This window comes from Stenotrophomonas genospecies 3 (assembly GCF_054473855.1).
The window spans coordinates 1-42,235 of record NZ_JBTMUR010000021.1 but is presented as its reverse complement, the minus strand read 5'-3'; the positions used below and the strand labels follow the sequence as shown (position 1 = coordinate 42,235).

The following is a 42,235-nucleotide window of genomic DNA, read 5'->3' as shown; positions in this document are numbered from 1 at the left end:
TGCATCGGGCGTCTTTGGCCGCCTGACGGCGGCCGGACCATCCACCCATCGGTGTCAACCTATGGCAGGACGAGTCATTCCCTCAGCGCGCCAGCAGTACCGGCAGCGACGACGCCAGCAACGCGATGCCTGACGCGGTCAGCAGGCCCAGCACGACCTGCCGGAAGCGTGCCTCGCTGATGCCGATGTAGACCCGCGCGCCCAGCAGGGTCGGCACCAGCATGGCCGGTGCCACGATGGCGAAGTACGGCAACATCTGCCGGCTCACCAGGCCGCTGCCGACATAGGTGGCCATTGTCACCGCCAGCATCGCCAGGTTGAAGTTCTGGATGACCGCGCGCTGCTCGTCCTTGCCGAAGCCTCGCAGGGTGCTCCACAACGTCGGCACCGGCCCGGCAAAGCCGCCGATGCCACTGAGCACGCCACCGGCCATGCCAGCAATCGCATCACCGATACGGCCGCCGACTCGGACCGGAGGCAACGAGCGCGCCATCAGCATCACCGGGCACCACAGCGCCAGGAAGCCACCCAGCAGCGCCTTGAACCAGTCCATGTCCAGCCGTGGCAGCACCGTCACGCCCAGCGGAATGCCGGCCAGCCCACCCAGCACGAACGGCAGCAGCAGGCGCAGGTTGAAACCGCGGCGCACGGTGAACACTGCGACCAGCTGCCCGACCAGCGCACCAAACACCGAAAGCGTCGCCGCCAGCCGCGGCTCCAGTCCCCACGCCCAGAACGACATCGCCACCATGCCGAAGGCGAAGCCGGACAGACCCTGCACGAATCCGGCGACGATCGCGCCCAGCGCGACCAGCAGATACACCGACTCCATCACCACCTCGGTTGCTGCCGCGCGACTACCCCGCCGCGCCCACCTGTGCAGCGTAGTGCGCCGCAAGGTGCTCGACCAGCGCACGCACCTTCGGCGCCAGCGCCCGCGCGTGCGGATACAGCGCGAAGTAGCGCCGCTGTCCGGCGTGCCAGGCGGGCAGCACACGGATCAGGCGGCCGGCACGCAGGTCCTCCTGCACGGTCAGCGCAGTGAACAGGCTGATGCCCATGCCAGCCAACGCAGCGGCATACAACGCTGGCGTCGCATCCACCCGCAGGCGCTGCCCCGACTCGATGCTCGCGGCGGCACCGCGTGGTCCCTGCAGCTGCCAGGGCGACATCGCCGCTGTGGGACTGAAACCCAGCAGCGTGTGCTGTGCGAGGTCCGAAGCCTGCCGGGGCAGACCGTGCCGCGCCAGATAGGCCGGTGCGGCGACCAGGATGCGTGGGCAGCTGGCCAGCTCGCGCGCGACCAGCTGGCTGTCCGGCAAGGAAGGCGCGATGCGCAGCGCCAGGTCGAAGCCGCCCCCGACCACATCAACCAGCTGGTCGTCGGCGGAAAGATCCAGCGTGACCTGTGGGTAGCGCTGCAGGAACGACGGCAACCAATGCGGCAGCTCCTGGCTGGCGACCACCTGCGGCACGCTGATCCGCACGGTGCCGCTGGGCTGTGCCTGCCCTGCGCGTGCGCGGTCATCCGCCTCCTGCAGGCGATCCAGCAGCGCTGCCGCCTCGCGGTAGTAATCGCGACCGGCTTCGGTCAGTGACAGCCGGCGGCTGTTGCGATCGAGCAGTCGAACCTCTAGATGTTCTTCCAGCTGCCGCAGTTGCCGTGACATCGCCGAATGGGTGGTACCCAGTCGTTCGGCGGCGGCGGTGAAACTGCCTGCATCGACGATGGCGCGCAGCGCACGCAGGGCGGCGAAATGGTCCATCGGCGGGCGGCTCCAGGTGGCGGGGCCCGCGGCGTGCGGGCCCCGTCAGCTTATCAAGCGCCGTCGCCGGCCTTGCGCACAGGCAGTGCCAGGATCGCGTCAGTCGCCATGACATCGCCGAAGGTGTCCTCAATCTGCGCCAGCGAGGCGTCATGCAGCGCGCGATGACCGATGCGCTGGCCTCCGGCAAGATCCAGATCACGGCTGGCAGTTGCATCGGACGACACGATGACGCGGTAGCCACGCGGTGCCGCTGCGGCATCGCGGGCGGCACCGGCCACGCAGGCATGGGTCTGCAGGCCGGTGACGATCAGGGTGTCGATGCCGGCATCCTTCAGCACCTGGTCGAGCACTGCGGCCGAGTCACCGGCGAACACGCTGACGTTGTCCTTCTGCACCACGGTCTCGCCCTTGCGCGGCTGCAGGTCGCGATGGAAGGCGGCATTGACGCTGCCCTGCGCGAACAGCGGCGCACCCGCCGGCAACACGTGCTGTACATGGATCACGCGGATGCCGTGGGCATCGGCGAACTCGACCACCCGCTTCGCCTGCCGCAGTGCGGCCACGCCATCGGGGATGACCATACGGCCACCGGCGAAGCCCGGCGCAGCGCTGCCGTCGAAGTATTCGTTCTGGAAGTCGATCACCAGCACGGCGGTCTTCGCCGCATCCAGCGAAGCCACAACGGGTGCGCCAGCCATGTGGCGGATGGTGGGATGGGCCGGTTCGGCAGCGGTGACGGGGGTAACGGTGGCCATGCCGATCAGGCTGGCCAGACCAAAGGCGGTGAGGTTCATGTTCAAGCTCCTGTGCGGTGAAAAGTGGGCACATGATGCGGAGCGGACGGCGCACGAACCAGCCATGTAAAAGCACATGATCTGTGCGAATTTCGCACAGACAATCCCCTGTAGAGCCGCCCCATGGGTGGCTGCGGACCAAAGCCCCGCCATCCACGCATGGCGTGGATCTACCGAGCCGACCCACAACGCAACGAGGCGCCCGAAGGCGCCCCGCTGCGGTTCCGTCAAGGAACGCCGGCCGCTTACAGGCGGCTGGCGATGGCCTGGGCAAAGCTCATGGTGGTGCCGGTGCCGCCCAGGTCGCCGGTCAGCGAATCCTTGGCTTCCATGGTCGCCACGATGGCCTTGCGCAGGCGCTCGGCATTTTCCGGCTGGCCGACATGGTCCAGCATCTGCGCCGCTGCCAGCAGCAGCGCGCACGGATTGGCCTTGCCCTGGCCAGCGATGTCCGGCGCAGTGCCGTGCACGGCTTCGAAGATCGCCGCGTCCTTGCCGATGTTGGCACCCGGGGCCAGGCCCAGGCCGCCGACGAGGCCGGCGCACAGGTCGGAGATGATGTCGCCGAACAGGTTGGTGGTGACGATCACGTCGAACTGTTCCGGACGCATCACCAGCTGCATGCAGCAGTTGTCGACGATCATTTCCTGGAATTCGATGTCCGGGTACTGCGCAGCCACTTCACGGGCGACATTCAGGAACAGGCCCGAGGTCGACTTGATGATGTTGGCCTTGTGTACGGCGGTGACCTTCTTGCGGCCGGTGCTCTTGGCCAGCTCGAAGGCGTAGCGCACGATGCGCTCGGAGCCCTTGCGGGTGATGCGGGTGCCGGAGAAGGCGGTCTCGCCGTCGGCCGACACTTCCTGGCCTTCGGCCAGGTAGGCGCCTTCGGTGTTCTCACGCACGGTGATCAGGTCGACGTTGTCGAAACGCGACTTGGTGTTCGGGAAGGTGTGGGCCGGACGCACATTGGCGTACAGGTCGAAGTGACGGCGCAGGCTGACGTTGATCGAGGTGAAGCCACCACCGACCGGGGTGGTCAGCGGGCTCTTCAGCGCGACCTTGTTGCGCGCGATCGATTCCAGGGTCACCGCCGGCATCAGGTCGCCGTGCTTTTCCAGGGCCACCAGGCCGGCGTCGGCGTCTTCGTACTCCAGGCCAGTCTTGAGCTGGTCGAGCACGAACAGGGTAGCGTCCATGATTTCCGGGCCAATGCCGTCGCCGCGGATGACCGTAATTTTCTGCGTCATTGATCGATGTTCCGAACAGGGGGAAAAACGCCGTCCGGACGTGCCCGGAAACGCCGGCGCAAAGGAAGTTTCACCGGCAATTATGCCTGAGCCGGGGCCGAGGTCCCAAATAGACCATGGTCCCAGTGCCCGGCTCAGGCAGAATTGCCCGCGCACCCCACCTTATCCCCGCGCCTGTCGGCGCGCCCCCTTGAGCAAACCGCTCTGCGGTTTGCCCGCGCATTCCACCTTATCCCCCCGCCTACCGGCGCGCCCCCTTGAACAACAAGGGGGCTCCTGGGCTGTGGGATCACGGAAAAGGCGCCCCGCACGTCCGGTAGGGCCACAGGGCCCGGTTCCCGGCGCCCGTCAGGTTCAGTGCGCGTGCGCTTCGGGGGCGGCGGCGCCGCCTTCGAGCTGGTCGAGGAAGTCGACCGCGCGGCGCAGGTGCGGGATCACGATCGAGCCGCCCACCACCAGGCCGACCGAGAAGGTCTCGAAGAACTCTTCTCGGGTCACCCCGGCGTCCTTGCACTGGGCCACGTGGTAGCTGATGCAGTCGTCGCAGCGCAGCACCATCGAGGCCACCAGGCCCAGCAGTTCCTTGGTCTTCACATCCAGCGCGCCGGCCTGGTAGGTCTGCGTGTCCAGCGCGAAGAAGCGGCGCACCACCTGGTTCGGCTCGCCCAGGATCCGCTCGTTCATGCGCTTGCGGAAGTCGGTGAACTCGGCGATGCGGTCCTTGCTGCCGTCGTCGGCCGCGCTCATGCCTGGCCCTGCCCGGCCAGCAGCGGCTCGAGCTTGCCTTCACGGTGCAGGGCCATCATGTCGTCGTAGCCGCCCACGTGGACGTCGCCGACGAAGATCTGCGGCACGCTGGTACGGCGGGTCAGTGCCATCATCTTCTCGCGCTCGACCGGGTCCAGGTCGATGCGGACCTCGGTCCACTGCTGGCCCTTGCTCTTCAGGAAGTTCTTGGCGGCCACGCAGTACGGGCAGACGGCGGTGGAATAGATGGTGATGGCGGGGGCACCGCCGGCGGTCTGGGCTGTCACGGGAAACTCCACGATGGATCGACGGTCTACATATGGTACCGGTGCGCTGGAATTTCCACGCCACGGCCGCAACACTGTGGATTAACGAATGGTTGCCCCCCACCCTGCCACGCTTGGCGCGCCCTGCCCGAGGACCCACTGCTTGCGAGCCCTGCTGCTGACTACCGCCGTCACCCTGGCCCTGGCCATGCCGCTCGCCCAGGCCCAGGAGAAGCTGCCCGACATCGGCTCCTCGGCCGGCGAGCTGCTGACCCCGGCCCGCCAGGCCGAGTACGGCGCGATGATGCTGCGCGAGCTGCGCAACTACGGCTACCTGCTGGATGACCCGCTGGTCAACGACTGGCTGCAGACCATGGGTACCCGGCTCGGCTCCAACAGCGACCAGCCTCGCCAGCCCTACACGTTCTTCGTGATGAAGGACCGCCAGATCAACGCCTTCGCCACGCTGGGCGGCTACATCGGGGTCAATGCCGGCCTGGTGCTGACCGCCGAGCGCGAGGACGAGGTCGCGGCGGTGCTGTCGCACGAAATCGCCCACGTCACCCAGCAGCACGTGCTGCGCGGGGTCGAGCGTGCCCAGCGCGACCAGATTCCGATCCTGCTCGGCATGCTGGCGGCGGTGGTGGCCGCACAGGCCAGCAACAGCACGTCGTCCGGCAACGCGACCATGGCCGCGATCAGCTCGGGCATGGGCCTGATGCAGCAGCGCCAGATCAACTACACCCGCTCCAACGAATCCGAGGCCGATCGCCTCGGCATCCGCACCCTGTCGCGCAGCGGTTACGACGTGGACGCCATGGCCGGCTTCTTCGAGCGGATGGCATCGGCGATGCGCGGCAACGAGGGTGGCTACAGCGTGCCCGAGTTCCTGCGCACCCATCCGGTCAACATCACCCGCATCAGCGAGGCCAAGGCCCGCGCCGACCAGATGAAGAAGGACACGGTGCTGCTGACCACCAGCACCCCCAGCGGCGAGCGCAGGGAGCGCGTGGACCCGGCCGATCCCAGCCTGGCCGAACCCCTGTTGCGCGGAACCAACCCGCTGCTGCCCAGCAGCGTGCTGCGCATCCCGATGGGCCAGCTCAGCCGCGGCGCCAGTGGCGACTTCGACTGGGCCCGCGAGCGCCTGCGGGTGCTCAGCGCGGATTCCACCCCCGAGCTGGAACGCGAGTATGCCGATCTGGCCAAGCGTCAGAAGGACGGCCTCAACGATGCGCAGCGCTATGGCCAGGCGCTGGCGGTGATGCGCAGCGGTCGCGCCGGCGCCACCCAGGCCCGGCAGACCTTGGCAGGCCTGCTGCAGACCCGCCCGGACAACCTGTGGCTGGCGCTGGGGCTGGGCGAGGCCGAATCGCGTGCAGGCCAGACCGCCCAGGCCAACAGCCGCTTCGAGCAGCTGCTGCGCCAGCACCCCAACAGCCGTCCGGTGGCGCTGACCTATGCCGAGATCCTGAACGAACAGGGCAGCCGTGAGGCGGGCCAGCGTGCGCAGGCCATGCTGCGGCCCCTGCTGTCGCAAAGCGGTAACGATCCGGTCTTCCAGCAGCGGTACGCCCGCGCCAGCGAGTTGGCCGGCGACAGCGTGCGTGCCAGCGAGGCCTACGCCGAGGCGGCCTTCCTCAGCGGCCGGCCGGAACAGTCGCTGATGCAGCTGCAGGCGCTCAAGCGCAATCCGGCGCTGGACTATGTAGGCCGGGCACGGGTGGATGCGCGCATCGAGGCGATCACCCCCACCGTGCTGGAGCTGCGCCGGCAGGGCGTGCAGGACCCGGACCTGGACCGCCGCTGAGCGCTGCATGACCGGCCGATGGCAATCCCGACCGGTTCCGGCCAGGTAGTCACAAACATGTCATCAAACCGTAGTCTACTGGCACCACTCCAGTAACCGAGCCCTACGGTGTCCTCGTGCAGAAACGCATCCTGATCGTCGATGACGAGCCCGCGATCCGTGAAATGGTCGCCTTCGCCCTGCGCAAGGGCGATTACGAACCGGTCCACGCCGGCGACGCCCGTGAGGCCCAGACCGCCATCGCCGACCGCGTCCCCGACCTGATCCTGCTGGACTGGATGCTGCCCGGCACCAGCGGCCTGGACCTGGCCCGGCGCTGGCGCAAGGAAACCCTGACCCGCGAAGTGCCGATCATCATGCTGACCGCCCGCGGCGAAGAGAACGACCGCGTGGGTGGCCTTGAAGCCGGCGTCGACGACTATGTGGTCAAGCCGTTCTCGGCGCGCGAACTGCTGGCCCGCATCCGTGCGGTGATGCGCCGCGCCCGCGAGGACGACGAGGACGGCAGCGTGGCGGTCGGCCCGATCCGCATCGACGGCGCCGCCCATCGCGTGTTCGCCAACGACCAGCCGGTGCCGATCGGCCCGACCGAATACCGCCTGCTGCACTTCTTCATGACCCACCCGGAGCGCGTCTATACCCGCGCCCAGCTGCTGGACCATGTGTGGGGCGGCAGCGTGTACGTGGAGGAGCGCACCATCGATGTGCACATCCGCCGCCTGCGCAAGACGCTGGAACCGTTCAATGCCGAAGACATGGTGCAGACCGTGCGCGGCGCCGGCTACCGCTTCTCCACTGCTACCTGAGCCTCGTCGTGCCGGCGCCACGCACCTGCGGGTGCCGGCGCCGGCAACTCTGCTATAACCCTCGGTTCACCCCAGTGAACCGCCGCACCTCAACGACGAGATCGCAATGCCCCGCCACATCCGCTCTGCCTGGTTGAAGACCCTGGCCACCGTTGCTGCGGTACTGCTGTTCGCCGGACTGGTGGGGTGGTTCACGGGCCATCTGTGGTTGTGCATCGCGTTGGGCGCGCTGGCCACGCTGGCATGGCATTACTGGCGCCTGCGCAGCGTGCTGCGGCGCCTGACCGCGCGCCAGCGCTGGGATACCGCCGAGGAAGGCACCGGCGTCTGGAACGAGCTGGACCGCCTGCTGTACCGCAACCAGGTGGAAATGCGCGTGCGCAAGCGCCGCCTGCTGGACATGCTGCGCAGCTATCGCGCCGCGGCCGCCGCACTTCCCGATGCGGTGGTGGTGCTGGACCGCAACAGCCAGCGCGTGCAGTGGTTCAACGAAGCGGCCACCGCCCTGCTCGGCCTGCATCACCCAGGCGACCTCGGCGAAGCCCTGGTCGAACGCCTGCAGCCGATGCCGCTGGCGCACTGGCTGGCCGGCGGCCGCAATGCCGAGCCGATCCTCGACGTGCCTTCGCCGGTCGATCCGGCGATCCGCCTGAACCTGCGCCTGATTCCCTATTCGTCGGATTACTGGCTGCTGATCGCCCGCGACGTCAGCAAGCTGCTGCGCCTGGAACAGGTGCGCCGCGATTTCGTGGCCAACGTTTCACACGAACTGCGCACGCCGCTCACCGTGGTGCACGGCTATCTGGACATGATGGACCCGGAGGATTTCCCGGGAACCGGACCGATGCTGGAAGAAATGCGCAAGCAGAGCCAGCGCATGGCCCAGCTGGTGGAAGACCTGCTGACCCTGTCGCGCCTCGAATCGCAGGAACACAGCGAGGAAGAGACCGTGGCCATGCAGCCGATGCTGGCGACCCTGCGCCGCGAAGCCGAAGCGCACAGCCAGGGCCGCCACCAGATCAGCATCGACGACCTGGCCGGCGTTGACCTGCAGGGCTCGACCAAGGAACTGCACAGCGCCTTCTCCAACCTGGTCACCAATGCGGTGCGCTATACGCCGGCCGGTGGCCGCATCGCCGTGGAGTTCCGCCGCGAAGGCGACGGTGCCGTGCTGGCGGTGCGCGATTCCGGCTATGGCATCCCGGCCTCCCACCTGCCGCGCCTGACCGAACGCTTCTACCGTGTCTCCAGCAGCCGCTCCCGCGAAAGCGGCGGTACCGGCCTGGGCCTGTCCATCGTCAAGCACATCCTCGGCCTGCACCACGCACGGCTGGAGATTGAAAGCGAGGTCGGCAAGGGCTCGGTGTTCTCCTGCCATTTCGATGCCGACCACGTGCGCCCGCGCGAGTCCGCCCCCCTGACCTCCATCGAAGAATGACGCCATGAGCAGCCTCGGATCCCTCCCCCTCCCCGTGAGCCCGGACAACGATCCGTTGCGCGACCCGGCGCTGTACATCAACCGCGAGCTGTCGCAGCTGGATTTCAACTTCCGCGTGCTGGCCCAGGCGATGGACCCTCAGGTGCCGCTGCTGGAGCGCCTGCGCTTCATGTGCATCTCCTGCACCAACCTCGACGAGTTCTTCGAGATCCGCGCCGCTGCCGTACGCCACGCGCAGGAATTCGGCCTGCCGCCGGCGCCGGACGGGATGAGCCCGCAGGCCATCCTCAACGCCATCCATGACCGCGCCGCGGAACTGGTGGACCAGCAGTACCGCTGCTGGAACGAGACGCTGCGCCCGGCGCTGATGGAGGCCGGCATCGGCGTGCTCGGCCGCCATTCCTGGACCGATCGCCAGAAGCGCTGGCTGCGTGCGTACTTCCGCAACGAGATCATGCCGGTGCTGTCGCCGCTGGGCCTGGACCCGGTGCACCCGTTCCCGAAGATCCTCAACAAGTCGCTGAACATCGTGGTGGTGCTGAAGGGCACCGACGCGTTCGGCCGCGCCGGCCACCTGGCCATCGTGCGTGCGCCGCGCTCGCTGCCGCGCATCATCCAGCTGCCGGAGAAACTCGGCGGTCCGCAGAACTTCGTGTTCCTGTCCTCGGTGCTGTCCACGTTCGTCGATGAACTGTTCCCGGGCATGGAAGTCCAGGGGGCCTACCAGTTCCGCGTTACCCGCAACTCCGAGCTGGTGGTGGACGAGGAGGAAGTGGAGAACCTGGCGCTGGCACTGCGCGACGAACTGGTCGACCGCGGCTACCGGCCGGCAGTGCGCCTGGAAATCGCGCAGGACATGCCGCGCGACATCGTGCGCACCCTGCTGCAGAACTTCGGCCTGACCGAGAACGCGGTGTACCGCATCGACGGCCCGGTCAACCTCAACCGCATCATCCAGCTGTACGACCTGATCGCACAGCCAGACCTGAAGTACCCGCCGATGACCCCGCGCACGCTGCGCGACAGCGACGGCATCTTCGAGACAGTGGCGCGCCACGACCTGCTGCTGCATCACCCGTTCGATGCCTTCACCGCCGTGCTGGACCTGATCCGGCAGGCGGCGGTCGATCCCAACGTGCTGGCGATCAAGCAGACCCTGTACCGCACCGGCAAGGATTCGCTGATTGTCGATGCACTGATCCAGGCCGCACGCAACGGCAAGGACGTGACCGTGGTGGTCGAACTGCGCGCCCGCTTCGACGAGGAAGCCAACCTCGGCCTGGCTGATCGCCTGCAGGAGGCCGGCGTGCAGGTGGTGTATGGCGTGGTCGGCTACAAGACCCACGCCAAGATGCTGCTGATCGTGCGCCGCGAGGGCCGCAAGCTGCGCCGCTATGTGCACCTTGGTACCGGCAACTACCACAGCGGTACCGCCCGTGCGTACACCGACATCAGCCTGATCACCGCCGATGCGGACATCGGCAACGACGTGCACCTGCTGTTCCAGCAGCTGTCCGGGCTGGCCTCGAAGATGAAGCTCAAGCGCCTGCTGCAGTCGCCCTTCACCCTGCACACCGGCATCCTCGGCCGCATCGAGCGCGAGACGCGCATCGCCGCCGCCGGCCGCCCGGCGCGGATCATCGCCAAGATGAACGCCCTGAACGAACCGCAGGTGGTGCGCGCGCTGTACGCCGCCTCGCAGGCCGGCGTGCAGATCGACCTGATCATCCGCGGCGCCTGCACCCTGCGCCCGGGTGTGCCGGGCATCTCGGACAACATCCGCGTGCGCTCGATCGTCGGCCGCTTCCTGGAGCACAGCCGCGTCTACTGGTTCGGCAACGACGGCGCACCGGAGATGTACTGCGCCAGCGCCGACTGGCTGGAACGCAACCTGCTGCGCCGGGTCGAGACCTGCTTCCCGATCCTCGACCCGGAGCTGGCCAAGCGGGTCTACCGCGAGGTCCTGCAGAACTACCTGGACGACAACCTCAACGCCTGGGAACTGGATGCCGACGGCATCTACCACAAGCGTGCGCCCGCCCACGACGAGGCACCGCATTCTGCGCAGATGGCACTGATGCAGGGTCTCTGACCCGGTAGGTGTCGACCTTGGTCGGCACGTTTGGATTCATCCACGCATGGCGTGGATCTACCGTGTCGACCAAGGTCGACACCCACCAACAGCCGCGCAGAACGCCGTCCCGGCAGATCGCAGAGAACTGTCGAAGGCGGGGTGGGTCCGGTGGCAGGGGTGTGAGCCGCATGGATGCGGCGACCAAGCCCCCATGGACGGGTTCACGGCGTCCCCTGCCATCGGACCCGCCCCGCCATCCCACGGATAGCCCGCTGTTGCTGTTGCTGTTGCTGTTGCTGTTGCTGTTGCTCTGGCCTCTGCGGGTGCAGGGCGCAGCCCTGCCGCACTCCCCTCTTCCAAAATGTGAAGGCCGCGCGGTGACGAGCACACCGCCCCTTCGGCTAACATTCGTCCATGCCGCACACCACCACGACTCCGCCCGCATTGCAGGATGGCGACCTGCTGGCCGCCATCGACCTTGGCTCCAATAGTTTCCACATGGTCATCGCGCGCTACACGCTCGGCCAGCTGCGGGTAATCGACCGCCTGCGCGAGACGGTGCGCATGGCCGACGGCCTGGACGGCAAAGGCGGGCTCTCCTCCGCTGCCCGACAGCGCGCGCTGGAATGCCTGGCCCGCTTCGGCCAGCGCATCCGCAATGTACCGCCGCACCGGGTGCGCGCACTGGCCACCAACACCGTGCGCCAGCTGCGTTCACCGCAGTCGTTCCTGGTTCCCGCCGAAACCGCGCTCGGGCACGCCATCGAAGTGGTCAGCGGCCGCGAAGAAGCGCGCCTGATCTACCTGGGCGTGGCCCATGCACAACCGCCCAAGCCCGGCCAGCGCCGGCTGGTCATCGACATCGGCGGCGGCTCCACCGAATTCATCATCGGCATGGGCATGCAGACCCTGGAGCGCGAAAGCCTGCAGGCCGGCTGCATTGCCAGCACCCGGCGTTTCTTCCCCGGCGGCAAGCTGAGCAAGAAGCGCTGGAAGGACGCGCTGGCCGAGATCGGTCGCGAGTTCCAGCCCTTCGCCAGCAAGTACCGCGCGCTGGGCTGGCAGGAAGCGCTGGGTTCTTCGGGCACGCACAAGGCGATCAGCGAGATCTGCGCCACGATGAAGCTGAGCAAGGGCGCGATCACCGCCGAGGCCCTGCCCCAGCTGCGCGACGAACTGCTGAAGGCCAAGAAGATCGACGACATCCAGTTGCCGGGCCTGTCCAGCGACCGCCGCCCGATCATCGCCGGCGGCATCCTGGTGCTGGAGGCCGCCTTCCAGGCACTGGGCCTGCAGAAGCTGCTGGTCAGCAAGGCGGCGATGCGCGAAGGCATCCTCTACGACATCGTCGGCCGCGCTGGCGAGAACGATCTGCGCGATGAATCGGTGTCCGCGCTCAGCCAGCGCTACGGCATCGATACCGTGCAGGCCGACCGTGTGCAGGACACCGCGCTGTCACTGCTGGAACAGGTGCAGGAACGCTGGCGGCTCGATGCCGACGACGCGCGCATGCTCGGCTGGGCCGCGCGCCTGCACGAGCTGGGCCTGATGATCGCGCACAGCGGCTACCACGTGCATGGCAGTTACGTGCTGGAACACTCGGATATCGCCGGCTTCTCGCGGCAGGAACAGCAGATGCTGGCCGCGCTGGTGCGCAGCCATCGCCGCAGCGTGACCAAGACCGCCTTCGACGCCCTGCCCGAGCGCCTGCTGCTGACCGCTCGCCGGCTGGCCGCCCTGCTGCGCCTGGCGGTGCTGCTCAATCGTGCCCATGAGGACGATCCACTGCCGGCGTTGGAACTGACCGCCGACGACAACCGCCTGTCGTTGATCGTGCCGCAGGCCTTCATTGATGCCCGGCCACTGCTGCGCGCCGATCTGATCGGCGAGACCGACGGCATCGCCGGGCTGGGCATCCAGTTCCGGCCCTTCGTAGCCTGAGGCTCACGCTTTCCCGCGAGGGAAAGAAGGTCACACACCGTTACGGTTCGCGCATGCGCCCCCGGTTGACCTGCTGCGACGCAGCAGATCAAGTCGGGGGAGCGCATTCAGCGTTACAGCTAAGCGACTGCTTTTGTTGAGCTTTCGTGAAATCTGACGATGAAGCCTGGTACAAATCGACACGACCTCTTTACAGAGCATTAACCAACGAGACTACTATCGGGTCATCGGTCCGCTTGTGGGCGGCCGATTTCTTCGACGCCCCTTTTGGCGTCCCTGCACGACCTGAGAGAGAGAGAGCTCGTCATGACTTCACGTACCACCCCCCTGGGGCAGGCCATCCGCTACGCCCTGGCAACCACTGCGACGCTGGCCGCCCTGCCTGCGTTCGCTCAGAGTGGCAGCACCGCCGCGCCGACCACCCTGGATCGCATCGAGATCACTGGCTCGCGCATCCGCCAGGTGGACGTGGAGACCGCTCAGCCGGTCCTGGCACTGAGCCGGTTGGACATCGAGCGCCAGGGCTTCAGCTCGGTGGCCGACATCCTGCAGAACGTGACCGCCATGGGCAGCCCGGCGATCAGCCGTGCAAACGCACTGAGCTCGGGCGAAAACACCGGCGGCACCTACATCGACATGCGCAACCTGGGCGCGCAGCGCACCCTGGTGCTGGTCAACGGCAAGCGCCTGGGCATCAGCACCTCGGGCCTGCAGGATGTGTCCTCGCTGCCGGTGTCGGCGGTGGAGCGCATCGAAGTGCTGAAGGATGGCGCGTCGGCCATCTACGGTTCCGATGCGATGGCCGGCGTGGTCAACATCATCACCCGTTCCAACGTCAACGGCGTGACCGCCAACGTGTACCACGGTCAGTACAGCGAAGGTGACGGCGCGCGCGATCGCTTCGATGTGGTCGGCGGCTGGAGCAATGACCGGGTGTCGCTGACCCTGGCATTGGAGCACTCGGAAGAGAAGAGCGTCTGGGCCAAGGACCGCTGGTTCAGCAAGTACGGCGTGAGCGACCGCCACCCGAACGATGCCTCCAACTGGACCACGCTGAGCCAGTGGGGCCAGGTCACCGGCCTGAAGGGCGGCCCGGGCTGCACCAACACCAAGGACGGCTGCGGCTATTCGCTCAACCGTGGTGCTGACCCGACCAACCCGGCCAACTACCACCTGACCGATGCGACCCCGTTCACCGGCGACGTCAGCAACGCCAACGAACAGATGCACGTCATGTATCCGCTCAAGCGTGATTCGGTGTACTTCGACGGTCGCTTCAAGATCACCGACCAGGTCAACCTGCGCACCGAATTCGGCTACAACAAGCGTTCGGCCGAGCGCCAGATTGCAGGCTACCCCCTGCAGTCCAGCTCGGTGTCCATCTCGGGCGACCCGACCGCCACCGGCCTGATGTCCAAGGACAGCTACTTCAATCCGTTCGGCAACCAGCACGGCTATGCCAAGCCAACCGACGTGGCCTGGAACCGCCGCACCTGGGAAATCCCGCGTGTGAGCACCAGCGAACTGAAGACCTACCGTGCGGTAGTGTCGCTGGATGGCAGCTTCGAGATCGGCCAGCGCTACTTCGACTGGGACGTGGGCTACCAGTACAACCGCAACGAGCTGACCGCTACCGCCACCGGCAACCTGCACAAGAAGCGCGTGCGTGACGCCGTGGGTCCGTCGTTCCTGGATCCGGCCACCGGCAAGGTGATGTGTGGCCGTCCGGGCGCGGTGATCAGCGGCTGCACGCCGTGGAACCCGCTGGTGCCCTACGGCAAGAACGATCCGAACGGACTGACCGGCAATGAAGAACTGATGGCCTGGCTGTTCCCGGCGGAGCACACCACCGGCCGGACCACCACCAAGAACGCGTTCGCCAACCTGTCCGGCAGCATCATGACCCTGCCGGCCGGCGACCTCGGCTTCGCTTTCGGCGTGGAAAGCCGCAAGGAAGATGGCCGCTACACCCCCGATGCCCTGGCCCAGACCGGCGCTACCACCAACCTGGCCGCAGGCCCGACCGGTGGCAGCTACAACGTGAAGGAAGCCTACCTGGAGCTCAGCGTGCCGGTGCTGGCCGACCTGCCCGGTGCACGTGAGCTGAGCTTCAGTGCCGCCACCCGCTACTCCAAGTACAACACCTTCGGCAACACGCTCAACAGCAAGTTCGGCTTCAAGTGGAAGCCGATCGACCAGCTGCTGGTCCGTGGTACCTGGGCAGAAGGCTTCCGCGCCCCGACCATCAACGACCTGTACGGTGGTGGTTCGGAAACCTTCGCGCAGTTCAGCGATCCGTGCGACACCGTGTTCGGCTCGGCCAAGGGCAGTGCTGAAGTCCGCGCGCGATGCGCACGTGACATCGCCGATGCCGCCAACTTCCGCCAGCTGAAGCAGGGCAACGCCCCGGTGACCACGGCGCAGGATGCGACCCCGACGCCGTTCGTGTCCGGTTCGAACCCGCTGCTGGTTCCGGAAACCTCGACCAGCAAGACGCTGGGCCTGGTGTGGAGCCCGACCTTCCTCAGCAACCTCAACGTGGCGCTGGACTGGTGGAAGATCCGCATCGACAACACCATCGTCGGTGACAGTCCGAACCAGATCCTGAGGGACTGCTACGAGCAGGGCATCGAATCGCGCTGCAGCCGCTTCAGCCGTGACCCGTCCAACGGCATCGTCACCGGCCTGAAGTTCGGCAACCGCAATGCCGGCTTTGCCGAGACCGAAGGTTACGACCTGGATGTCAGCTACCGCGTCGACACCAGCTACGGCAAGCTGAGCGCAGGCTGGACCAGCACCTACGTCAGCAAGAACGTCTACCGCTCCACCAACGATGTCCGCGAAGCGATCACGCCGATCAACGGCGTTGCCAACACCATCGGCACCGCCACCAGCCTTGCGTTCCGCGTGCGCTCGAACCTGGTGCTGGGCTGGGATGTGGGTGACTTCGGCGTCAGCTGGACGGCACGCTACTACTCCGGTGTGAAGGAGCGCTGCCTCAACGCCTCGCGTTATGCGGACGAATGCTCCGATCCGACCTTCCTGGCTCCGTGGCTGAAGTCGCCGACCGCGTACAACGAGCGCGGTGCCGTGACCTTCCACGACGTGCAGTTCCGCTACAACCTGCCGTGGGATGCCACCGTTTCGGTGGGCGCGAACAATGTGTTCGGCAAGGAAGCGCCGGTGATGTACAGCAAGCCGAACTCGTCGTTCTCCTACTACGGTGGCTACGACATCGGTCGTTTCATGTACATGAAGTACCAGCAGCGCTTCTGATCCATCCGCGCTGTTGAAGCTCGACGACCACGGCCCTTCAGGGCCGTGGTTTTTTTCTGCCTCCGCGCAGACTGTCGCTTTCCACATTGACCGTGATGCGTTCAATCAGGGACACGGTCCTCTGCGCTGCGTCCGCCGCGATGCCACAGGTTGGAGCAATCGATTGATTTGCTTCCGCTTTGTGCAGAAGCGTCACAGCCATCTGCAGCGCTTTCGTCGCTTGCCCATACGTCTCCCCATCCATCTTCACTAGGTTCGAACATCCACCGCCGCGGTGGAGTTGACGCAGCCCCGCTTGGCTGTGTTCCGAAGACTTCGAAGACTGAGAGAGAGACCCATGACCATCCGTATTCCCGAGCTCGGGTTGGCGATCCGTCGTGCACTGGCGATGACGGCCACCACCGCACTGGCCGCCCCCGCATTCGCCCAGCACGCACCGGAAGCCACCACGCTGGACCGTATCGAGATCACCGGTTCGCGCATCCGCCAGGTCGACCTGGAAACCGCGCAGCCGGTGCTGACCATCAGCCGCGCCGACATCGAGCGGCAGGGCTTCAATTCCGTTGCCGACATCCTGCAGAACCTGACCGCAACCGGCAGCCCGGCCTTGAGCCGTGCCAGCCCGCTCAGTGCGGGCGAGGCCGCAGGCGGCAGCTACGTGGACATGCGCGGCCTCGGTGCACAGCGCACCCTGGTGCTGGTCAACGGCAAGCGCCTGGGCATGACCACTTCGGGTTACCAGGATATATCCAGCATTCCCGCCGCTGCCGTGGAACGCATGGAAGTGCTGAAGGACGGCGCCTCGGCCATCTACGGTTCCGACGCGATGGCCGGCGTGGTCAACATCATCACCCGGCGCAACGTCCAGGGCGTGACCGCCAACGTCTACCACGGGCAGTTCAGCGAAGGCGATGGGGCCCGCACCCAGTACGACGTGGTTGCCGGCTGGTCGAATGACCGCGCTTCGATCAGTGTCGCCGCCGAGCATGTCGAAGAAAAGGGCGTTTGGGCGAAGGACCGCGGCTTCAGCGCCTACACCTATACCGATCGTCATCCGGACGATGGCTGGACCACGGTCGGGCAGTGGGGGCGCATCGTCGGCTTCAAGGGCCCGGGCTGCAGCAGCGTCCGTGGCTGCAGCTATTCGCTCGATCGCGGCAGCCAGCCGGGCGGGCCGGACAGCTTCCACATCAGTGACAACACGCCGTTCACCGGTGATGTCAGCAACAGCAATGAACAGATGCACGTACAGACGCCGATCAAGCGCGATTCGCTCTTCGTCGATGCACGCATGGATCTGAACGACCAGATCCGTTTCAACACCCAGCTGGCCTACAACCGACGCACCACCACGCGCCAGATTGCCGGCTATCCGTTCCAGTCCGGTGCGGCCGGCATCACGCCGATGTCCGCCGACAGCTGGTTCAATCCGTTCGGCAGCCACCACGGCTATGAACGCCCAAGCGACGTGCACTGGAACCGCCGCACCTGGGAGATTCCACGCATCAGCACCAGCGAACTGACCACCTGGCAGGGTGTCGCAGCGTTTGAGGGCAGCTTCCAGTTCGCCGGTCGCGACTTCGATTGGGAAGCCGGCTACCAGTACAACCGCAGCGAGCTGGAGCAGCGTGCCACCGGCGACCTGCACAAGCAGCGCGTTGCCGATTCCACCGGTCCTTCGTTCTACAACCCGGCCACCGGCAAGGTGGAATGCGGTACACCGGATGCACCGATTGCCGGCTGCAAGCCCTGGAATCCACTGGTGCCGTATGGCCAGGATGACCCGTACGGCCTGACCGGCAATGGCGAACTGCAGGACTGGCTGTTCCCCGAGGAACTCACCCGTGGCCGAAACACCACCCGCAACCTGTTCGCCAGCCTCAGTGGCGGCCTTGCCACGCTGCCCGCCGGGGAACTGGGCTTCGCCCTGGGTGTGGAGAGCCGCCGCGAGGAGGGTCGCTTCATTCCCGATGCGCTGGCCCAGACCGGCGCCACCACCAATCTGGCGGCGGGCCCCACCGGCGGTGGCTACCGTGTCGACGAGGCCTATCTGGAGCTGAGCGTGCCGGTGCTGAGCGACCTCCCCGGTGCACGCCAGCTGACCCTGGACATGGCAACGCGCTACTCGGACTACACCACCTTCGGCGGAACCCTCAACAGCAAGTTCGGCATCTCGTGGAAGCCGATCGACCAGCTGCTGGTCCGTGGCACGTGGGCACAGGGTTTCCGTGCACCGACCATCTCGAATCTGTACGGTGGCGGCTCGCAGACCTTCACCACCGGCTTCCGTGACCCCTGCGATACGGTCTATGGCGCCGCCGCCAGCAGCCCGGAGGTACGTGCACGCTGCGCCGCCGACATCCCCAACGCGGACAGCTACCGCCAGCTCGGCCAGGGCAACGAGCCGATCACCGGCAGCAGTGGGCAGACGCCCCTGCCCTTCACCAACGGCTCCAATCCCGACCTGAAGCCGGAAACCTCGACCAGCCGCACGCTGGGCCTGGTCTGGAGCCCGACGTTTGCCGAAGGACTGAACATTGCGTTGGACTGGTGGAAGATCCGCATCGACAACACCATCGTCGCCGACCATCCCAACGACATCCTCCGCGACTGCTACGAACTGGGCATCGCCGAGCGCTGCGGCAGTTTCACCCGCGACCCGGAACTGGGCATCGTCAACACGCTCAACTATGGCAGCCGCAACAGCGGGTTCCGCCAGGCCGAAGGCTATGACCTGGAGATCGGCCACAAGATCGAAACGTCCTGGGGCACGCTGAACGCCGACTGGAAGACCACCTATGTGGTCGCCGCGGAAGAACGGACCACCAACGAGGCGGATGCCCCGCCCATTCCCAGCAATGGCATCGCCAGCAACGGCGGCATCGGCTTCCGTGTGCGCTCCAACGCATCGTTGGGCTGGGAGCGTGGCAACCTCGGCCTAAGCTGGGGCCTGCGCTATTTCTCCGCGGTCAAGGAGCGTTGCCTGGATGCAGCCACGTATCCGGGTGAGTGCTCGCACCCGGGCCAGCGCGCGCCGTGGTTCAGTGGCAGCCGTGACTACAACCGTCGCGGATCGGTCACCTTCCACGACGTGCAGGCGCGCTACAACCTGCCATGGGATGCGACCGTCTCGATCGGTGCCAACAATGTGTTCGGCCGCCAGGGACCGGCCATGTACAGCCAGCCGAGCGCCAACTTCTCCTACTACGGTGGCTTCGACATCGGTCGTTTCATCTACATGAAATACCAGCAGCGCTTCTGATCCACCCCGCCATCTGCACGACCGCCACGGCCCTTCGGGGCCGTGGTTTCCTACAGGGACCTGACCACCGTCATCCCGTGGTCGCAAAGCGGTCATATCGGCTACATCGCCAGGCCCGAGCATGCCGGAAACCCGGAGGCCCGCCATGCGCTATGCCATCGTCACCGAGACCTACCCGCCGGAAGTGAACGGCGTTGCCCTCACCGTGCAGGGCCTGGAGCAGGGACTGCGCAATTCCGGCCATGACATCGACCTGATCCGGCCACGCCAGACCAGCGAAGCACTGGACTCGGCACCGGGCACGCTGCTGGTGCCGGGCGCCGCACTGCCGCGCTACCCCGGCCTGCGCTTCGGCCTGCCTGCACCGATCCGGCTCAACCGCCACTGGCAGCAGCAGCGTCCCGATGCGGTCTACATCGCCACCGAAGGCCCGCTGGGCTGGTCGGCGCTGCGCACCGCGCGCCGCCTTGGCATTCCGGTCGCCAGTGGTTTCCATACCCGCTTCGACGAGTACCTGCCCGACTACGGCGTGGCCTGGCTGCAGGCTGCCGCGATGCGCTGGATGCGCCGGTTCCACAACCAGGCCGATGCAACCCTGGTGCCCACCCGCGAGCTGCAGCAGTTCCTCGGTGAACAGGGCTTCGAACGCGTGCGCCTGCTGGCACGCGCGGTCGACAGCCAGCAGTTCGATCCGGGCCGGCGCGACCCGGCGCTGCGCGAGGAATGGGGCGTGGACGGCAACGGCCTGGTCGCGATCCATGTCGGCCGCATCGCTGCGGAAAAAAACCTTGGCCTGGCGGTGAAAGCCTTCCGCCGCCTGCAGCAGATCCGCCCCAAAGCCCGCTTCGTCTGGGTGGGTGATGGTCCGGCCCGCGAAAAACTGGCACATGAAAACCCCGATTTCATTTTCTGCGGCATCCAGCGCGGCGAAGCCCTGGCACGGCATTTCGCCAGCGGTGACCTGTTCCTGTTCCCCAGCCGCAGCGAGACCTTTGGCAACGTGACCCTGGAAAGCATGGCCAGCGGCCTGGCCACCGTCGCTTTCGACTACGGTGCGGCCCGCGAATACCTGCGTGATGGCGAGAACGGTGCGGCCGTGGAAAACGATGAGCAGTTCATCGAGGCAGCGGTGCAGCTGGCCGCCGATGATGCACGGCGCCGCGAATTCGGCAGCAGCGCCGCGCGTGCGATGAAGCGCCTGCATCCACAGCAGGTGGTTGCCGAATTCGATGCCCTGCTGGCCGAGCTGGCCCAGTCGCGGAGGAGCGGCCATGCGCACCACGCCGCTTGAGCTGCTGGCTGGCCGCGAGGCGCGGCTCTGCCGCCGGGCCAACCACTACTGCCGGCGTCGCCGCGTGCGTCGCCTGTTCTCGGTCATCAGCCGGCTCGGCGATGGCGTGTTCTGGTACGTGCTGATGGGCGCGCTGGTGGCGCTGGACGGCTTCGACGGACTGCGTGCATCGGTGCACATGGCCGCCACCGGCCTGGCCGCCCTGCTGCTCTACAAAGGCCTCAAGCGCTGGACCCGGCGTCCCCGCCCGTATGCGGCCGATCTGCGCATCCGCGCCTGGGTGGCGCCGCTGGACGAGTTCAGCTTCCCCTCCGGGCACACCCTGCACGCGGTGTCGTTCACCATCGTCGCGCTGGCCTACTACCCGTGGCTGGCGCCGCTGCTGGTGCCGTTCACCTTCGGCGTCGCGCTGTCGCGGGTGGTGCTGGGCCTGCACTACCCGTCCGATGTACTGGCCGCCACCGGCATTGCCATCCTGCTGGCATCGGCCAGCCTGGCCTGGTTGCCGCTGCCGGTGTAGCCCCCGGGGTCAGATCCCTTCGGTAGCGCCGGGCCATGCCCGGCGGTGGATGCCCTAGAATGCCTGCATGACCACGTTGTTCATTTCCGACCTGCACCTGGACCCCAGCCGTCCGGAGATCACCGACCTGTTCCTGCGCTTCCTGCGCGAGCAGGCGCCCGGCGCCGATGCGCTGTACATCCTCGGCGACCTGTTCGAAGCCTGGATCGGCGACGACACGCCCTCGCCTGCTGCCGATGCGGTGGCCGACGCGCTGAAGGTACTTTCCGACAGCGGCGTACCGGTGTACTTCATCCGCGGCAACCGCGACTTCCTGCTCGGCGAAGACTATGCGCGCCGTGCCGGCCTGCGCATCCTGCCCGACCCGTGCGTGATCGAGCTGTACGGCCGCCCGGTGCTGCTGCAGCACGGCGACCTGCTGTGCACGGACGACATCCCCTACCAGCAGTTCCGTGCACAGACGCGCGACCCGGTCTTCCAGGCGCAGTTCCTGTCGCAGCCGCTGGCCGCACGCATCGCCTTCGCGCAGAAGGCACGCGACGCCAGCCAGGCCCGCCAGTCGGAAATGAAGCAGGATGATCGTGCGCAGTTCGAGTCGGTAACCGACGTGTCACCCGCCGAAGTCGATGCCACCTTCGTGCGCCATGGCGTGGACACCATGATCCACGGCCACACCCATCGCCCGGCGGTACACACGCTGCAGGCCGGTGGCCGCGCCTGCAACCGCATCGTGCTGGGTGACTGGTACGAACAGGGATCGGTGCTGCGCGTGGATGCCGGCGGCTGGTCGCTGGATACGCTCGCGCGCGAATGATGGATCGCGGGGTGCCAACCAAGGTTGGCATCTACCAGGGCAGGTGAACGCACCCAGGTAGACGCCGACCTCGGTCGGCGGTTGGCCTCAGCGGAAGGCCGCGATGGTGGCCTTGGTATTGACCAGCACGCGCTGGTTGTCGGCGGTGCTGGCATTGCCCATCGGGATGCCGTTGTAGTTGATGTTCGGGTTGGACCAGTAGTTCAGGCGCGGGCAGCCGGCCGAGCAGTCATAAGCCATGATCGTGCGCCAGCGCGAACCGGAGGACGGCTCGTAGCGATAACCGTGCCCATAGGCATAGGGCGACGTGCTGGGATCACTGGCGATATCGTGCCGCGCACTCTGCAGGTGGCCGATCTCATGCGCGAAGGAGTAATAGCCGGTCGCGCAATCCCAGTACACCGCCGCGAACGCCGTCGATGCCGTCGAACCGATGCCCGAGGCCAACCCGCAGTAGCTCGTGTTGTTGATCAGCAGCACGCCGACATCGGCCGCAGTGTTGTTGCGGCTGGTGTGGATGCTGTCCATGTAGCCGTCGCTGGTGTTGCGGAAGCGGGTCAGGTCGGTGGTGAAGTTGCCGGATTCGGTGTAGCTGGTGGTTTCATAGCCGGCCAGCTGCAGGGTGATGCCCACGTTGCTGTTGACGTAGCCCTGGTTGGATTCGGCTACCGCCAGCTGCACCAGCGACTGCATGTTGCCGCCATAGGCCGTTACCGCTGCATTGGTTGCCACCACCAGCACGCGGATGGTGGCCGGGGTACCGGACGAGGCCTGCGCGATGCCGATGCGGTCATTGTTGCCCATCGGGATTTTCGGCAGCTGGTTGTAGTCGGCCGGATGGTCGGCCGGCATCCGCGACTCATCCACTTCCACCAGTACATGGCGGTTGCCCAGTGGGCGCAGGCGATACAGCTTGCCGTCCTTGCGGATCGAACCGGTGAGGGTGTTGCCCGAACGCACCAGGATCACTGAATTACCAGGATCATCCTGGCCATTCGAAGTGGCGGCAGTCAGCCGATCGGACGGCGAGCGCAACTGGCCGTACCAGATGCTGCCGCCATCGGGCAGGGCTTCCACCTTGCTGCGCACCGCCTGCACACGCTGGCCAAGCAGTTCGAACTCCAGCTGCGGCTGCGCAGTGGCAGCAGCGTCGACACGCACTTCCTGTACCGTCGCGGTGGACGGGGTGGCCAGCAGCTTGCCCAGCGCGGGCTCACTGTTTGCCGATGCGCGGCTGATGACCGTCACCGGCTCGAACAACGGTGCCGCATGCGCGGCCGCTGCCACCGACCAACCCAACACCAGGCCACCTGCCGCTTTGCCAATCGATCTGGACAACATTGCGTCGCTCCTTGAATGATGTGAACAGCGTTGATGCAGCACGCCCGGGTCTACCGGGTCTGGCCATCTGGCCTGCGCGGGTCGTGTGAATTCAATAGAAGATGGGAATGAAAATCAGGAACTGTGATCGACCGCATCTGCGTTAAGTAAGGTCAAAAGCGTCACTACACTTCGCCAATACACCGCTTTCGCGCTACCGTGACGCAGCCACGACGGGGAATGCACATGGCACCAGCGAAGGACACGGACGAAGATGTCGGCTTGCTGCGGATCGGCCTGTTCTTCGATGGCACCCGCAACAACGCACACAACCTGGCACGCGGTCGCCCACAGGTTCCGCAGCCACGCCCGGCGCAGCTGCGCGCGGATGATGATTCGACCTACCAGAGCCGGCTGACCAGCAGCTACGACAACGGCCTGACCAACATCGCGCGCCTGCAGCAGCTGTATCCGGACAGCCGCCGCGATGCGATGGCCGCGCCTTCGCTGTCGATCTATGTCGAGGGCGTGGGGACCCGCGATGATGCCGATGACGACCTGATCGGACTGGCCTTCGGCATCGGTGCCAGTGGCGTTCGCGCGAAAGTGCAGCGCGCGCTGCAGGTGCTGCTGCCGGCGGCACTGGCCGAGCTGTCCGCGCACTGGCAGCGACCGCTGCGTGGCGTGCAGCTGGATCTGTTCGGCTATTCGCGCGGTGCTGCCGCGGCACGTGATATCGCAAACCAGCTGCAGGCCTGGGACAGCGCGCGCTGGCGCCAGCTGCTGCAGGGCGCCGGCCTGCCCTGCACTGCGGACTTCGCCGCCGTCACGCCGGTGCTGCGCTTCATCGGACTGTTCGACACCGTGGTTGCAGTCAATGGTGGCCGCGCCGATGAGCGGCCGCAGCTGGCCCTGCACAGCGGCATCGCCGGTCGCGTCGTGCAGCTCACTGCACGCGATGAACATCGCCAGCACTATCCGTTGACCAGCGTGGCACCGCCGTTTGCCGAGATCGCCCTACCCGGCGTACACGCGAATATCGGCGGTGGCTACAACCAGCTGGAAGAAGGTCCCAAGCTGCTCAGCCGCCCGCGCCGGCAACAATTGCGCCGCCCCGCGGTTGCCGACTACCAGGTCCCTCCACTGGCGTTGCTGCGGGCCACCACGGTCTACGCCGAAACGCAGGCCGACGCCGAACGCTGGCGGCAGCAGCTGGGCGTGGGTGAAAAGGAGATCTGGGTGGATGTCTGGCACCAGTGGCAGCAGCAGCGTCGCGCCGGCAGCCGCAGCGTGCTGTTGTCGCCGGTGCTGTATGTGACCGCCGCGGTGGTGCTGCGTCGGCGCATCGACTGGCGTTACCAGCTGATCGCACTGCAGGTGATGCAGCAGCAGGCCATCGATGCTGGCGTGCAATGGACCGCCAATGCCGCTGGAGTTCCCGGCTGGGAGCTGCCGTCCGCCCTGCAGCCGATCGCACGCCGACTGGTTGCCGGACAGCCGCTGACGCAGACACAGGAGGCGCTGCTGCGACGGCGTTACCTGATGCAGTCGGCGCACTGGAACTTCGATGCACTGGGCGACACCGCACTGACCTACGCCGCCGATGCCGGCGTCAGCGAACTGCCGTACCGGCCGGGTCCCGGCCTGTTCTACATCAACCGGCCAACGGTGGATGGCAAGCGCGTGGTGTTGCCGAACGCATGAAAAAAGGGACGGAGGGGATTAAGTCGTTTGTGCCACAAACGACTTAATCCCCTCCGTCCCCTTTTCTTCAACCGGCCTGTTCAATCAGGTTGGCCAACTCATCCGCATCGAACCCGGCCAGCAGGCGCGCTTCGATGTTGAATGGCCCATGCAGGTAGCCGCCGGCGTACTCCACCAGCAGTTCCTTGAAGCGCGCACGCGGCTCGACAGCGGCGCGGTCGCAGTACCAGCGATACCAGCGCGAACCGGCAGCGACGTGCGCCACTTCCTCGCGCAGGATCACTTCCAGCACATCGGCGGTTTCGCCATCGCCGACATTGCGCAGCTTCCCGATCATGCCGGGCGTTACGTCCAGGCCGCGCGCTTCCAGCACGCGCGGCACCAGCGCCATGCGTGCCAGGCCGTCATGGGCGGTCTTTTGGCACATTTCCCACAGGCCGTTGTGCGCTGGGAAATCGGCATAGTCGTGACCATGCACCTGCAGGCGTTCGCGCAGCAGCATGAAGTGCCGCGATTCGTCGTCGGCACAGCTGACCCAGTCGGCATGGAACGCCGGCGGCAGGCCACGGAAGCGGTATACCGCATCCCAGGCCAGGTCGATCGCGTTGAGTTCGATATGGGCGATGGCGTGGATGAAGGCGGCACGCCCTTCCACACCGCCCAGTCCACGCCGCGGCACTTCACGCGGATGCACCAGCACCAGCTGCGCCGGCCGGCCGGGCATGCGGATCGGCTCCGGCGGCGGTGCATCGGCCGCCACCTTCAGGCGGCCAGCACGGAACGCGGCGGCATAGGCCTGGGTCAGCGCGACCTTGCGCAGCGGGTCGGCTTCGGCCAGGCACTGCTGCGCAGCGCGCAGCAGGTCGCCACCAACGTCGGGTACATCGACCACGCCTGGACCTCAGGCGCGGCGCTTGTGCTTGGCGTCGTCCGAACGCAGCTGCTGGATGCGCTCGAAGTAGCCCGGCTCGATACCCGTCGGGTAGTGGCCGTTGAAGCAGGACGAATCGAAGTTGCGCAGCGCCGGGTTGCCCTCGCTCACCGCCGCTTCCATGTCTTCCAGGTCCTGGTAGATCAGCCAGTCGCAGCCCAGGTGGGCCTCGATCTCTTCCACGGTGCGGTTGTGCGCGACCAGCTCTTCGGCCGCCGGCATGTCGATGCCGTAGATGTTCGGGTAGCGCACCGGCGGTGCCGCGCTGGCCAGGTACACCTTGCGCGCGCCCGCATCACGGGCCATCTGCACGATCTGCTGGCTGGTGGTGCCGCGCACGATCGAGTCGTCCACCAGCAGCACCACGCGGTTGCGGAACTCCAGGTGGATCGGGTTGAGCTTGCGGCGCACCGACTTCACGCGTTCGCCCTGGCCCGGCATGATGAAGGTGCGGCCGATGTAGCGGTTCTTGATGAAGCCTTCGCGGTACTTCACCCCGAGCACGTTGGAGATCTCCAGCGCGGCATCGCGCGAGGTATCCGGGATCGGGATGATGGTGTCGATGTCGTGGTCCGGGCGCAGGCGCAGGATCTTCTCGCCCAGCTTGATGCCCATGCGCATGCGCGCCTTGTGCACCGAGACGTTGTCGATCATCGAATCCGGGCGCGCGAAGTACACGTATTCGAAGATGCACGGGGTGTGCTCGGCCGGCTCGGCGCAGATTTCCGAGAACAGCTCGCCACGCGCGGTGATCACCAGCGCTTCGCCCGGCTGCACGTCGCGCACGCGCTGGAAGCCCAGCACGTCCAGCGCGGCCGACTCGGAGGCGACGATGTACTCGTCACCTTCGGCGTGGCTGCGCTTGCCCAGTACCAGCGGACGGATGCCATGCGGGTCGCGGAAGGCCACCAGGCCCAGGCCCAGCACCACGCTGACCACCGCATAGCCGCCCTTGCAGCGGCGGTGCACGCCGGCCACCGCGCGGATGGCCGCTTCCGGGCTGAGCTGGCGCTGCTGCTCCAGTTCATAGGCGAACACGTTCAGCAGCACTTCGCTGTCCGAATCGGTGTTGACGTTGCGGCGGTCCTGCTCGAACACCTGCTGGCGCAGCGCTTCGGTGTTGATCAGGTTGCCGTTGTGGGCCAGCGCGATGCCGTACGGCGAATTGACGTAGAACGGCTGTGCCTCGTCCATGCCTTCCGAACCGGCGGTCGGGTAGCGCACATGGGCGATGCCGACGCTGCCTTCCAGGGTGGACATGGTGCGGGCATCGAACACATCGCGGACCAGGCCGGTGGCCTTCTGCACGCGCAGGCGGCTGCCGCTGGCGGTGGCGATGCCCGCCGCATCCTGGCCACGGTGCTGGAGAACGGTCAAGCCGTCATACAACTGCCCGGCGACGTTCTGGTTGCCGACGATTCCGACGATGCCACACATGGTGCGAGGTCTCCGCTGGGCTGTGCCCAGTTACAAGGAAGGTGGCCGTACCTGGCCGCGGTGGTCGCCGCGCGCGCGGTCGACGTTGGCCGGATCGCCCGGCTCGATACTGTCCGGCAGTGCAGGAGCGTCCGGGCGCACTTCGGCCGGATCGTAGGAATCGCCCTGTTCCGCTTTCGCAGGCCGCAGCCATCCGCTGCCTGCCACTACCTGGTTGAGGATGCCATTATCGCCTGCCGCGCCCGGCTTTCCCAACCCGGCGCCTGCGTTCTTGCCCAACTCCATCAATGCAGATGGGGACAGCGCGTCGGTCGGCAAGGCCTTGGGCAGCAGATCGGCCCCGGGAACCTCCCAGTGCGGCAGTTTGCTGTTCATCCAGGCCACGGTCGGGTTCAGCAACGGACGCACCGCCGAGCGCTGCCAGGAGGGTTCGGCGGTCAGCGGGGTGAAGCTGCCCAGCAGCAGCAGGACCGCGGCGATCAGGCCGCCTCGCACCGCGCCCAGCACCCCGCCCAGCAGGCGGTCCAGGCTGGTCAGCATGCTGCGGTGGACCAGGGCCTTGATGACCATGCCGATCACCGCGACCACGATCATCACGCCGATGCCGACCCCCAGGTAGCCACCGACGAAGTGCTCGCCTCCGGGGGCCGCCGGCGCGGCCCACCAGTGGGCCGCGTCATTACCGAAGGCGAAGGCTGCCCACGCGGCCAGCAGCCACGACAGGGTGCCGATGACGATTCCGACGAAGCCGCGCAGCATCCCCAGCAGGGTCGAGGCGGCGATCACGATCAGCAGCACCACGTCGATCATGGCGCCCCGCTCCTTCGGCGGCGCTGGCAACGGGGCTGCGCGTGGGTCATGGGTGCGGTCGGACCATGCCGGCCACGCCGACCTTGGCGGCGACCTGCGCCTTCAGCTGCTCGGCGTCAGCGCGGTTGGCCACCGGCCCGACGCGGACGCGATGCAGGGTGCCCTTGTCCGTGCGCACCTGCTCGACGAAAGCGCTGAAACCAGCGGCACGAACCTTGTCGCGCAGGGCATTGGCATCGTTGGCCTGACCGAACGCGCCCAGCTGCACGGCAAAGCCGACGCCGCTGGCAGCCGGTGCTGCCGGTGTGGTCGGCACCGTCGCCGGCTTGCTGGCGGTGGCCTCCGGCTTCGGTTCGGGCTTCGGCGCCGGCTTCGGCGGTTCCGGCTTGGCGGCCGGCGGCGCGGTCGCCGTTGGCGTGCTCGGCGGCAGGCTTTCGCTGCGGACCGGGTTGCCGCTGGCCGAGGGCGCAACAGCTGCGGACGGGGTGCTGGCGCTCGGCGCAGCCGGTGCCGGGGTGGCCGCAACCGGGGCACTGCTGCCGGCCGCCGCGTCCAGGGTGATCACTTCGGCCTTCACATCCGCACGGATCTTCACCGCCTGCAGGCGGGCCGCTTCGGCCTGGGCACGGTCGGCGTAAGGTCCAACGCGAACGCGCCATGCCTGGCGGCCGTTGATGGTGGCCGTTTCAGCGAAGCCCGGCAGCTGCGAGCGCTTCAGGTAGGCGATCACCGCATCGGCGTCGGCCTTGCTGCCGTAGGCACCGAAGGTGACCGCATAGTTGCCGGCGGCGACTGCCGGCGAGGTGTCTACGGTCGGCGGCGTAGCCGGCGTGGCAGCCTCCTGCAGCGGCTTGGCCTGCCCGGTCTGCAGGCCGGTGGCACCACCGGCCGGGGCGACCAGAGGCAGCTCACGGGTTTCGAACTGGCCATCGGCCGGCGCATCCGGCGCGGCGATCGGCACATTGGCGACACCGCTGTCAGGTGCGGGTCCCTTGACCAGCATCGGCAGGAAAATCACGGCCAGTGCCACCAGCACGATGGCACCAATCAGACGCTGTTTCAGAGGCGTATCCACGTGAGGCAGGCAACTGTCCGGAGATTGCCGTCGATTATACGGGTGCCGGACCGGCCGGCGTCGGCGTTGGCTGAACGCGGATCAGGCGTCGCCCTGCAGCCACTGCAGGGCCGCAGCGGCGGTATGGAAGGAGCCGAACACCAGCACCCGGTCACCCCGCTCAGCCTGGGCCAGCACCTGCGCCAGGGCCTGTTCGACGCTATCGGCCAGCGGTGCCTTGGCCGCCACCGTACCGCTCAGGCGTGCCTGCAGCTGAGCGGCGCTCTGTCCACGCGGACCGTCCAGCCCGGCCAGGGTCCACTCGGCCACCACGTCCTGCAGGGCCTGCACCACACCCGCCGCGTCCTTGTCCTGCAACGCGGCGTACACCGCCAGGGTGCGGCCGGCTGACACTTCGGCCTTCAGCGCACGCGCCAGCTGGCCCGCCGCCTGTGGGTTGTGGCCCACGTCCACGCGGATCTGCACGCCGTCGCGCTCGAATGCCTGCATGCGGCCGGAGATACGCGCTGCTGCGATACCGGCAGCCCACGCCGCACGCGGCACCGGCTTGTCCAGCGCGCGCAGGGCGGCGATGGCAGCACCGGCATTGGCCAGCTGGATCGGGCCGGCCAGCGCCGGGGTCGGCAGCTCCATGCGCAGGCCGACGTCGCGCCAGCGCCAGCGCTGGGCGTCGATCGGCTCGTAGAAGTAATCGCTGCCGCCGCGGATCGCGTTGGCACCGACCAGATAGGCACGCGCCAGCACGCTGGACGGCGGATCGGTCTCGCCCAGGATCACCGGCTTCCAGCCGCGGATGATGCCGGCCTTCTCGGCGCCGATCGCTTCGCGGTCCTCGCCCAGCCACTCGGCATGGTCGATGTCCACGGTGGTGATCACTGCCACATCGGCATCGATGATGTTGACCGCATCCAGTCGACCGCCCAGGCCCACTTCCAGAACCGCCAGGTCCAGCCCGGCGTCGGCGAACAGCTGCAAAGCAGCGAGCGTGCCGTACTCGAAATAGGTCAGCGTGGTGTCGCCGCGTGCCGCTTCGACGGCATTGAACGCAGCAACCAGCGCCGCATCGTCGACATCCTGGCCATCGATGCGCACACGTTCGTTGTAGCGCAGCAGATGCGGCGAGGTGTAGGCACCCACCTTCCAACCGGCAGCACGGCCGATGGCCTCGATGAAGGCCACGGTGGAGCCTTTGCCGTTGGTGCCACCGACCACGATGGTGCGCCCGGCCGGCGCGCCAAGACCCATCGCCGTGGCCACGGCGCGCACGCGCTCCAGGCCCATGTCGATGGTCGCCGGGTGCTGGCGTTCAATGTAATCCAGCCAATCGGCCAGGGTGGTCGGGGTGTTCGTCACGGCAGTGCTTCCAGCAGGTACAGGTGGTTCGGTGTGGCGGGTCAGAGTGCGCGGTGCTTGGCTTCGCCGAAGAACGGCGTGTGGTGGGCGCAGTCGTTCAGGCGCACCACTTCCAGGCTGTCCAGATCCGCGCCTTCGAGCAGGTTGAGCGTGGTCGGCGCCTGGCGGAAGGTCCACAGGCGGGAAATCGGCAGGCCCAGCACCTTGCACAGGATCACGCGGTTGACCGCGTCATGGGCAACCACCAGCAGGGTGTCGTGCTCGCCGAGGCCTTCGGTGGCCCGGGCCAGGCCGCGCCAGCTGCGCTCCAGCACCAGCCGCAGCGATTCGCCGCCGGGCATCAGCACGGTATCGGGTTCCTCGCGCCAGGCCTGCAGGCGCGACGGATCCTTCTCGTGGATCTCGCTGGCCAGCAACCCTTCCCATTCGCCGTGGGCGATTTCCTGCAGCTCCGGCTCGGTCAGCAGCATGTCGGCGCGGGCGGCGCCAAGCGCCAGCTGCGCGGTGCGCTGCGCGCGTGACAGCGGCGAGGCAACGGCACGGGTGATGTCCACCGAGGCCAGGCGGGCACCCAATGCCTGGGCCTGGGCTTCACCGATCGGCGAAAGCGGAATATCGATCTGGCCCTGGTAGCGGCCTTCGGCGTTCCACGGCGTTTCGCCGTGGCGGGCAAGCAGGATGCGCATGCGTGCAAGGGGTCCTGGGGGGAGGAGGTTTCCGCGTTTCGTTCACATCCTGTGAAGTACGCGGAACAGGGATGATACCTGTTCGGCGCACCCGGCCGGGCCGGGCATGAAAAAACCCCGCGACGTGGGTCGCGGGGTTTCGGAAACTCCGGCTATCTGGTCGAGGTTGCCGGCCAGCGGCCGGCACTACCATCGGTACAGGCGGTAGATCCACGCCATGCGTGGATGGACAGCCCCGAACCGCGAACCTTACTTGACCAGGTTCAGTTCCTTCAGCAGCTGCGGCGCCGGCGCCACTTCCTGCATGATCCACTGCATGTAGCGGCTGTCGACGGCGATCATGCGGGTCATCACCGGGTCGAACACCCAGTTGGAGCTGACCGATTCCCAGTTGCCATCGAAGGCCAGGCCGACCAGCTTGCCGTTGGCATCCAGCACCGGCGAACCGGAGTTGCCGCCGGTGATGTCCAGGTTGGACAGGAAGTTCACCGGCACCGAACCAATGCGCTTGTCTTCCAGGCCGCCGTAACGCTTGGCCTTGACCGCATCGAGCAGCGCCTTCGGCGAATCGAACGGATCTTCACCGGTTTCCTTCGCCGCCACGCCTTCCAGAGTGGTGAACGGGGTGTACTTCACGCCGTCCTTGCCATAGCCCATGACGTTGCCGAAGGTGATGCGCAGCGACAGGTTGGCATCCGGATAGACGAACTCGCCCTGGCTCTTCTTGTAGTCGGCCACGGCCTGCAGGTACAGCGGGCGGGCGGTCAGTGATTCGCCTTCGCGGATCTTCTTCTGCTCTTCCTGCTTCAGCAGTGCCGGCATGACGGCCACGGCGTACTGGATGGCCGGATCGCTGCTGGCTTCAAACGCGGCACGGTCGGCCTTGAACCACTTCAGGCGTGCGTCCAGGCTGCCCAGCTCGGTGCCCGACAGCTTGCCCACCAGCGACTTCACCGCAGCGGCATCGCTGCCGGCCAGCCACTTGTTCAGCACTTCGTTGTCGCGCTGCGCGGCCGGCAGGGCCACGTACTGGTCCAGCCAGTAGGTCTGCAGCTGCTGGTCCATCTTTGCCACGTAGCGACGGTCCATCTGCTTCAGGCCACCTTCGATGGTGGTCAGGTCGCGTTCCTGGTAACCGGCTTCGCGCTCGGCATCCGGCTTGCTGCGCTCGATCGACAGGCGGTACAGGGTGATCGCTGCGCCAACGGCCGAGGTGTTGTTGAACTGGCCGACGAACAGGTCGCGTTCGCGGGTCGACTTGCTGGTATCCAGATGCTTGAGCAGCTGCGCGTGGGCGGCCAGGGCCGGCTTGCCGGCAGCACCCTGCTTCTTCAGCCAGGCCAGCACGGCGGCTTCTTCAGCCTGCTTCTGGCCGGCGGCGTCGATGCGCTTGAAGCCTTCCAGCTGGCCCAGGTAGTTCTTGGCCACGTTGTTCATGCTGGCGGCGGTCGCGGCGTACTTCACCTTGACGTCGGCGTCGGCCTTGCCGGCGTCGGCGATCATTTTCAGCACTGCGTTGTAGTGCTTGGCGATGGTCGGGTAGGTGAAGCTGGCGGTTTCGTTGAACTCACCGGCCAGTGCATAGCGGTTGGTGCGGCCCGGGTAGCCGGCCACCATCACGAAGTCGTCGGCGCCCAGCGGCTGGTCGGCGAACTTCAGGAAGTGCTTGGGCTGGTACGGCACGTTGTCGGCGGCGAAGGCGGCCGGCTTGCCGTCCTTGCCCACATAGGCGCGGTAGAACGAGAAGTCGCCGGTGTGGCGCGGCCACATCCAGTTGTCGACGTCGCCACCGAACTTGCCGACGCTGCCCGGGGGCGCGTAGACCAGGCGCACATCCTTGATTTCCATGTTGCGGAACAGGCGGTAGGTGTTGCCGCCGGAGAAGCTGTACAGGCGGCAGCGGAAGCCGGCATCGGCCTCACAGGCGGCGACCTGGGCCTTGTCGAAGGCGTCCAGCGCGCGGCTGCGGGCCAGCGGGTCGTTGCCGGCGGCAGCGATGGCGGCCTTGGCCTGGGTGGTGACGTCGGTGATCTGGTCGAGCACGAACACGCGGGCGTTCGGGCCGGCGCTCAGTTCGTCCTTCAGGGTCGGCGCGTTGAAGCCGTCCTTGATCAGGTTCTTCTGCGCGGTCGAATTCAGCTGGATGGCGCCATAAGCGCAGTGGTGATTGGTGACCACCAGGCCCTGCGGCGAGACGAAGCTGGCGGTGCAGCCGCCGAGGGCAACGACGGCGCCCATCGGGTCGCCGGTCAGGTTGGCCAGCTGTTCCGGGGACAGCTTCAGGCCGGCCTTCTGCAGCGGGCCGGCGATTTCCGGCAGCTGCTGCGGCACCCACATGCCTTCAGCGGCATGGGCGACCTGGGCCAGCCCGAGGCTGGCGACGATGGAGAATGCAAGCAGGTTCGAGCGCATGGAGCGGCCCCTGGTAGTGGAACCTTCGATTGTAGCCCGCCGCCCTGCCCCGGCCCGAACCCCGGAAGTCATGGGCCTGCTTCTTGCTCTGCCACGCGCACGTCGGCCGCGCACACGGAAATCGTCCAGAGGGGGCGTGGTCACCCTGGACGGGAACGTTGGCGCCATGGGCCGGGCGCATGCGACTGGCGGGTTGGGCAGGACGCCCAACCCCGGTCTTGCCGTGTGCGCAGGATAGCGCGCACGAGCAAGGCGCCATCGAGCACCATGGAGGGGCTTTAGCGTGTCCTGGCCAGGGTGACCACGCCCCCTTTCCCGGATCAGGGAGGCGCCGCTGTTCGCAGCACGTTCGAAACGCCCGCCAACACACGCCTTTCGTTCCGCCACTGCACCCGCAGCGCAACATGGGAAATCCGCGCGGCACCCTATAATCCGCGCTTTCCCCCTGATGAGTTCCACCCCGATGGCGCAGCAAACGATGAAGGCCCTGGTCAAGCGCGAAGCGGCCAAGGGCATCTGGCTGGAAGAAGTTCCGGTTCCGACCCCGGGCCCGAACGAGGTCCTGATCAAGCTCGAGAAGACCGCGATCTGCGGCACCGACCTGCACATCTACCTGTGGGACGAGTGGAGCCAGCGCACCATCAAGCCGGGCCTGACCATCGGCCACGAATTCGTCGGTCGCGTCGCCGCACTCGGCTCGGCCGTGACCGGCTATGAAATCGGCCAGCGCGTCTCGGCCGAAGGCCACATCGTCTGCGGCCACTGCCGCAACTGCCGTGGCGGCCGCCCGCACCTGTGTCCGAACACCGTCGGCATCGGCGTCAACGTCAACGGCGCCTTCGCCGAGTACATGGTGATGCCGGCCAGCAACCTGTGGCCGATCCCGGACCAGATTCCGTCCGAGCTGGCCGCGTTCTTCGATCCGTACGGCAACGCCGCGCATTGCGCGCTGGAGTTCAACGTGATCGGTGAAGACGTGCTGATCACCGGTGCCGGCCCGATCGGCATCATCGCCGCCGGCATCTGCAAGCACATCGGTGCACGCAACGTGGTGGTGACCGACGTCAACGACTTCCGTCTGAAGCTGGCCGCCGACATGGGCGCCACCCGCGTGGTCAACGTGGCCAACCAGTCGCTGAAGGACGTGATGAAGGAACTGCACATGGAAGGCTTCGACGTGGGCCTGGAAATGAGCGGCAACCCGCGCGCGTTCAACGACATGCTCGACTGCATGTACCACGGCGGCAAGATCGCCATGCTCGGCATCATGCCCAAGGGCGCTGGCTGCGACTGGGACAAGATCATCTTCAAGGGCCTGACCGTGCAGGGCATCTACGGCCGCAAGATGTACGAGACCTGGTACAAGATGACCCAGCTGGTGCTGTCCGGCTTCCCGCTCGGCAAGGTGATGACCCACCAGCTGCCGATCGACGACTTCCAGAAGGGCTTCGACCTGATGGAAGAAGGCAAGGCCGGCAAGGTGGTGTTGAGCTGGAATTGACCCTTCGGGTCAATTCCCCCGCAGGTTTCCTTATCCCCGCGCCGTCGGCGCGCCCCCTCGAACAACAAGGGGGCTCTCCCCCAGCCGGGGTAAGGCATGCGGCTGAAATTGAAAAAGGCGCCCATTGGGCGCCTTTTTCGTGGACATCAGCGAAGGCGCATCAGTTACCGATCGCGACGCTCAGCATCACGCGGCTGTGGGCCAGCTTGCCGGAGTTGTCGCGGCCGTTGCCGTCGGTGCCGTAGTAACCCAGGCCGACCTTGGCCATCCCGAACTGGCGCTCAACGCCGACATTCCAGTCGGTGTAATCCTTGGCGATGCCGTCTTCAAACGTGCTGCGGCCGACATTGGCATTCAGGGTGAAGTCCTTCGGCAGGCCCCAGCTGCCGCCCAGGCCGAAGTACCAGCCATCGGTGCTGCTGTTCCATACATCGTTGGTGTAGGCCACCGTCAGCTTGTAGGTGTCATCCAGCGTGGTGGTGGTGATCAGCTCGTTGTAGTTCTGGTGGCTGGACTTCAGGTAGGTGTAGCGGTTCAGCAGCACGTCGACGTTGACGCGCTCGGTGACGTCCACGCCGTAGCCGATCAGGTAGTCGACCTCGGTCTTCGGATCACCTGCACCGAAGTCCACGCCCGAACCCCAAACGCCGGCATACAGGCCAACCGGGCTGGTGTAGGTGAAACCGGCCTGCAGGGTCGGATCCTCGTCGGTCTGCGACACACCACGGAACAGGTAATCGGAAACAGCGGTGACGTTCCAGCTGTACGGCGATTCGTTTTCCTGGGCGCTGGCGGCGAACGGGGCGGCCAGGGTCAGGGCAGCGGCAATGGCGAGGCAGGCACGGGCGTGCTTCATGAGCGTCTCCGGTGGGGGCGGTGGCGTGGAAGGCGGGGAGCGGGCGTAGCGGCCGGAGCGGGACAGCTCCGGTTCACGAATTTTTAACCAGTTTGCTATTGCGATGCAACATGTGCCGGCCGTGGCGATGCCCCATCCGGGCCGGTCGGCAAGCGGCGATGCCCGGTAGAATCAACGGTTTCCCCGTTCAGAGCCGTGCCCACGCCATGACCGACGCCTCCTCCGCCCTGACCCGCCACTACGCCGAGGAACTGGACGCCATCCGCGCCCAGGGCCTGTTCAAGTCCGAGCGGATCATCACCAGCCCGCAGTCGGCCGAGATCACCCTCGAGGACGGCCGCAAGGTGCTGAACTTCTGTGCCAACAACTACCTGGGCCTGGCCGACCATCCGGACCTGATCCAGGCCGCCAAGGATGCGCTGGATACCCACGGCTTCGGCATGGCCTCGGTGCGCTTCATCTGCGGCACCCAGGACCTGCACAAGCAGCTGGAGAAGCAGATCGCCGACTTCTTCGGCAAGCAGGACACCATCCTGTACGCGGCCTGCTTCGATGCCAACGGCGGCCTGTTCGAGCCGCTGCTCGGCGAGAACGACGCGATCATTTCCGATGCGCTGAACCACGCCTCGATCATTGATGGCGTACGCCTGTGCAAGGCGAAGCGCTTCCGCTACGCCAACTGCGACATGGCCGACCTGGAAGCCCAGCTGCAGGCCGCCGACGCCGCCGGCTGCAAGACCAAGCTGATCACCACCGACGGCGTGTTCTCGATGGACGGCTTCATTGCGCCGCTGGACGAGATCACCGCGCTGGCGAAGAAGTACAACGCGCTGGTGCACATCGACGAATGCCACGCTACCGGCTTCCTCGGTGCCACCGGCCGCGGCTCGGCCGAAGTGAAGGGCGTGCTGGAAAAGATCGACATCATCACCGGCACCCTGGGCAAGGCCATGGGTGGTGCACTGGGCGGCTTCACCTGCGCCAGCGCCGAGGTGATCGAGCTGCTTCGCCAGCGTTCGCGCCCGTACCTGTTCTCCAACTCGCTGCCGCCGCATGTGGTGGCCGCCGGCATCAAAGCGTTCGAGATGCTGGCCGCCGCTGACGATCTGCGCGACACCCTGGTGGAAAACACCCGCTACTTCCGCGAAAAGATGGTCGCCGCCGGTTTCGACGTGAAGCCGGGCGCACACCCGATCAGCCCGGTGATGCTGTACGACGCACCGCTGGCGCAGAAGTTCGCCGAGCGCCTGCTGGAAGAAGGCATCTACGCGATCGGCTTCTTCTTCCCGGTGGTGCCCAAGGGCCAGGCCCGCATCCGCACCCAGATCAGCGCCGCGCACAGTCGCGAGCATCTGGACCGCGCGATCGATGCGTTCACCCGCATCGGTGTCGAGCTGGGCGTGATCAAGGGTTGATCCCCACCGGTCAAAGCGTGCCGACCAAGGTCGGCACCTACCGGGCGTGAGGGCGTGCCGACCGAGGTCGGCACCTTTCCGGCATCACTTCTTTTTCTTCTTGCCCTTCGGCTCGTCCTTGCTGGCCACCACCACCGGCTTGGCGGCAGCATCCTGGCCGTTGCCCTTGGCAACGCGGATGCCATTGGCCTTCATCCAGGCGTCGAACTCATCGGCGGTCATCTTCTTGTCGCCGTTGCTCATCAGGAAGCGGTAGCTGCCGCGACCATCCAGCTCCGGGGTCTTCACTTCCACCACCGGGGTCTCGGCCGGCGTTTCCGCCTTGGCCACCTTCTTGTGGCCACCACAGGCGGTCAGCAGCACCATCGGCAGCAGCAGGCCTGCGCAGCGCAGGGTTTGGTTGAGGGTCGGGTGGTACATGGGCAGGCTCCGTTCGGGAAATTCAGCAGCCAGACGCCCCCTACGTCTGGAACGGTGGCCGGCAACCGCCGGCCGCGGGCGATGATCAGCCCGGTGCAGCGGCCCCCAGCCGCTGCTGGTCACTGACCTCCAGCACCCGCCACTGGCCCTTGCCGAGATCGCCGAGCTGCAGCCCGCCGATCGCAACCCGGACCAGGCGCAGCACCTGCAGGTCGAAGGCCGCCAACAGGCGGCGGATGTGGCGGTTGCGGCCCTCGTCGAGGACCACCTCCAGCCACGCGGTCTTATCGCCGCTGCGCAGCACGCGCACAGCCTGGGCGACGAGGAACTCGCCCTCGTCGTCCACGCCGGCCTGCAGGGCCGCCAGCGTGGCGTCATCGGGCAGGCGGTCGACCTGCACGTGGTAGGTCTTGTCCGGCCCGGTCTGCGGGTCGGTCAGGCGCGCCGCCCATTGCGGATCGTTGCTGAACAGCAACAACCCTTCACTGGCCTTGTCCAGGCGCCCGACCGGCGCGATCCACGGCAGGCCGGCACCATCGAAGCAGCGGTACACGGTGTCGCGGCCACGTTCGTCCTGCGCGGTGGTCACCACCCCACGCGGTTTGTTGAGCATCAGGTACAGGCGCTGAGGCGCGCCCATCAGCTGGCCATCGACCTCGATCGGCGGCGCCGGCTGCCCAATCGGGAATTCGGGATCCCGCACGATGCGGCCGGAGACGCGCACGCGGCCATCGGCGATCCAGCGCGCGGCCTCGCTGCGCGAACACACGCCGGCCTTGGACAGCACGCGCGCCAGGCCATGACGGACACCGGCGGCTGTGGCAGCGGGAGTCGCACGCCCACGCGGTGCGTGGGAGCGGGCGGCGGGGGCGGCAGGTGGGCGGCGCGTGCGCAAGCCTCTGCTCCCCGCGGTGCTTACTTCTTGTCGACCGGCTTGGTCTCAGCCGGTGCTTCGGCCGGGGCCGGAGTGGCGGCCGGAGCCGGACGCGCCTTGACCACACGCACGCCACGCGCCTTCATCCAGGCGTCGAACTCTTCGGCGGTCATGCGCTTGCCGTTCTGGCTCATGTCGAAGCGCCAGGGCGTGTTGTCGAATTCGGTCTGCGGCTTGTAGGCCGCCGGATCGTTCGGCTTCACTGCCGGGGCGCTCGGAATGGCCTTGGCGATGTTCTGGCAACCATCGATGCGCAGGCGCTGCAGCACCTGGTCCAGCGACTGCGACGGATCGTAGTTGCTGCTCAGCACGCCGGCCGGCATGCCCAGCTGGTTGCCACGGATGTAGAGCTCGTCGGCCACCGGCGCGATGGTCGTGGCCGGCAACGGCAGCGGCGAGGCGCTGGTGTTGACCGAGCAATCGACCGCAGCGTGGGCGGCGGGAACCAAGGCCAGCGCCAGGAAGGCGGCCGATGCAGAGCGCAGCATGAAGGGCATCCAGGAAAGGAAGTGACGCGGCGAGTTTAGCAATGCCGCGACAGCTTTCAAGCGCCACTTTCAATGAATACGGCAACTCATTGGTTTTACGGATAAAAACCCGACGAACGGTTGTTCCCGGACCGACGGACACGCGGATTCCGGGCCGCAGAAACAACAAGACCCGGCCGAAGCCGGGTCCTGCTGTGTCCTACTGGCAGAGCGTCAGAACTTAGTTCTGGACGTTCAGCTCGGTACGACGGTTCTTGGCGCGACCTTCCGGGTTGTCCGAACCATCCGGGTTGGTGTTCGGAGCAATCGGACGGCTCTCGCCGTAGCCGATCGGGCCGACCAGGCGACCGGCGTCAACGCCGTTCTTGGTCAGGTAGTTGTACACGGCGGTAGCACGACGCTCCGACAGCTTCTGATTGTAAGCGTCGGTACCCTTCGAGTCGGTGTGACCGGCAACTTCAACGCGCAGATCCGGGTAACGCTTCAGGATCTCGGTGGCTTCGCTCAGGATCGCCACGGCGTCCGGACGCAGGTTCGACTTGTCGAAGTCGAAGTTGACGCCCTTCAGGTCGATGGAGACCGGCACCGGGCAACCGTCCGGACCGATGGTCTGACCCGGCTGCGAGTTCGGGCACTTGTCGTCGCAGTTGTTGACGCCGTCACCGTCGTCATCCAGGTCGGCGCAGCTCGGGGCAACCGGAGCCGGAGCCGGAGCAGCCGCGACCGGAGCCGGGCCCAGCGGGATCACGACGCCGACCGAAGCCAGCACGTCACCGAACCAGTCTTCCTTCGGAGCGGCAACGCTCTGGTCGTCGAAGTCAGCGCGGTAGGCCACTTCGGCGCGGACAGCAACGCGCTTTTCGAAGGTGGTCTGCAGGCCGACGCCCAGCTTGGCGGCAACGTTGCCGTCCTTACGCTGGCGCGGACCGTTGGCATTCAGCGCCGGGTACTCTTCTTCCGACTTCTGGTAGCCCAGGCCACCGACGATGTACGGGTTCCAGCCGCGGCCTTCCTTGATGAAGTGGCGACGCAGGTCCAGCGAGACGCCGTACTGCGACCAGTTCAGGTCCTTGTTCGAATCGAAGTTCGGGTTCTGATAGTTCAGCTCACCGTCCAGCGACCAGTTCGGGCTGATGAACTTGCCCAGGCCCAGGGTCACGAACGGAGCGTCATTGGTCAGACGGTCGCTGTCCTGGAAGTTGAAGCCGGCCGAACCGGTCAGGTACCAGCGGTCATCGAACTCCTGCGCCGAAGCTGCCTGGGCAAAAGCCAGGCCGCCCAGCAGCGCGGCAGTAAGGATCTTCTTGTTCATTGAGTACAGCTCCTATTTCGGGGGTATGAAACCGGTAGAGGCATGGGCCAGCACAAGTGCGTCGATGTACGACAGCCGATTCAGCACGCCACCGCCGCGAACATTATGCTCAGGCGGGTGAAGGCCATGTTAACAGTCCCGTAACATGTGAAGTGTTGCGCCCGACCGTCCGCCGGTCCGACGTTGAAACCCTATACAGGATGATGAAAATCCGCAAGACCCTCACGCTGCAAGGGTTTGACGGGGTTTAGGCGGGGAAAACGACATATTGCGCGGCGCGCTGCATCAAACGGTTCAGCGCGTCTGCGGAAACGTGAGGAACCTTATGATGGAGCCACGAACCCAGCCGGAGCCGTGATGAAAGCCGTCGCCCTGAGTCGTGAATCCGCCCCTGCCCTGTGCGATATCCACCTGCCTCCGCCGCTGCCTCCCCGGGGCCGTGACCTGCTGGTCCGGGTCGAGGCGGTTTCAGTCAACCCCGTCGATGGCAAGCAGCGCGCCAGCACGGATCCGGCCACGCTCCAGGGACCCCGCGTGCTGGGTTGGGACGCCGCCGGCGTGGTCGAGGCGATCGGCGACGAGGCGAGCCTGTTTGCCTCCGGTGACGAGGTTTATTACGCAGGCGATGTCACCCGCCCCGGCTGCAATGCGCAGTACCACTGGGTGGATGAACGCCTGGTCGCGCGCAAGCCAACCACGCTGGATTTCGCTGAAGCCGCAGCGCTGCCGCTGACCACGCTCACCGCCTGGGAGCTGCTGTTCGAGCGCATGCCGCTGCGGCTGGACGATCGCCGCCACGCCGGCCAGCACCTGCTGGTGATCGGCGGTGCGGGCGGGGTCGGCTCGATGGCAATCCAGCTGGGCCGCCATGCGGGTTTCGAGGTGATCGCCACGGCGTCGCGCGAGGCCTCGGCCGACTGGTGCCGGCAGATGGGTGCCCGGCACGTGATCGACCACCGGCAACCACTTCAGGCCCAGCTGCAGGCGCTGGGCATCGACACGGTGCAGGTCGCACTCAACCTGGCCGACACCGATCACTACTGGGACGAACTGGGCCTGCTGCTGGCGCCGCAGGGACATGTGGGCCTGATCGTCGAGCCGCGTGGGCCGCTGCGCATCGGCGATCCCTACAAAGCCAAGTGCATCGGCATCCACTGGGAGTTCATGTTCGCGCGCTCGCGCTTTGCCACTGCCGACTGCATCGAGCAGCACCGCATCCTCAGCCGCACGGCCAGCATGATCGATGCCGGCCAGCTGCGCGGCACCCTCAGTGAAAGCCTGGGCCCGATCAATGCGGCAAATCTGGACATCGCGCATCAGCGCCTGGCCAGCGGACGCACGGTGGGCAAGCTGGCGCTGGCAGGCTGGGGCGACTGAGCCAGGCTGGAACGCCGCTGTAAAGCCGAGCCCATGCCCGGCCGTGCGGTCTGATCGTAGCGTCGAGCGTGCTTGTATGTTCCTCCCGGCTCCTACGAGGTATGTAGGAGCCAGGGTGGAGGGACCGTCAAGCATGCATCTGCGGA

At 66.7% G+C, this 42,235-nt stretch carries 33 protein-coding genes; 14 read left to right on the top strand and 19 right to left on the bottom strand.

Translation table 11 applies throughout. From position 1 onward, the window contains the following. Positions 1–82 precede the first annotated feature (82 nt). From ACX9OT_RS20595 to grxC, 6 genes are all read right to left on the bottom strand, one after another. Positions 83–832: a sulfite exporter TauE/SafE family protein gene (locus tag ACX9OT_RS20595; protein ID WP_032129085.1), complete on the bottom strand. Its 750-nt coding sequence runs from the start codon at positions 830–832 to the stop codon at positions 83–85. Positions 833–857: 25 nt separating this feature from the next. Then, on the bottom strand, positions 858–1,766 hold the full coding sequence (locus ACX9OT_RS20590) for a LysR family transcriptional regulator (RefSeq protein WP_459003490.1): 909 nt from the start codon (positions 1,764–1,766) through the stop codon (positions 858–860). A 53-nt stretch (positions 1,767–1,819) separates the two neighbouring features. Continuing rightward, on the bottom strand, positions 1,820–2,563 hold the full coding sequence (locus ACX9OT_RS20585) for a cysteine hydrolase family protein (protein ID WP_049400917.1): 744 nt from the start codon (positions 2,561–2,563) through the stop codon (positions 1,820–1,822). Positions 2,564–2,808: 245 nt separating this feature from the next. Beyond that, the gene (locus tag ACX9OT_RS20580) at positions 2,809–3,813 is read right to left on the bottom strand and encodes an isocitrate dehydrogenase (protein ID WP_032129081.1); all 1,005 of its coding nucleotides are present in this window, start codon (positions 3,811–3,813) and stop codon (positions 2,809–2,811) included. Between the two features lie 354 nt (positions 3,814–4,167). Continuing rightward, a complete protein-coding gene (locus tag ACX9OT_RS20575) occupies positions 4,168–4,560 on the bottom strand; it encodes a carboxymuconolactone decarboxylase family protein (protein WP_004146041.1) in 393 nt (130 codons plus the stop codon). Beyond that, on the bottom strand, positions 4,557–4,847 hold the full coding sequence (gene grxC / locus ACX9OT_RS20570) for a glutaredoxin 3 (RefSeq protein WP_049400919.1): 291 nt from the start codon (positions 4,845–4,847) through the stop codon (positions 4,557–4,559). The genes ACX9OT_RS20575 and grxC overlap by 4 nt, the downstream gene beginning before the upstream one ends. A 142-nt stretch (positions 4,848–4,989) precedes the next feature. Between grxC and ACX9OT_RS20565 the strand changes: the two genes are divergently transcribed. From ACX9OT_RS20565 to lpxH, 10 genes are all read left to right on the top strand, one after another. Next, positions 4,990–6,636 carry a M48 family metalloprotease gene (locus tag ACX9OT_RS20565; protein WP_032129079.1) on the top strand — a complete coding sequence of 549 codons (1,647 nt, stop codon included), beginning with the start codon at positions 4,990–4,992 and terminating at the stop codon, positions 6,634–6,636. Positions 6,637–6,752: 116 nt separating this feature from the next. Then, the gene (phoB, locus tag ACX9OT_RS20560; protein WP_459003486.1) at positions 6,753–7,442 is read left to right on the top strand and encodes a phosphate regulon transcriptional regulator PhoB; all 690 of its coding nucleotides are present in this window, start codon (positions 6,753–6,755) and stop codon (positions 7,440–7,442) included. 106 nt (positions 7,443–7,548) lie between these two features. Beyond that, positions 7,549–8,880, top strand: a complete 1,332-nt coding sequence (gene phoR / locus ACX9OT_RS20555) for a phosphate regulon sensor histidine kinase PhoR (RefSeq protein WP_032129078.1) — start codon at positions 7,549–7,551, stop codon at positions 8,878–8,880. A 4-nt stretch (positions 8,881–8,884) separates the two neighbouring features. Continuing rightward, positions 8,885–10,972 carry a polyphosphate kinase 1 gene (gene ppk1 / locus ACX9OT_RS20550; RefSeq protein ID WP_049400920.1) on the top strand — a complete coding sequence of 696 codons (2,088 nt, stop codon included), beginning with the start codon at positions 8,885–8,887 and terminating at the stop codon, positions 10,970–10,972. 396 nt (positions 10,973–11,368) lie between these two features. After that, positions 11,369–12,895, top strand: a complete 1,527-nt coding sequence (ppx, locus tag ACX9OT_RS20545) for an exopolyphosphatase (RefSeq protein ID WP_010483920.1) — start codon at positions 11,369–11,371, stop codon at positions 12,893–12,895. Positions 12,896–13,201: 306 nt separating this feature from the next. Then, entirely contained in the window at positions 13,202–16,171 is a 2,970-nt protein-coding gene (locus ACX9OT_RS20540; protein WP_049422614.1) for a TonB-dependent receptor domain-containing protein, read from the top strand. 337 nt (positions 16,172–16,508) lie between these two features. Then, on the top strand, positions 16,509–19,433 hold the full coding sequence (locus ACX9OT_RS20535) for a TonB-dependent receptor domain-containing protein (protein WP_459003482.1): 2,925 nt from the start codon (positions 16,509–16,511) through the stop codon (positions 19,431–19,433). 145 nt (positions 19,434–19,578) lie between these two features. Continuing rightward, complete coding sequence (locus tag ACX9OT_RS20530) at positions 19,579–20,724, top strand: glycosyltransferase family 4 protein (protein WP_032129074.1); 1,146 nt, start codon at positions 19,579–19,581, stop codon at positions 20,722–20,724. Next, on the top strand, positions 20,705–21,244 hold the full coding sequence (locus tag ACX9OT_RS20525; RefSeq protein WP_049400923.1) for a phosphatase PAP2 family protein: 540 nt from the start codon (positions 20,705–20,707) through the stop codon (positions 21,242–21,244). Before ACX9OT_RS20530 ends, ACX9OT_RS20525 begins: the two co-directional genes overlap by 20 nt. A 67-nt stretch (positions 21,245–21,311) precedes the next feature. Then, positions 21,312–22,058: a UDP-2,3-diacylglucosamine diphosphatase gene (gene lpxH, locus ACX9OT_RS20520; RefSeq protein WP_032129072.1), complete on the top strand. Its 747-nt coding sequence runs from the start codon at positions 21,312–21,314 to the stop codon at positions 22,056–22,058. Between the two features lie 87 nt (positions 22,059–22,145). On the opposite strand, the gene ACX9OT_RS20515 is transcribed toward lpxH, so the two are convergent. Beyond that, a complete protein-coding gene (locus ACX9OT_RS20515; protein WP_459003479.1) occupies positions 22,146–23,399 on the bottom strand; it encodes a zinc-dependent metalloprotease in 1,254 nt (417 codons plus the stop codon). Between the two features lie 225 nt (positions 23,400–23,624). On the opposite strand from ACX9OT_RS20515, the gene ACX9OT_RS20510 reads away from it, so the two are divergent. Further along, entirely contained in the window at positions 23,625–25,082 is a 1,458-nt protein-coding gene (locus ACX9OT_RS20510; RefSeq protein WP_459003477.1) for a T6SS phospholipase effector Tle1-like catalytic domain-containing protein, read from the top strand. Between the two features lie 67 nt (positions 25,083–25,149). Here ACX9OT_RS20510 and ACX9OT_RS20505 read toward each other — a convergent pair whose 3' ends face one another. The 7 genes from ACX9OT_RS20505 to ACX9OT_RS20475 form a co-directional block, all read right to left on the bottom strand. Further along, complete coding sequence (locus tag ACX9OT_RS20505; protein ID WP_459003475.1) at positions 25,150–25,974, bottom strand: ferritin-like domain-containing protein; 825 nt, start codon at positions 25,972–25,974, stop codon at positions 25,150–25,152. A gap of 9 nt (positions 25,975–25,983) precedes the next feature. After that, positions 25,984–27,450, bottom strand: a complete 1,467-nt coding sequence (gene purF, locus ACX9OT_RS20500) for an amidophosphoribosyltransferase (protein WP_032129068.1) — start codon at positions 27,448–27,450, stop codon at positions 25,984–25,986. 30 nt (positions 27,451–27,480) lie between these two features. Continuing rightward, positions 27,481–28,260 (bottom strand): CvpA family protein, encoded by a 780-nt coding sequence (locus tag ACX9OT_RS20495; protein WP_049400926.1) that lies wholly within the window; start codon positions 28,258–28,260, stop codon positions 27,481–27,483. Positions 28,261–28,306: 46 nt separating this feature from the next. Next, entirely contained in the window at positions 28,307–29,335 is a 1,029-nt protein-coding gene (locus ACX9OT_RS20490; protein ID WP_100437391.1) for an SPOR domain-containing protein, read from the bottom strand. An 81-nt stretch (positions 29,336–29,416) separates the two neighbouring features. Then, positions 29,417–30,688, bottom strand: coding sequence for a bifunctional tetrahydrofolate synthase/dihydrofolate synthase (gene folC, locus ACX9OT_RS20485; protein ID WP_459003472.1), 1,272 nt, complete (start codon positions 30,686–30,688; stop codon positions 29,417–29,419). A gap of 41 nt (positions 30,689–30,729) precedes the next feature. Further along, positions 30,730–31,374, bottom strand: a complete 645-nt coding sequence (locus tag ACX9OT_RS20480) for a histidine phosphatase family protein (protein ID WP_008268389.1) — start codon at positions 31,372–31,374, stop codon at positions 30,730–30,732. Between the two features lie 249 nt (positions 31,375–31,623). Beyond that, entirely contained in the window at positions 31,624–33,786 is a 2,163-nt protein-coding gene (locus ACX9OT_RS20475) for a S46 family peptidase (RefSeq protein ID WP_459003469.1), read from the bottom strand. A gap of 478 nt (positions 33,787–34,264) precedes the next feature. Between ACX9OT_RS20475 and tdh the strand changes: the two genes are divergently transcribed. Then, a complete protein-coding gene (tdh, locus tag ACX9OT_RS20470; protein ID WP_010483949.1) occupies positions 34,265–35,287 on the top strand; it encodes an L-threonine 3-dehydrogenase in 1,023 nt (340 codons plus the stop codon). 160 nt (positions 35,288–35,447) lie between these two features. On the opposite strand, the gene ACX9OT_RS20465 is transcribed toward tdh, so the two are convergent. Beyond that, the gene (locus ACX9OT_RS20465; RefSeq protein WP_032129063.1) at positions 35,448–36,143 is read right to left on the bottom strand and encodes a TorF family putative porin; all 696 of its coding nucleotides are present in this window, start codon (positions 36,141–36,143) and stop codon (positions 35,448–35,450) included. A gap of 206 nt (positions 36,144–36,349) precedes the next feature. On the opposite strand from ACX9OT_RS20465, the gene kbl reads away from it, so the two are divergent. Beyond that, on the top strand, positions 36,350–37,558 hold the full coding sequence (gene kbl, locus ACX9OT_RS20460; RefSeq protein ID WP_459003467.1) for a glycine C-acetyltransferase: 1,209 nt from the start codon (positions 36,350–36,352) through the stop codon (positions 37,556–37,558). A gap of 84 nt (positions 37,559–37,642) precedes the next feature. Here the strand turns inward: kbl and ACX9OT_RS20455 are convergent, their stop codons facing one another. The 4 genes from ACX9OT_RS20455 to ACX9OT_RS20440 all read right to left on the bottom strand — a co-directional run bounded on the left by ACX9OT_RS20455 (position 37,643) and on the right by ACX9OT_RS20440 (position 40,712). After that, positions 37,643–37,978 (bottom strand): hypothetical protein, encoded by a 336-nt coding sequence (locus ACX9OT_RS20455; RefSeq protein ID WP_005412356.1) that lies wholly within the window; start codon positions 37,976–37,978, stop codon positions 37,643–37,645. An 85-nt stretch (positions 37,979–38,063) separates the two neighbouring features. Further along, on the bottom strand, positions 38,064–38,873 hold the full coding sequence (locus ACX9OT_RS20450) for a pseudouridine synthase (RefSeq protein ID WP_459003465.1): 810 nt from the start codon (positions 38,871–38,873) through the stop codon (positions 38,064–38,066). Between the two features lie 20 nt (positions 38,874–38,893). Continuing rightward, positions 38,894–39,400: a hypothetical protein gene (locus ACX9OT_RS20445; RefSeq protein WP_010483956.1), complete on the bottom strand. Its 507-nt coding sequence runs from the start codon at positions 39,398–39,400 to the stop codon at positions 38,894–38,896. Positions 39,401–39,620: 220 nt separating this feature from the next. Further along, complete coding sequence (locus ACX9OT_RS20440; RefSeq protein WP_010483958.1) at positions 39,621–40,712, bottom strand: OmpA family protein; 1,092 nt, start codon at positions 40,710–40,712, stop codon at positions 39,621–39,623. Between the two features lie 357 nt (positions 40,713–41,069). On the opposite strand from ACX9OT_RS20440, the gene ACX9OT_RS20435 reads away from it, so the two are divergent. After that, positions 41,070–42,089 carry a zinc-binding alcohol dehydrogenase family protein gene (locus tag ACX9OT_RS20435; protein WP_459003462.1) on the top strand — a complete coding sequence of 340 codons (1,020 nt, stop codon included), beginning with the start codon at positions 41,070–41,072 and terminating at the stop codon, positions 42,087–42,089. The last annotated feature ends 146 nt before the right edge of the window (positions 42,090–42,235 follow it).

What these genes read in the sequence shown, in the direction of transcription:
- ACX9OT_RS20595 (WP_032129085.1), bottom strand. Translation starts at nt 832, where the DNA reads ATGGAGTCGGTGTATCTGCTGGTCGCGCTGGGCGCGATCGTCGCCGGA.
- ACX9OT_RS20590 (WP_459003490.1), bottom strand. Translation starts at nt 1,766, where the DNA reads ATGGACCATTTCGCCGCCCTGCGTGCGCTGCGCGCCATCGTCGATGCA.
- ACX9OT_RS20585 (WP_049400917.1), bottom strand. Translation starts at nt 2,563, where the DNA reads ATGAACCTCACCGCCTTTGGTCTGGCCAGCCTGATCGGCATGGCCACC.
- ACX9OT_RS20580 (WP_032129081.1), bottom strand. Translation starts at nt 3,813, where the DNA reads ATGACGCAGAAAATTACGGTCATCCGCGGCGACGGCATTGGCCCGGAA.
- ACX9OT_RS20575 (WP_004146041.1), bottom strand. Translation starts at nt 4,560, where the DNA reads ATGAGCGCGGCCGACGACGGCAGCAAGGACCGCATCGCCGAGTTCACC.
- phoR (WP_032129078.1), top strand. Translation starts at nt 7,549, where the DNA reads ATGCCCCGCCACATCCGCTCTGCCTGGTTGAAGACCCTGGCCACCGTT.
- ppk1 (WP_049400920.1), top strand. Translation starts at nt 8,885, where the DNA reads ATGAGCAGCCTCGGATCCCTCCCCCTCCCCGTGAGCCCGGACAACGAT.
- ppx (WP_010483920.1), top strand. Translation starts at nt 11,369, where the DNA reads ATGCCGCACACCACCACGACTCCGCCCGCATTGCAGGATGGCGACCTG.
- ACX9OT_RS20540 (WP_049422614.1), top strand. Translation starts at nt 13,202, where the DNA reads ATGACTTCACGTACCACCCCCCTGGGGCAGGCCATCCGCTACGCCCTG.
- ACX9OT_RS20535 (WP_459003482.1), top strand. Translation starts at nt 16,509, where the DNA reads ATGACCATCCGTATTCCCGAGCTCGGGTTGGCGATCCGTCGTGCACTG.
- ACX9OT_RS20530 (WP_032129074.1), top strand. Translation starts at nt 19,579, where the DNA reads ATGCGCTATGCCATCGTCACCGAGACCTACCCGCCGGAAGTGAACGGC.
- ACX9OT_RS20525 (WP_049400923.1), top strand. Translation starts at nt 20,705, where the DNA reads ATGCGCACCACGCCGCTTGAGCTGCTGGCTGGCCGCGAGGCGCGGCTC.
- lpxH (WP_032129072.1), top strand. Translation starts at nt 21,312, where the DNA reads ATGACCACGTTGTTCATTTCCGACCTGCACCTGGACCCCAGCCGTCCG.
- ACX9OT_RS20515 (WP_459003479.1), bottom strand. Translation starts at nt 23,399, where the DNA reads ATGTTGTCCAGATCGATTGGCAAAGCGGCAGGTGGCCTGGTGTTGGGT.
- ACX9OT_RS20510 (WP_459003477.1), top strand. Translation starts at nt 23,625, where the DNA reads ATGGCACCAGCGAAGGACACGGACGAAGATGTCGGCTTGCTGCGGATC.
- purF (WP_032129068.1), bottom strand. Translation starts at nt 27,450, where the DNA reads ATGTGTGGCATCGTCGGAATCGTCGGCAACCAGAACGTCGCCGGGCAG.
- ACX9OT_RS20495 (WP_049400926.1), bottom strand. Translation starts at nt 28,260, where the DNA reads ATGATCGACGTGGTGCTGCTGATCGTGATCGCCGCCTCGACCCTGCTG.
- ACX9OT_RS20480 (WP_008268389.1), bottom strand. Translation starts at nt 31,374, where the DNA reads ATGCGCATCCTGCTTGCCCGCCACGGCGAAACGCCGTGGAACGCCGAA.
- ACX9OT_RS20475 (WP_459003469.1), bottom strand. Translation starts at nt 33,786, where the DNA reads ATGCGCTCGAACCTGCTTGCATTCTCCATCGTCGCCAGCCTCGGGCTG.
- tdh (WP_010483949.1), top strand. Translation starts at nt 34,265, where the DNA reads ATGAAGGCCCTGGTCAAGCGCGAAGCGGCCAAGGGCATCTGGCTGGAA.
- ACX9OT_RS20465 (WP_032129063.1), bottom strand. Translation starts at nt 36,143, where the DNA reads ATGAAGCACGCCCGTGCCTGCCTCGCCATTGCCGCTGCCCTGACCCTG.
- kbl (WP_459003467.1), top strand. Translation starts at nt 36,350, where the DNA reads ATGACCGACGCCTCCTCCGCCCTGACCCGCCACTACGCCGAGGAACTG.
- ACX9OT_RS20455 (WP_005412356.1), bottom strand. Translation starts at nt 37,978, where the DNA reads ATGTACCACCCGACCCTCAACCAAACCCTGCGCTGCGCAGGCCTGCTG.
- ACX9OT_RS20445 (WP_010483956.1), bottom strand. Translation starts at nt 39,400, where the DNA reads ATGCTGCGCTCTGCATCGGCCGCCTTCCTGGCGCTGGCCTTGGTTCCC.
- ACX9OT_RS20440 (WP_010483958.1), bottom strand. Translation starts at nt 40,712, where the DNA reads ATGAACAAGAAGATCCTTACTGCCGCGCTGCTGGGCGGCCTGGCTTTT.
- ACX9OT_RS20435 (WP_459003462.1), top strand. Translation starts at nt 41,070, where the DNA reads ATGAAAGCCGTCGCCCTGAGTCGTGAATCCGCCCCTGCCCTGTGCGAT.